Origin of the sequence: Croceicoccus pelagius (assembly GCF_001661915.1) — a bacterium.
Lineage (GTDB): Bacteria > Pseudomonadota > Alphaproteobacteria > Sphingomonadales > Sphingomonadaceae > Croceicoccus > Croceicoccus pelagius.
In genome coordinates this window covers 115,344-170,775 of sequence record NZ_LYWY01000039.1, presented here as the reverse complement: position 1 = coordinate 170,775, position 55,432 = coordinate 115,344, and the positions used below count along the sequence as shown (strand labels likewise).

Genomic DNA, 55,432 nt, shown 5'->3' with positions numbered 1-55,432 from the left:
AAGTGACGGCACTTCCACGCGCCATCCACTTCGACGCATTCCATGCGATATCGGACTTTCACGCTGATCGCCGTGCCGTCCTTCGCCCGTCCCATTCCCATCACGTAGGCGGTGATAGCACCAACCGTTCCGTCCCAGCTTTCCGCCCGGAAATTGGCAGGCATGTGGAATTCGTGAGTCATGTTCTCCGTCAGGCCCGTATAAAAGGCGCGAACCGCGTCCTTGCCCTCCATCTTCGGGAACGCGACATCGGAAAAGTCGATCACGACATCGTCGGTAAATAGGTCGACCACGTTCTCGGGGTCGGCGATCGCGTCGACCCCGTAGGTATATTCAGTCATCAGGTTACAGAGCGCCTTGAAGACGTCTTCGGGCATGTTCGTTGCCATGACCGGATTACTCCTCGCCCGCGTTCGGCGCCTGTTCGGTCGGGTGGCCGAGCACGACGTCGTTAAGCAGTTCATGGAAACGCTGGATGCGCTTTTCCTGATAGGTCAGCATGCAACCCTTGAAACCACGCGAATTGAGGCCCTGCTGCTGCGTCGTGCCGATCGACAGATCCTGATCGGCCACAAAGCCGAGCGAGACGCCATCGCCGTAGACCGAGTGGCGCTGGATCGCATCATGCTTGAGCGGAGCGTTGCCGACGGGCGTGACGACTTCCTTCATGCCCTTCACCGGCGGATAGAGGCACCAGTGCTGGAAGACGCACTTGGCAGGGTCCGTGGGGTGCGGCTCAGTGCGCAGAATCTGGCACTGTTCCGGGCTCATCGTGATGGTGAGGTTGGGGAAAAGCGTGCAGTGGAAATAATCGACGAGCTGCTGGTCGGTCATTTCCGAATAGTCGTAGCCACGCTCTGCGCCGTGCTTGCGCTTGGCCTCGATCACCGCCTGACGCACTTCCTGAGTGCGACCCCGATATTCCTTGGGATCAATGCCCCATGCCTCGGCCGCCTCGTAGAGACCCGGCGGCACGTCGCCGCTGACGTAGTCCTTGCGGCTGGTGGCCTGGTGACCGATCATCCACATCGAGTTGTGGCCGTTCTCGTACATCTCGAACAGCGTGGTCGGCAGGCCGTCGTTGATAAAGGTCGCCAGTTCGGGGTGGATCGTCGGGAGGTGGTAGCTCTCGTTGAAATTGTCGCGGATGATCTTCCAGTTGAACTCGCAGTCCGCCGACAGGTTCAGCACGCGCACCCAGTTTTCAAGGTTGTAACCCTTGAGGCGCTCGGGGAACGGGGCGAGCCATTCTTCCAGCGGAGCGACATCGTCGTTCATAGCCCAAAACACGAAGGGGCCCCAGGTCGCGCACTGGATTTCGGTCAGGTGGACCTTGCCGCAGGGGTTGCCACCGGGGAAATCGTCGGGGTCCTGCACGTCGACAAGCGTGCCCGAGGCATCGAACTGCCAGCCGTGATAGCCGCAAGTGATGCGCGGGGTCGACGCGATATCGCCGAGGACAAGACGGTTACCGCGGTGCGGGCAGACGTTGTAGAACGCCTTTACCGACCCGTCGGCCTGTTTGATCATGATGATGGATTCGCGGCCGAAGTTGTGGCGGATTACATCGCCCTCTTCCTCGAGGTCGGCAAGCATGCCGCCAAGGTGCCATACGCTGGGCCAGAGCTTTTCGTACTCGCCCTCCATCCACTCACGCGAGGTGTAGCGATCGGCGGTGATCATGTCGCCGCGCACGGGCTGGTCGAATTCGGCCGAATAACGGGCTGCGCCTGACTGTACGTTCATGGTGAAATGCCTCTCTTGCGTGTGTGTTAAGCCGACCAGTTTCGCGTCTGACTGAAATCGGCGCCGTACCTGTGTCCGCGACCCGCCTGGGGATTGTCGGTAAAGAAGGCGCGGCTGCCGGGATGGTCGGTAACCCAGTCGGTTATGAGTGCGCGCTTCGCAATGCGCCACTCGCCATTCCTGCATGTATACTCATCGATATAGCGCCCGGAAATGAACAGGTCGCGCGCCTGCCCCGCTTCGTCGCTGACATCGTGGAATGCCTGAAAATAGCACTCGCCCTGCGCGCTGTCAGCACCGGTCATCTCGATGCGGATCTGACCCAGCATATGGTGCGTGCCGTTCATGTCGCCGAGGAAGCCGAACGCGAAGTCTGCAAAGGCGTCCGGATCGCCCTTCATCAAACCGCAATCGATATGCGCGTCGGCGTGAAAGGCGCTGAGCAGCAGGTCGCGGTCGAACCGGTCCAGTCCGCGCATGTAGCGGTGCGTCGCATCGGCAATGTCGCGCCGTGCGGCAAGGTCGCGGATTTCCGCTTCGAGGTCGAATGCGGTCGTCGCCATCAAACGTCCCATTCAAGGCAAAGGCGGCGCACGCTCGCGACGATGCCCGTTTCGTTGGTAAGATCGCTGTCCGGTGCGACGCGGAAATCGGGGATCCGCTTCAGCCATTCCTCGATCGTGATCGCAGCTTCGGCACGGGCCAGTTCCTGACCGGGGCACATGTGCGCGCCGCTTCCGAACGTGGAATGCACGGGCCGCTTGCGTTGCAAGTCGATCTTGAGCGGGTCCGCATTGACCGTCGGGTCGATCCCGTGAACCACCGTGGGGATCGAAACCATGTCCCCCGCCTTCATCGCGACACCGCGAAATTCCATGTCATGGCGGACTTCGCGCGCGATAGCGACGATCCCGAACCTGCGGAAAAGTTCGTTCGTGGCAGCCAGAGTGCCGCCCGGATAGGACTGGATCTCGGCCTTCAGCTCAGGCGAGCGGGCAAGCGCCAGCATCGCGAAACCGAGAAAATTTCCGACCGTGTCGACACCGGCGATCAACACCTGAACGACAAGGGCAAGCGCCTCGTCATGCCGGATTTCGCGGCGCACGCCATCCTCCTCGACACCAGCGGTGAGGAGGCGGCTCAACATGTCTTCGCGCGGGTTGGCCATGCGTTCCCGCACAAGCGGGTCTGCATAGGCATAGAACTGCTCGCGGGCCTGTTCGAAATCCAGGTCCATGCCCTGGTTCGTCATGCAAAGAGCAAGATGCCGGATATGGTCGGCATCGCTAAGCGGCACGCCGAGCAGCCTCAGAAAAATGTGAAGCGGAAAGACTTGAGCGTAGCTTTCGGTGAAATTGCAGTGGCCCTGCTCTCGCACTTTCTCGATCAGGTGGACCGATGCCTCGCGGATCGATTCCTTGAGCCCGCGAATGGCAGAAGGCGTCAGGTTCTCATTCAGAAGCTTGCGATAGGGGCGATGCTCGGGCGGATCGATCGTGGTGGGCAGAAGCTGGTGATGTTCCCCCATCGATTTCGGCAGAACAATCACGCGACTACTGAAGCGTTCCCAGTCCGACTGCACTTCGGCCAGCGCCTCGCCTCCCAACGCGATCCAGTGCCCTTCGTTGCGAGGGGTCCAGACGATTTCGGGATTGTCCGCCTGCACGCGAGCCCATGCTGCGTGATAGTCGGCGGCAAGTCCCTCGGGCGCGTAAACGTCGATATCGACCACACGGGTGGGGTCGACATGTGCGGGAATGTCCATTTCGGCGAGTGTCGCCATCATCCTTCTCCTGATCTTTTCGCGCGCCGAACTTCAAAGGCGGTCGATGCTTGTGCGCAGTCGATCATGTCAGCCCCCTTTCGTCCCGTAAATTGCGCCGGACGGAGGCGATGCCGCGAGAATGCGGCACCGCCTCCCGCCGGATCAGAAGTTGTACTGCAGCGACGCACCGTACTGGCGCGGCGGCGCATAGCCCACGATGCCCATGTAGCCGGGCGAGTCGTAGACGGTGGAGATGTACCGCTTGTCGAGAAGGTTCTTGCCCCACAGACCGGCGGACCACTGGCCGTCCGGTGCGTGGTAAGTCAGCAGCGCATCGACAAGGTAGGTCGGCTGCACCGTTGAACGCGGCGTGTTCACGATCGCGGTGTAGTACTTCTTCGACGTGTACATCCACGAAACGTCGGCCACGATCCGCGAACCGTTGTTCATTTCGTAGTCGTAGTTGACGCCCAGCATCGCCTGCCATTCAGGCGCGTTCTGCAGGCGGAAACCCGTCAGGTCGAAGACCGTCGTCGACACCGGATCGAAGTAGTCGAAATCCTTGTACTTCGCATCGAGGTACGACAATGCGCTGCGCAGCGTGAGCCCGTAGGTCGGCACGGCCTGCATTTCCAGCTCAAAGCCCTTGATCTCGGACTTCGCGGCATTGAGGATGCGGTTGCCCTGCACGTTGGTGTCCGGATCGAAGTAGATCTGGGCCAGCTGCATGTCGCGGTAGTTGGTGTAGAACGCCGCGAAGTTCGTACGGATCGTGCGATCGAAGAAGTCAGCCTTCAGGCCGATTTCGAACGTATCGACTTCTTCCGGATCGTAGGGCGTATCACCGTCGGCGGCGACACCGATACGGCCCGTGAAACCGCCCGACTTGAAGCCGCGCGACCAGCTGGCATAGGCCAGTGCATCGTCGCCAAGTTCATAGTCGAGACCGAGCTTCCAACCCACATTGTCCCAGCTTTCCTTGCCGCCAACGTCGAGGCTGCCCGGGAAAAGCACGTCAAACTTGTCCCAGTCCGGCGAGGTCAGCGCCTCGCTGCCAAGGCCGGTGTCGAGCGTGGAACGCGCGTCGATCTTGTCATGCGTGAAGCGGATGCCGGCCTGCAGCTTCAGGCGGTCGGTGACTTGCGCATAGGTCTGCAAGAAGGCCGAGTAGCTCTCGGTCGTCTGGTCCTGTTCGTTATACTGAATCAGGCCCGGAAGCGCGAAGTCCAGGTGATACATCTGGTAGTGATTGTAGTTGGTCTTCATGAAGAAGACGCCCGCGACGCCCGAGATGATGCCGCTCTCGAACGCGGTGCGAAGTTCTTCGCTCAGCTGCCAGCCCTTTGTCCTGCGGCGGGTGGAATTGTTCGTCTTCGCCGTGCCATCCTGGTCGGTATATTCGAACTGCGTGAATTCCTTGTACCCGGTGATCGACGTGATGTCGCCGATGGCCGTGTTGGCCAATTCGATCGTGGCGATGCCGAAGTAGGTATCGATGTTCGAGGTGTCGGGCACTTCGTTGTTGCCCGAGAAGAACTTGTCCGGCGCAACGCAGGGCGAACCCGCCACCGCACAGGGGCTTGCGTACTGGGGCAGTTCCGCACCGTTCCAGAACGAACCCTCTGGTACGTAGTTAGCTTCGCCCGGCAGACCGCCGTTGACGACGATCGGAGCACCGTTGCGGGCGCCGACATATTCGCCCTGAAGCGTGATAGACAGGTCGGGCGAAGGGGTCAGGTAAAGCTGACCACGGATCGCGTCGACGTTCTTCGAACCCATGTCCGAACCGTCATAGACGTTCGTGACCCAGCCATCGCGCTCGGTGTGGATGCCCGCGATCTTGAACGATGCCACATCCTCGGCAATCGGCACTTCGAGCGCGCCGGAAACGTCGAAACGGTTCCAGTTGCCGTAAACGGCCTTCACGTAGCCGCCAAACTCGCCCTTGGGCTGGTTGGTGACCACGTTGACGACGCCGCCCGTCGTGTTGGCGCCGAACAGAGTGCCCTGCGGACCGCGCAGGATTTCGACGCGCTGGACGTCGTAAGTGTCGAGCAGTGCGCCCATCGAGAAGAACTGCGGCACGCCGTCGACCACGATCGACACCGTGTTACCGGCGTAAGGGTCCGGCTCGATCACGCCGATGCCACGGATCGTGAAGACCGCGTTGTTCGGCGTATTGGCAAAGTTGTCGATCTGTACGTTGGGGACGCTGCCCTGAAGGGCCTGAAGCGTCGTCACCTGCATGTCGGACAGGCGTTCACCCCCGACAGCGGTGATCGAAATCGGCACGTCCTGGATCGATTCGGCAGTCTTCTGCGCGGTGACGACGATTTCGTTGAGGCCCGATGCGGGCTGCCCGGTCGTATCGTCCTGTGCGAAGGCGGGGGCCGCCGACATGGCCAGCGCACCGATCGCACCACTTACAAGATACCTGTGAACCTTAGTCATATCCTCTCCCTCCCTCATACCCGCCGGTTACTTTTCGCGGGCGGGCAATTGTGGCCCGAGTCACCGTTAACCGGCAACCTTGTCGGTTTTTGTGTCGGAAGTGATCGAAATGTACTACTGAATGAAGTGATAGGGTGCCGTCAGGATGCCCGGAAGAGTAGCTGGACCGATGGTAGTTGCACGTAGAGACTTGGCGCTTCGCAAGATCCGCCCGAACGGGGGGCCGGAGGATTTCGACCGCTGGCAGCAGCGCAAAAGCTCGCTGACGCGGGAATCGATTCTCGACGCCGCCGTCGACAGTCTGGTCGAGAGCGGATACGCGGGGCTTTCCACAAACGACGTGGCCCGGCGCGCAGGGGTCTCGCGCGGGGCGATGCATCACCATTTCCCCAACCGCATCGCGCTGGTCCGCGGGATGATCGAGCATGTCTTCTACAGTCGCATGCGCTACTTTCTTGATGATTTCGTAGCGCGCCTGAAAGTCATCGATAATGCCGATGCAGAACTGCAACCCCATGTAATCGCTGTAGAATTGCACTGGCACTCGGTACAAAGCCGTGAGTTCGAAGCCTACCTTCGTCTGGCCGTCGCCGCCCGCAACGACCCAGAACTGGCCGAAGCCTTCGACCCGGCCGCCAAGCTTTATGACGAAGTGTGGCTGGAAGAGATGGACCACGCCTTCCCCCAATGGCGCAACGCACCTGAACTGATGCGGCTGGCCAGCGACTTCACGCAGGCGGTGCAACTGGGTCTGCTGATTAACGGATCGACCATCGGCGAAGACCGCGTTCGCATGATTCAGAACGAACTGATCGGGATTGTCATGCGATTAGCCGAGGCAGCAAAACGATAAAACAGGTCGATCGACCTGTTTTCTATTGCATGTAATAGTTGAGAGGCGCCCGGCACGAGCGCACCCTTGACGGCAAGACAAGCTTCATTTGGGAGAAGCCTGATGAATACGCAGACTGCCGTTCCGCCCCCTATGGACGGGCGCGACCCTTCGAACCTGCGCGGCGACAAGATTACCGGTGACCGCTATTTCTCTGACGAGTTCGCGCAGAAGGAATGGGATCACATGTGGACCAAGATCTGGCACATCGCCGGACGGACCGCAGACATCCCCGAAGCGGGCGACTTCCTCGTTCACAACTTCATGAAGGAATCGGTGATCGCCGTCCGCCAGGAAGACGGATCGGTGCGTGCCTTCTACAATTCCTGCGCCCACCGCGGCATGCGCATGGTCGACGATTCCAGCTCGGTCGACGCTTTCCACTGCCCCTATCACGGCTGGCGCTACGGCCTCGACGGCAAGCTGATCCACGCGCAGGACGCCGATGTCGATTTCAGCCAAGGCAACCCCTGCGGCAAGATCGGCCTGAACGAGCTGCGCTGCGACACCTGGGGCGGGTTCGTGTGGTATTCGATGGATCCGGACGGGGTATCGCTCGCCGACTTCCTTGAGCCAATGCCTGCGCTTTATCGCAATTACCCGATGGATACCGCCGTGCGCGTCGCGTGGTACCGGATCGAGATCAACGCCAACTGGAAGTTCGTTACCGACAACTTCTCGGAAAGCTATCACACCCGCACCGCCCACCCGCAGGTTCCGCCATGGATCGACCAGGACGTCGATTCCGCGCGCCATGAAATGTGGTCCAAGGGCCATGGCCGCACGGTTCAACCCATGCGCCCCTCGCTCTCCGATCGTCCCGAAGGCGGCGGCAATGCCATGTTCGAAGCAGAGCTTGCCAAGTGGGACATCGATCCCGCGAAGTACGAAAGCTACGAAGAGTTCGCCATGCAGGGCTGGAAGGACCTCAAGGCGGCCAAGCAGAAGCTGTGGCGCGAGAAGGGTTATGTCCATTACGAAAAGATGGACGACGAAGAGATCACCGACAGCCCGCACACGGTCATGTTCCCGAACGTGACGATCAGCTTCCTGCCGGACAACCTGGTCTTCTTCCGCTCCGAACCGCACGCCACCGATCCGGAAAAGTGCTATTTCGACCTGTGGTGCATGGCCTTCCCCGTCGAAGGGCAAACCGAGGTGGAATCGATCATGGCCGGGCGCAAGCCGCTCAAGGAAGTGGCCGAGTGCGAGCACCGCGTGTTCGACGGCGGCCGCGGCATTCCGGAACTGGCCGGACAGATCGTGTACCAGGACATGGAACTGGCCGAGAACATGCAGGCCGGTATGCATTCACGTGGTTACACGGATGCCTATCTCTCTGATCAGGAGACACGCATCCGGTTCTTCCACGAAGTTTTGAACGATTGGATCGAAGGGAGAAGGCCCTGATATGGCTAATGTAATCATCACCGGTGCCGGTCGCGGCATCGGCCTCGAACTGGCGCGCACCCACGCAGAACGCGGCGACCGTGTCTTTGCCCTCGTGCGCGATACGGCAAAGTCGGAAGACCTCTCGGCGCTTGCCGAAGGATCGGACGGCGCAGTCAGCGTGCACATGCTGGACGCGGCCGACATCGCCGGCATCCCGGCAGCCGCAGACGCGGTTCCGTGCGACAGCGTCGACGTGCTCTACAACGTCGCGGGCGTCACCGGCCCCATCAGCGGAGAGCTGGAAGGCGACACCGACTGGGACGCATGGGACCTTGCCATCGACGTGATGCTCAAGGCCCCGTTCGCCATCACCAAGGCGTTTCTGCCCAGGATGGGCGAAGGTTCGAAGGTCATCAATTTCTCGAGCCAGCTTGCCGCATCGACCTGGCCCTATGGCGGGTTCTACGTCTACGTCGCGACCAAGGCTGGACTCGTCGCCCTGACGCGTTCGATGGCGATCGACCTGAAGGAGCGTGGTATCTCGCTCATCTCGCTGCACCCCGGCTGGGTGAAGACCGACATGGGTGGGCCCGATGCCGACATCACCACCGAAGAAAGCGTCGCGGGCATCACGGCGCTCACCGATCGCCTGACCGTGGAAGACAGCGGCGGCTTCTTCAAATGGAATGGCGAGCTGCACCCGCTTTGAGGAGGATCTGACGATGGCATTTACCGGACCGCTCGAGGATCGCATCGCGATCCGCGAGGTGATGGAGACGTACGCCTACGGCGTCATGACCAAGGACGCCGAAGTCTGGGCCGCAACCTGGGCGGACGACGCCTACTGGGCGCTGCCCGAATACCCCGACCTTGGCGGGTTTGAGGGCAAAAAGGCGATTGTCGACGCATGGGTCGGGTCGATGGAGGTCTATGGCCTCGACGACATGACCCGTCCGATGGTCTATCTCGCCAATCCAGGCCGGATAGAGGTCGACGGGGACAAAGCGATCGCCACGACCTTCACGATCGAGATCTACCAGCATCCCGAAACGGGAGAGACCGTCCACACCAACGGTCATTATGAGGACGAACTGGCGAAGATCGACGGCAAATGGGTCTTTACCCGCCGCGAATACCGCATCTTCCACGAACGCCGGGACTGATCCGGCAACACGGCCCTTGCGGGCGGATCACATAACGCCGATCCGCCCGCCGGGACCGTCCGCCCTCACCCGACGGGGGGCATCTCGCTAACCCGCTCATCGATGCGGTAGACCTTCATCGAATCACGATCGAAGAGCTTGTCCTCGTCGACGCGGATCATCTCTGCGGTTTCCGCGTCATTTGCGATAGAGGCGAAGAACGCCTGCATCGTTTCCTCGTCGGGAAACTCGATCTCCATGACTACGTCCGGATCACTTGGTCCCGCTTCGTGCGCGAGAGGCGTCGTGAAGCGGCGGCGATAGGCAGAGGTATATCCGGCCAAGACCTTCTCACCGATCCTGGCGTGGAAGGTCTCGTAATACTCCACGAACTCGTCATGGCTCATGCCTTCACGGCGGCGGAAGATCGAAAGAAGCGTAACCGTCATGTCCTGTCTCCCAGCCATTTGCGCGTCGCCTTGGCGACGGCCTTCGCCCTCCCGATCGGATCGTCGGGATGGGCATCGCGCAGCGCTTTCGAGCGCAGTTCTATAGAAAGCGGAATGTCCGCAGGCAGCGCGCGCCAGATCGCATCGAGATCGATCGCGCCCGCGCCTTCGTGTTCGCGCAGGTCCACCGCGTCCTCGATGATCGCATCGAAGTTCGAAGGATCTGGACGCTCCGCCCGCGCATCGCAGAACTGCGCGTAGGAAATGAATCGTCGGTCGAGCGCGGCGATGTCAGCCGGATCGGTATCGGACCGGTCGACATGGATCGGATCGACAAGAATCGCCGCCGCCGGATGACCTGCCTGCTCGACGATCCGCTTGGCCGAAAGGACATCCGGAACTTTCGTGAAGATGCCGAATTCGAGGTTCACGCGAAGCGGGCTTCCCTCGACGTGACGGCACAGGCGGGCCAACCACTCAGACGTTTCGCCCGGATCGTCCACCGAACTGACGCACAGCGCATTGGCCGCGCCCAGTTCCATCCCGATGTCGAGGATGCGCAAGTGGTCGTCGACCGAGCAGCCCGGCTGAAGCCAGACCACCTCGACATCGACCACCGGCATCCCAGTTTGCGCCAGCGCACTCTTGGTATCGCGATGGCGGGCAGCGTCCCACTCGGCCGGATCGACCCAGAGCCCTGCCATGTCGAAACCAGCCGCAGCGGCCGCCTCGATCAGGTCGACCGGGCCGTATTCCGGCAATACGCCCGATGCGAGCGCGATCGGGTTCATGTCACATCCGCGGTTCGGGCGCTGACGGATCTTCGGCCATGTACCAGTTCAGCCATTCGTGAAAGTACTGGTTGCCGCGCTCGTTCTTGCCGAAGATCAGCTCCTTGTGCGCGCCGGATTCGAGACCCTTCTGGATCTCCATGCCGATCACGTAATCTTCCTCGTAAGTCACGTCGCGGAAGAAGTTGGCCATGCCCTGCAGATTTTCCTCTTCCTCGGGCGTCTTGGGCGCTTCGCGGCACAGATAGTTCAGGACAGTGCGGTTCTTGTCAGGCGTCGGCCCGGGGAAGAGCTGCGCCACCTGCGTGATTTCCGGCGCAACGAAGATCGATACGTTGGGAAAGAGGATGCGAACGAAGTCGTATCCGTAGTTCTCGCGCGTGCCCCATTCGTCACGCGACACGTCCTTCAGCAGGTTCTTGATCTCGTGCTGCGGGAATCCGATCCGCATCGAAGGGCCAAAGCCTTCGTAGTGCGTCGTGTTCGACGGCGTGCGCGGGAAGATCGTTTCGGGGTGCAGCGACTGGAAGTGATAACCTTCGAGATAGCCGTCGAACGCGATCTTCCAGTTGGCGCCGTGAATCGTGCGATTGCCGACGTAATGCCAGTCCTTGAAGTTCATGTCCTCGAAATCGGCGAGGTAGCCGCGGAAATAGTCGTCGAGGTCGAACGAACCTTCGGGGTCGAGGCTGACGAAGATCATGCCCGCCCGCTCTTCGCAGGGAAGCTGGCGCAGGCCGCGTTCGGACTTGTCGACATCGCCAAAGGTCTGGCGCTCGGAAATGCCGATCAGCTTGCCGTCGCGCCCGAAAGTCCACGCGTGGTATTTGCAGGTAAAGCGCGGGCAGTTGCCATAGCCTTCCTCCGCCACCGGTGCGCCGCGGTGCGAACAGACGTTCAGGAACGCGCGGACAGTACCGTCCTTGTCGCGGGTGATCAGCACCGGCAGGCCGACTGCTTCCATCGCCTTGTAGTCGCCGGGGTTCGGCATCTCTGCTGTGAAGGCCAGCATCAGCGGCAGCTTCTTGAAGACGAGGTCGATTTCCTTTTTGTAGATCTCCTCGTCGCAATAGGACGCGGACGGCACTTTCAGCGTGCCCTCGCCCTGGAAAGTCGTCTTGTTCTCGACATAGCCGAGCATGACCTCGGCGACGTCGCCAAGCTGCCCGATGCGCGCTGCGCGGTCCATGATGGTACTCTCCCAAGAAACGTGCCGGCGCGCCCACGCGCGAACCGATCTCCAACTTGTGCAAGCTGCATGCTTGCTCTGGCCTGCACAACCTGCCCAAGATGACAGGTGTCATCTCCCGCGCGCACCTGCGGGGGCGTTGATGCCTACTACTTTCGCCAATGGCAGCGGCGGGGCGTTCCCGCGACAAGACGGGACGGGAACAGGAGCTTGAAGATGGCCAAACTCGAAATGCCGTGGAAATGGCTGGACCTTCCGCCGCAGCATCTTGCGCGGTTTTCGAACCAGTGGAGCGGAAAGACGATCGCGGACCTTGCCCGCGAACGTGCAGCATCCGACCCCGATTTCGTGGCGATGGTCGATGGCGTCCGCTCGCTGACTTTTCCCGAATGGCTTGCCGATGCACAGGCGCTGGCCAATACCTTGGCCGCCCGCGGGCTGGAGCCGGGCGATGTCATCGCCTTCCAGACACCCAACTGGCACGAAGCAGCAGTGCTCAACCTCGCCTGCGCGATTGCGGGGCTGGTCGTGAACCCGATCGTCCCGATCTATCGCGATGCCGAAGTCGAACTGATGCTGCGCGACTGCCGCGCCCGCGCCATCTTCACCTGCACCACGTTCCGCCGGTTCGACTTCTCCGAAATGGCGGAGCGGCTGAGCCCGAAACTTCCCGACCTCGAACACGTCTTCACCGTGCGCGGCAACGGCCCGAACGACCTTGCCGCCCTGGTCGAGGAAGGCCGCACGCTTGCCGACATCGCACCAGAAATCGATGCCGGCTCGGTCAAGATGGTGCTGTTCACTTCGGGCACGACGGGACGCCCCAAGGGCGTGCTGCACAGCCACGAAACGCTCGAGAACATCGTGCGCAAAAGCTACGGGCACTGGGGCATTGGCAAGGGCGAGACGATGATTATGCCTTCGCCCGTCACGCATATCTCGGGCTATGCCAACGGTCTCGAATGTCCGTTTATCGCCGGCGTGCGCGTAGTATTGATGGAGGCATGGAACGCGGATGAGGCGCTTTCGCTAATTCAGGAATACGAAGTCAGCGGCACGGTCGCTGCAACGCCTTTCTTGGTCGAACTGGCCGATGCCGCGCGCAATGCCGGCACCCGCCTGCCCTCCATGAAGGTCTTCGCCTGCGGCGGCGCGGCTGTTCCGCCCGACCTGATCCCGGCGGCCAATTCGGCGTTCGACAACCTGCAGGCCTTCCGCGTCTTCGGCGCCAGCGAGGTTCCGCTGGTCACGTTCGGCTGGCCGCAAGACGAAGCCCTGGCCGCGACGACCGATGGCGAAGTCGTCGACTACGAAGTCAAGATCGTGGACGACGACGGCAATCCCCTGCCGCGCGATGTCGAGGGCGAGATCCTAGCACGTGGGCCGTCGATGATGCTCGGCTATGCCGACGAAGCACAGAGCGCGGCGGCATTCGATGCCGAGGGCTATTTCAAGACCGGCGACCTCGGCACACTGTCGCCAAACGGCGCGGTGACCATCACGGGCCGCAAGAAGGACCTCATCATCCGCGGCGGCGAGAATATCAGCGCCGTCGAGATCGAGGATGTCCTTCGCACCCACCCGCAGGTCCGTGATGCCAGCGTCGTCGCCATGCCGCACGAGCGCCTTGGTGAAGGCGTTTGCGCCTACATCATCTCGGTCGGAGAACCGGCGACGGTGGAAGCATTGTGCGCGCACGTGCAAGCGAGCGGACTTGCCAAGCAGAAGACGCCCGAACGCTTCGAATTCGTCGACGACTATCCGCGCACCGCATCGGGCAAGATCCGAAAGGACCAGTTGCGCGCCGATGTGAAGGCCAAGATCGAGGGAGAACGAGCGGAGGCCTGACAGTAACTCAGCATTACAAGTTGGATTTTGAAGTATTTACGAGTGCGGAGAGCCCGTCAGCGACGATGAACTGCGCGTTTTCGTACTCGCCATGCTCGCGCGCGAAGCTTTCCGCCATCACAAGGGGCGGGCCGCGTCGATCGGGGCCCTGTAAAGCGGGCGATGAGAAATTTGCTCCCCGCGACGATGCAGCGCCTGTTCGACGAAATGTCGGACGATGCGTTGATCATGGACCTCGCGGCGGATCTTCACCGCGCAGCCCCGGCGATCGAGCGACTGCGTTGCTAAGGGCCGACCGCGCCATCACCACGATCATCAACGCTGCCAGTTCGCGCCGGCTGCGTGGCGGCCGGCGCGGCGGCCGAAATAGCTGCCGGGCCCAAGGCTCATGCCGCTGGCATAGGACTTGCCGGTGCGCGGAATGTGTGCCGCGCTGGCGCCCACGACATAGAGGCCGGGGATCGGCTCGCTACGCGGGTCCAGACATTCGCCGTTCGGGCCCGACTTCAACCCGCCCAGTGTGATGAACAGGTAGGTCGACCGGTCAAACGAGATGTCGAATGCCGCCCACGGCCCCTTGTCCAGCGGCTTCAGCCACGATGCATCCTTGTGCAGCAGCGGGTCGCGGCCCTCTGCTGCATTTTCGTTGTAGAATGCCATCGTCTTGACGAGCGACCCCGTCGGCAGGTCGAGGCCTGCTTCCATTTCCTCGATTGTCTCGTAGCCGTCGATCAGGGTGTGGTTCGCGGTAGGGATCTCGGGATAGGCGAATATCTCGCTGTCGACGATCAGGTAGGCCTTCTGGTCGGGCTGCTCCATCACGAAGTTCGCGGTGCGGCCGTGATAGCTGTCTTCGGACACGAACCGTTCGCCGCGTTTGTTGACGACGATGCCCTTGATGAGCTGCCCCGGCGGATAGATCGATGCGGTCGGGATCACCCCATCCATCGCGCTCGTTCCTGCGCCAGCCGAAAGGCCCAGCAGCACGCCCGCGCCATCGTTGCTGGGAATGCCGAGCGGCTCGCTCGTCTCACCCAGCAGGGGGATGTTCTCGGCGATCATCTCGCGATTGAGGTTGAAGCTGCCCGCCGCGATAATCACGGCGCGTCGCGCCTTGGCGTAGATCGTGCCATCGGTCTGCTTGATCTGCACCCCGACGATACGACCCGATGCATCGGCGACGAGCGCCGTGACGCCGCTGTCGTAGATCGCCGCGATGCTTTCTTCTTCGCACTTCCGCAGCAGCGGGGCCATACCGGTGTGGCCCGCGTTTTCGCCCGTGCCGGCCACTTTGTGCCCGCGCGGCGCGGGCTTGGCGATCTTGTTGTAGGGCCACAGCTTTTCGTTGCCGGTGCCCATCAGGCAGGTGGTGTTGTTCAGGAAGACAGCCTTGCCCTTGAACTCAGTCCGCTCGAACGGAAGCCCCTGTTCTTCCAGCCAGTCGAAATGCGCCGGTCCATCGTCACAGAAGTTACGCACGGCCACCGGGTCCATAGGGTCGCAACTCGCCATCATGTAAGCGGCCATCTCGTCGGGCGTGTCTTCATAGCCCGTGGCCTTCTGCACCGCCGTGCCGCCACCGAGGTAGTAGATGCCCGACGACATGGCACTGGCCCCGCCGCCGCCAGAGGCGCGTTCCACGATCAGCACTTCGGCGCCTGCGCGGTGCGCTTCGAGCGCGGCGCAGGATCCGGCAACGCCCTGCCCGATCACAACGACGTCGCATTCGCGGTCCCAGCTTGAGATCGCGTCCAACGACAGCAGTTCCGGCACTTCCTTCATCATCAACTGCCCTCAGCAGCGGCGGTGATGCTGGCCTGCATCTCTTCTGGGGACGGATTGCCGCGAAGGCACAGCCCGCCGTTCACCTGCAGGTTTTCGCCAGTCATGAAACACTCGTCGCTCGCCAGGAAAACGGCGGCGGCGGCGATATCGTCGCTCGTGCCATAGCGGCCCAGCGGGTATCCTTTCACGAAGCTTTCGAAGAGGCCGGGCACTTGTCCCGCATCGGCCGTCATCGGCGTCTCGGTCAGGCCCGGCGAAATCGAATTGGCGCGAATACCTTCAAAGCCGAACTCGTTCGCGACGCATCTGATGATGTGATCGGTTGCCGCCTTCGTGCCCATGTAGGCCGCGTGGTCCCACAACATGATTTTCGCTGTCGCCGAACTGATCTGTATGATCGAGCCGCCATTGCCGCCGTGCGACTTCGCCATCTTGCGAACGCAGGCCTGATAGAACTGGAACGGGCCGATAAGCTGGAGCGCGGTCATCTGCTCAAGCTCTTCGCGCGTATTGTCGAGGAACGGCGTCAGAAGCCCCCAGCCGGTCGCGTTCACTGCGATGTCGACGCCGCCCATCTGCCCGACCGCGGCATCGAGCAGTGCGTTGACGCTGGCCTCGTCTGTCAGATCGCAGGCGTGGGCAAGGCAACCCGTTGCCGATGCGAAATCGTCCAGCACCGACTGCTTGCGGCCCGAGACCATGACGCTCGCACCTTCGTCCATGAAGCGGCGGGCCATGACCTGCCCCATGTTGCCCTCGCTGCTCGCACCGAGGATCAGCGCCCGCTTGCCTTCGAGCCTACCCATCACAATTCTCCCTCTCTCAATGAACAGAGGCGTAACATCGCGCGCGTGCGTAAAAGACTGCGCAAAACGTCAGTCGAAGCGGACGGCGGCAATTCGTACTGTCGGCTTCAATCAAGCAGGTTTCTATTCAAGGGAAAGGATCGTCGTATGGACCTCGGCCTCAAGGGCAAGAAAGCCATTCTCGTCGGCGCAAATGGCGGCATCGGCCGCAAGGTCGCACAGGCATTCGCAGCTGAAGGTTGCGATGTCGCGATCTGCGGACGTTCGCAGGAAAAGGTCGACAAGGTCGTCGGCGAACTCAGCCCTTCGGGCGTGAAAGTCTATTCCGAAGCGCTTGACGTCACCGACGTGGCGGCAGTGCCCGCCTTTGTGGAAAAGGCTGCCGAGGATCTTGGCGGCTGCGACATCTTCATCAGCTTCACCTCGGCCAATCCGGGTACGGACACCGACGACTGCTGGGAAACGATCCTCAAGACCGACATCCTGCCGATGCGCCGCGGCATCGAAGCTGCGCTTCCCTTCATCGAGAAGTCGGACGCAGGTGCGATCTGCTGCATCAGTTCGACCGGCGCGGTCGAGGAATTCATGGGCGTGCAGCCCTACAACGCCCTCAAGGCGGCGGTGATGAACTATTCCTCGACGCAGGCACAGGCGCTGGCCCCCAAGGGCATTCGCGTCAACTGCATCACGCCCGGACCTGTTTTCTGCGAGGACGGCCCGTGGGCCTACATCAAGGAGAACATGACCGAGTTCTACGACTCGATCATGGCCCAGATCCCGACCGGCAAGATGACGACCGGCGAGGAACTGGCCCGCACGATCGTCTTCGTGTCCTCTCCCGCCGCAGGCGGCATGCTGGGTGCGAACATCGTCGTGGATGCCGGCATGACCAAGCGCGTACAGTTCTGATCAACTCAAGGACGGTGGCCCGTTAACGGGTCGCTGGTCCTCCACTCTACTGCCCCTTCATCCCTATTGCTGGCGACTGACCTAGTCAAAAGCGCAGGGGTGGAGGGGCGTTTTTCTTGACCCTCGTCAATCAGCGCAGTGCGCCGGTCCGGTAATCTTCCCCTCGAAAGATACGAGGGAGAATGCCGACATGGCAGAAGCAGATCCGCGCGGGCCTATGGACGTGGCCCGCTGTCCGGGGCCGGGCTGGGAAGATATCCTGGCCGCCGACGACATCCAGCCGCCCGCCTTCATGGCCGAAGACCGCTACGAGTACCTCGGATCAGAGGCCATCGACGCGTCGCGTTATCATTCTCCCGAGTTCTTCGAGGCCGAAAAGACGAAGATGTGGCCCGCCGTATGGCAGTTCGCCACGCGCGAGGAAGACCTGCCCGAGCCCGGCGACTATGTCACATACGAAAACGTGGGCCGCTCCTATCTCATCGTGCGGCAGGAAGACGGTTCGATCCGCGCCTTCCATAACGTGTGCCTGCACCGCGGGCGCAAGCTGAAGACCGACTGCGGTTCGGCGGAGAAGTTCGTCTGCCCGTTCCACGCCTTTACCTGGAACACCGACGGAACGCTGAACTCGATTCCCTGCCGCTGGGACTTCGGCCACTTGTCCGACGATCAGATGAAGCTTTCCGAAGCCAACGTTGCGCGCTGGGGCGGATATGTCTTCGTGCGCGATGCCGAAGAAGGCCCGTCGATCGAGGAATTCCTCGCCCCCCTTCCCGAGTTCTTCGAACGCTGGCGACACGAAGATTGCACGACCGTCGCCTGGGTCGGCAAGGTCGTGAAGGCGAACTGGAAGATCGTGATGGAAGCTTTCATGGAAAGCTACCACGCCTATGCCACCCACCCGCAGCTGATGCCGTTCACCGGCGATGCCAACGCGGCCTACCACGTGCTGGGCGACCACGTGAACGTGAACTACACGCCGTTCGGCACGATGAGCCCCCATGTGCAGCAGCACGACCTACCGCAGCAGTGGATCGTCGACGAGTTCGTGAAGTACAACGGGCGCAGCGCCGATAACTACGACCCCGAAAAGGACGACTACAACATCGCCGTCCCGACCGGCCTGACCGCGCGTCAGGCGCTTGGGCAAGCGATGCGCAAGACGAGCGAGCGCACGTTCGGCGGCGACTATTCGAAGGTGTCGGAAAGCGAACTGCTCGATGCGCTGGTCTACAACGTCTTCCCGAATTTTGCGCCGTGGGGCGGGTTCATGCCGAACATCGTCTATCGCTGGCGCCCCTGGCCGGACGAAAACGCCTGCCTGATGGAAGTGCGCGTGCTTGCCCGCGTCCCCGCAGGCCAGCCGCGTCCCGCAGGCGTGCCGATGCACTTGCTGGGCGAGGACGAGGACTGGTCCGATGCGCCGGAACTGGGTGTTCTGGGCGGCGTGGTCGATCAGGACATGGAGAACATGGAACTGTGCCACGAAGGCCTGAAGGCGTCCAAGAACCAGCGCGTCGAACTGGGCGACTATCAGGAAGTGCGAATACGCCACTTCCACCAAGCGCTCGACCGCTACCTCAACGCCGACTGACAAATTCCTGCGAGGATCACACCATGACCGAACTCTATGCCAAGTACGGCGACATTGCCGAGCGGATGCTCCACTTCGTGGAAAGCCGTACGACCGATCAGGCCAGCGCCACCATGCGCGTGCCGGTCGAAAACTACCTCAACCCCCAGCGCTGGGAGCAGGAGAAAGAGCGCGTGTTCAAGCGCCTTCCGCTGATGCTGGCGCTTTCCATCGAGCTGCCGGAAAAGAACGACTTCAAGGCCATGCAGATCATGGGCCTTCCCGTCGTCATCACCCGCGGCAAGGACATGAAGGCCCGCGCCTTCCTCAACGTGTGCAAGCACCGCGCAGCCCACCTCGCGCCCGAGGGCAAGGGCAACTGTTCGCGCTTTTCATGCCCCTATCACGGCTGGACATACTCCAATGACGGCAAGCTGCTCGGCATTGCCGAAGCCAGCACCTTCGGCGAAGTCGACCGCAACGATCTCAACATGACCGAACTGCCCTGCGACGAGGTTGCGGGCATGATCTTCGTGATCCTGACCCCGGGTCTGGAAATCGATGCGAAAGCGTGGCTGGGCGGCATGTACGAGGATTTCGCCGCCCTCAAGCTGGAGGACTGGTACTACCACAAGTCGCGCGAGATGCGCGGGGCCAACTGGAAGGTCGCCTATGACGGCTATCTCGAAGGTTACCACTTCGCCGCCGCTCACAAGGATACGGTGGCACCCCGCTCACCGTCCAACCGCGCGCATTACGAAGGGTTCGGCCCGCATATCCGGCTGGGCTTTCCGCAGAAGTCGATCGTGGATCTGAAAGGTCTGCCACGTGACGAATGGGGCCGCCACGAGAACGACGGCTATGACTTCATCCGGATGCTCTTCCCGAACTTCGCACTCTTCCTCGCGCCGGAAATGTGCCAGTTCGCGCAGCTGTTCCCCGGCGATGCACCGAACACGAACGTCACGATCATGAACTACGTTTTCCCCACGCAACCGGAAACGGACGAGGAGATGCAGAAGCTCGATGAGATGTGCGACTTCTTCTACAACGTCGTCGAAGAGGAAGACTACTTTCTCGGCCTCAAGGTGCAGAACGGGCTGGAAAGCGGCGCGATGACGCACCAGACCTTTGGCCGGAACGAGCCGGGCAACCAGTTCTTCCACAAGTGGATCGAGTACTACCTCGACGAGACCGGCCAGACGCCGATGCCGGTGATGAAGGACTGAAAATTTTCAGGCGGTGGTCCGGTCAGTGCCGGACCATCGCCCCACCATCGACCCACAGGCCATGGCCCGACATGAAGCGGGCATCGTCGCTGCACAGGAAAGCGATCACGTCGGCGATGTCCTCGGGCCTGCCCAGCCGCCGCAGCGGTGCCTTGTTTTCCCAGAACGTGCGATATTCGGGCATTTCCTCGAAAGCAGGGGCCGTCATCGGAGTATCGATCGCACCGGGCTGAACGCAATTCACCGTGACGCCATGCGGGCCAAGTTCTGCAGCCGCCGACTTCGTGAAGCCGAGCACCGCGTGCTTCGACGCGGAATAGGCGCAAAGCCCTTCGTCGCCATACGTCGAGGTCGTCGAGCCGATCGTAACGATCCGCCCATTGCCCGCCTGCTTGAGGTGCTCTGCCGCATCGCGCACCAGCCGGAAGACCGCAACGAGGTTCACTTCCAGGACTTGCCGGAAGTATGCGTCGGTGTGACCTTCCAGTGGCGAAAATGCCGCAATCCCCGCGCAGGGCACAACCGTGTCGAGACCTCCCATGGCTTCGACCGCCGCCTCGACCAGCGCCGCGCTGGCGCCTTCGACAGTTACGTCCGCAAGATGATCGACTTCGCCCTTGAGGTCGCAGGTAAAGACCCGCGCCCCGTCGGCTGCCAGCCGCTTCGCGACAGCAGCGCCGATGCCCGAACCTGCACCGGTAACGATCGCACGGCGACCTTCCAGCCGTCCGCTCATGCGATCTTCAGGACCAGCTTGCCGGTGTTCTTGCCGGAGAACAGCCGCATGAAGGCGTCGTAGGTATTCTCGATCCCTTCCTGCACATCCTCGTCGATGCGGACCTTGCCCTCCGCGATCCACTGCGCGATCTGCGCGCCGCCTTCGGGGAAACGGTCGGCGTAGTCCATGATAAGGAACCCGTGGATCGAGGCCTGGTGCACGATCAGCTGCCACAGGTTCTGCAGCCCGTGCTTTTCGACAGAGTTATATTCGCTGATCAGCCCGCACAGAACGATGCGCGCCTTTTTGGCAAGGTTGTGAACCTCTGCCTCCAGGATGTCGCCGCCCACGTTCTCGAACACCATGTCGAGCCCGTCTGGCGCTGCCTTGGCGATTTCCTCGACCAAGTCTTCCCGGCTTTTGCCGCGATAGTCGATGGCAACATCGAAACCGTAATCCTCGATCAGGCGGCGGCACTTCTCCGCCCCGCCCGCGATGCCAATCACGCGGCAGCCGTGGATCTTGCCGATCTGCCCGACGACCGAGCCGACTGCGCCTGCCGCGCCGCTGACGCAAAGCGTCTCGCCCGCCTTGGGCTTGGCGACTTCGAGCATCCCGAAATAGGCGGTCAGGCCGACAGCCCCCATCGCGGAGAGGAACTTGGAAGGACTGTCGACCATGCCGATGTCGATCGGCGCAGTGAAATGGCCGAGCTCGACGGCGCTATATTCCTCGATTCCGCTGAGGTTCATGACCCAGCTGCCGACCGGGAAGTCCGGATTGTCGCTGGCATAGACTTCGCCCACCGTCGTCGCGCGGACCGGTTCGCCCAGCGGGATCGGCGGCATGTAGCTGGGCGCATCGTCCATCCAGCCGCGCTGCGCCGGGTCCAGCGAACAGTAGTGATTGCGTACGACCAGCCCGCCTGCGGGCACATCGGGGATCGGTTCGCTGACGAGTTCGAAATCCTCGGGCACCGGATCGCCGACAGGGCGGCGGCGGAGGATGAAGCGGCGGTTGGTCATGCGACCTCTCCTTCAATTCAGGCTGCTGTTGCCGATTCTGCCGTCCAGCGGATCGCATTTTCGACCAGCCGGCGGTAGTCGGGATTTTCGTACGCACCCGGCCCGTCGCCGGGTTGCAGATAGACGAGCCCGCCCTTGCCGATCTCCTTCGCCCAGCCGACAAGGTTGCTGCCCGCCGGATGGTCCCACCCTTCGCGCGCATACATCTCGCCCTTTACGGCGAGAGAGGCGGAGAAGAAATGATCACGGTCGAATGTTGCATCCGAACGCAGGAGCGGCGTTACGCCGTCTTCGAATATCTCTGCCAGATAAGGCTCGTCGACGATCTCGAACGAGGCGGGAAGCCCGTCCGTCACCGGATGGCCGGGCACCGGTGTGAATGTCTGGCGCACGTCGTGGGCATAGCCGCTGTCGAGCCGCTCTACCCCCCTCACCTCGCCCGGCTTGTAGAGAAAGCGTCCACCGATGATCTCGCCATATTCGGGCCATGTCGGCCAACCGGCCAGGGCATGGTGAAGCGCGACGACGCCCTTCCCCGCACCGAACAATGCCGGAAACCCGTCGCGCAAGACTTGCGGCGGATCGACATAGGCAGGCGGCGCGTCGGGATCGTCGAAATCCAGCCCCGGCATGTCGTATAGAACCGCGACATCGAAATCGCGCATGCCGTCGGGGTTCAGCAGCAGCGATGCGGCAGGCTGGTCCACCATCGTGGCCGAGATGCCTTCCATACCCTCGAACAGCGAGGCGAAGGCATCCCGCCCGAACGGGTGCCCACGCACCGCGACAAGGCAGCGCAGGGGCGACCGGTAGTCAATCTTCGGCACGGATCAGTCCGTCAGGTCGACGATGACCTTGCCGGTGTTCTTGCCCGTCATCATGCGGCTATAGGCGACCAGCGTATTCTCCAGCCCCTTCGTCACGTCGAAGGGAACGGTGATCTTGCCTTCCTGGTACCAGCCCTTGAGCAGCGCATTGTATTCCGGCCCGCGTTCCGGAACGTCGGGAAGCAGGAAGCCTTCGATACGCAGGCGGCGCATCAGAACCTGGTCGTAGTTCTTCGGACCCGGCACGCCTTCGTCGCTTTCATAGTTCGCGATCATGCCGCAAACCGCTACGCGACCGAAAAGCGCCATGTTGGCAAGAACCGCATCGAGGATCGGGCCGCCCACATTTTCGAAATAGGCATTGATGCCGCCGTCGATCTTCTTGAGCTCTGCCGCGACATCCTGGTTCTTGTAGTCGATGCAGCGTTCGGCGCCCAGTTCTTCGACCACGTAACGGCACTTGTCGGGGCCACCCGCGATACCGGTAACCTTGGCGCCAAGGTTGCGGCCGATCTGGCAGGCAAGGCTGCCCGTGGCGCCGGCAGCTGCGGAAACGACGAGATTCTCGCCTTCCTTGACGCCGAGAATGTCCTTGGTGCCATAAAGCGCGGTCCAGCCGTTGAGGCCAAGGACGCCGAAGTGCTGGCGCGGATCGTCGATGTCTTCATCCAGCAGGACGGCCCACGAATCGTCGGGACGCACGGTCGAATAGTCGGCCCACTGACCGAACACGCGGACCAGGCGACCTACCGGGAAACGATCGTCGCGGCTTTCAACGATGCGGCCCAGTGCCTGCCCGGCCATCGGAATGCCCATCGGCAATGGCGGCTGGTAGCCGTCTTCGCGCGGCCCCATCCACATGCGCGTGCCCGCGTCCATCGACAGGTAGTCGGCCTTCAGGCGAATTTCGCCATCCTGAAGCGGGGCAAGCTCGGTCTCCTGCAGGCTGAGCGCAGAGCTGAAATCGTCGCCTTGCGGGTGATCGTCGAGACGCCAGAAACGGTTCTTCGTCATGTTCAAACGCCCTTCGGTCCTTGCTGGCGGTGGATGTTGCGGAACGAGCGGCGTGAGAACAGCCACTTGCCGTCCACTTTCACCAGTTCGTCTTCATAGACGCCGCGGTCGCGCATGGTCTTGCCGTCCTGGTCGTAGACTTCTGCGGTGTAGCTGCGCATCTTTGCGGTATCGCCGTCGACTTCGATCGATCCCGGCCATGCATGGAACATGATGCCCGGGTACTGCTTCATCGCCTCAACCCAGAGGCCGACGATGTTTGCGCGGCCTTCCTGCGGCGGAAATTCGGGATAATCGGGCATTTCCCAGCGGGCGTCCTCGGCCCAGGTCGCGCCCCATGCGTCGGCGTCGCGCTGCGTGACCGCGTCGGCATAAACGTCGAGGAGGTCGCGAATGGCAAGGCGATCCGCGTCCGGTCCGGTGAAAGGCATGAATTTCTCTCCCAGTGGTTTAGTTGACCAGAGGGTAGAGCGTGACGGGAAAGCCGAAAGCTATCCGTTCTGGCAGGTAGGCCGCGCCAAGTGCATCTGGAGCGGCCAGACGCCCTTATTGCCCGACAGGCAGTTCCTCCATCGTCGGGGCCTCGTCGGGGATGCACACTTCGACCTGCCCGCCTTCGACGCGGATCGGAAACGTGCGCAGATCCTTGTAGGCACCGCCGATGCAGCGTCCGGTTTCCAGTTCGAAACGCGCGCCGTGCAGCGGGCACATCACCGCGCCGCGACGGATACGGCCACCCGAAAGCAGCGCCGCCTGGTGCGTGCAGCGATCGTTGACCGCGTGAAATCCGTCCTCCGTCTTCGCGGCAAGGACGTACCAGCCGGCGACCTTGGTCGCCAGTTTGCCTTCCTCGGGAAAATCGCTTTCGGCGATCAGGGGATGCCAGGTCTCGCTCACGTTAATTCGATCCTCTCTATGCGTAATGCGGCCCTAACGGCTTGGGCCGGCTCTTTCACGCTAACAATTCCGATAGCTATCGCCTGCGGAGCCGATTGGCGACAAGATGGTGGTTCAATCAGTGTGGGAGAGACATACGATGACACAGCAAGAGGTGGAAACCCTTATCGACGACCTCTACGCCGCGAGTGCAGCCGGCGACTGGGACAAGGTCGCAACGATGGTCACCGACGACCTTCTCATCACCGAGGCACAGGGCCTGCCGATGGCCGGCACCTACCAGGGCCGCAATGCCCTGCGCGACTTGTTCACCGACGTGTTCGCCATGCTGCAGGTGCAGTCGCTCGACGTCATCGGATCGACCTATGGCGGCGATTTTGCCGTGAAGATCCTGCGCATGAATTTCGGCGAAGGCCTCGAACCGGCGGAACTGACCGAAATGTTCCGGATCCGCGACGGCAAGGTCTGCGAGATCAAGCCCTATTATTTCGATCCCGCGCCCGTGAAGGCCGCGGCAGCAGCAATGCAGAAAGCCTGATAAAATGGATTTTGCCGTTCCCGACCGCGCGCTCGAAATCGGCGCGCGGGTAGAGAAGTTCGTCCGTGAAGTCGTCATTCCGTATGAGAAGGACGGCCGGCGCGACCACCACGGTGCGCCGCTGGACGAAATGGTCGACGAGATGCGCGAGAAGGCCCGCGCCGCAGGGGTCATGACCCCGCACATCTTGCCCGACGGTTCTCACCTCACGCAGGTCGAGACGGCATATGTCCTCATCAAGTCCGGCCTGTCGCCGCTCGGCCCGCTGGCCTGCAATACGATGGCGCCTGACGAAGGCAACATGTACCTGCTTGGCCATGTCGGCTCGCCCGAGCTGAAGGACAAGTTCCTCAAGCAGATGGTCTCGGGCCACGCGCGCAGCGCATTTTTCATGACCGAGCCTGCCGACTGGGGCGGTGCCGGTTCCGATCCTTCGATGATGAAGACGACCTGCCGCAAGGACGGCAACCACTGGGTCGTCAACGGCAAGAAGACCTTCATCACCGGCGCCGATGGCGCGAAGGTCGGCATCGTCATGGCCGCGTCCGAGGAAGAGGATTCCAAGGGCGGCGCATGCATGTTCCTGGTCGACCTGCCCGATCCTGCGATCAGGATCGTCGACGTGCCCAACACGATCGACACCTCGATGCCGGGTAGCCACGCCACGGTCGAGATCGAGAACCTGCGCGTTCCGGCAGACCAGCTGCTGGGCCAGCCGGGCGAAGGATTCAAGTACGCACAGGTCCGCCTGTCGCCTGCCCGCCTGTCGCACTGCATGCGCTGGCTCGGTTGCTGCATCCGCGCCCAGGAAATCGCCACCGACTACGCCTGCCGCCGCGAGGCTTTCAGGAAGACGCTGATCGATCACGAAGGCGTGGGCTTCATGCTCGCCCAGAACAAGATCGACATCCAGCAGGCCGAACTGATGATCTACTGGTGCGCGAGCGTGCTCGACACCGGCGATCTCGGCACGACCGAAAGCTCCATTTCCAAGGTCGCGGTGTCCGAAGCGCTGATGCGCATTGCCGACAACTGCGTGCAGGTCATGGGCGGCACCGGCGTGACCGACAAGACCATCGTCGAGCAGGTCTACCGCGAAGTCCGCGCCTTCCGCATCTACGACGGCCCGACCGAGGTCCACAAATGGTCGCTCGCCAAGAAGATCAAGCGCCAGTGGCGCGACGCGCAGGCACAAGATGGCTGAGACGATTGCAGAGGCCAACACCGGCACCACGCCGGTGCGCGAGGGTTACGAGGTCGATCTAGGCCGCCTGACCGCGTGGATGGAAGCCAATGTCGAAGGCTTTGCCGGCCCGCTGACGATCGAACAGTTCAAGGGCGGCCAGTCCAACCCGACCTACAAGCTGACGACGCCGGGTGCGAAATACGTCCTGCGCCGCAAGCCGCCGGGCGAACTTCTCAAAGGCGCGCACGCGGTGGAGCGCGAGGCCAAGGTCATGACCGGGCTTGGCAAGGCCGGTTTCCCCGTGCCCAAGGTCTACGGCATCTGCACCGACGACGACGTCATCGGCACGTGGTTCTTCGTGATGGACATGGTAGAAGGCCGTATCTTCTGGGACGCGACTTTCCCCGAGGTGAGCCGTGAGGAGCGGCCCGCCTACTTCGATGCGATGAACAAGGTCATGGCCGACCTGCACAAGGTCGATTACGAGGCCGTCGGCCTTGGCGACTATGGTAAGCCGGGCAACTACTTCGCGCGCCAGATCGGTCGCTGGTCGAAGCAGTACCTGGCCGATGAGGAAGCAGGCCGCTACGAGGACATGGACCGGCTCGTCGCATGGCTGCCGGAGAACATCCCGGCAGGTGACGAAACGACCGTGGTCCACGGCGACATGCGCTGCGACAACATGATCTTCCACCCCACCGAGCCGCGCGTGCTCGCGGTGCTGGACTGGGAACTGTCGACACTGGGCCACCCGCTGGCAGACTTTGCCTACCACGCCATGATGTACCACATGCCGCCGGATATCGTCGCAGGGCTGGAAGGTGCGGACCTGAGGGCGCTGAACATCCCTAGCGAGGACGAATACGTCGCCGCTTATTGCGAGCGCATGGGGCGTGAGAGCATTCCGAACTGGAACTTCTACATCGCGTTCCAGTTCTTCCGGCTTGCCGCGATCTTCCACGGCATCAAGGGCCGCGTGATCCGCGGCACCGCCGCGAACGCACAGGCCAGGGAACGCGCCGAAGCCTTCCCGCGGCTTGCCCGACTGGCGGCAGAGGCCATGGAACGCTGTTCCTGATACGAAAAGAGCCGCCGGTCACCCCGGCGGCTCTTTCAAGTTCTGGCTTTGCGGCCTGATCAGCCCAGCTTGCGAACCGGTTCGCTGCCGTCCCAGTTCGCTGCCGCGTCCTTCATCATCGCGAAGAATTCAGCGCCGCCTTCGGCAAGCTGAACGAATTCCACGATGCCGCCCGCGCCGAAGCCCGGATCGGCATAGATGACATAGCCGGTTTCGCCGACCTTGCCTTCGACCACGATTGTCGCGCCTGCGTCCTCGACAGCCTTGCGCGCGACCTCGATATCCTCGACCACCTGACAGGTGTGGTGCATGCGGTCGTGCACCTTGTACTTGCCGGTGTAGTGCGCCGGGGCGTCGTTGTCGGGCCGTACCAGTTCGATCTGCATGTCGTTCCAGTAGGCGATAGCGACGGTGAAGATCGCATCCGTCGGCTCGCCCATGCACTTCATGTCGCCCAAGCGGATGTTTTCGAGCAGGAAGAACGGACCGACACCCATCGTCTCGGTCCAGTACTTCAGCGCCGCGTCGAAATCCTTCGGCAGGTAGGCGTTCTGCATGATCGGGCCGATGCCCGCGATGGTGTTGGCCTTTGGCATCACAACCTCCTTACGCGAAGAGTTCTTCGGGGTTTTCGAGAAGCCCCTTGAACGTCTTGAGGAACTGCGCACCTGCCGCACCATCGATGGCACGGTGGTCGACCGAGAGGGTGAACGAGATCATCGTCGCGAATTCGATACCGCCGTCATCGGTTTCCACCGCCCGACGTTCCGCGCCGCCAACGGCAAGGATCGCGCCCTGCGGTGGATTCACAATGGCATCGAAGTTTTCGATCCCGAACATGCCAAGGTTGGAAACGGTGAACGTACCGCCGTCCATTTCCTCAAAGCCCAGCTTGCCCTCTCCAGCCTTGCCGACCAATTCCTTGGTTTTTGCCGCAATCTGATCGATCCGCATGCGGTTCGCCTGGCGCACGATCGGCGTGACGAGACCCTTGGGACTGGCCACGGCAACCGCGATGTCGGCGTGCGGGAAAGAGTGGATCTCCTCGCCGTGCAGTTGCACATTCACGTCGGGATGTGCGGCAAGCGCCTTGGCGGCAGCCATGACGACGTAGTCGTTGACCGACGCCTTGGTGCCCAGCACGACGTTCGCCGTCTTGCGCAATTCCAGCATCTTGTCCGCCTTGACGCTTACGCGCAGGTAGAAATGCGGGATGTTCTGTTTGGCAGCGGTAAGCCGCTTTGCGACGACTTTCCGGATCTTGTCGAAGGGAATGACCTTCGCCTCGTTCGGCACGGCCTCGAACGGAGCACCGAAAGCCGTAGGTGCCGACGAACCGGTGTCTTCCGGAACCTTGGCGAGGACGTCCTTCTTCGAGATACGCCCACGCGCACCCGTGCCCTTGATCGAGCCGAGCTCAATCCCGTGGATCGCCGCGATGCGGCGCGCCAGCGGCGATGCGAAGACGTCGGTTTCGTCCGGCAAAACCGCCGTGCCCTTGGGTGATGCGGTCGAAGGTCCGCGCAGAGCCTGCTGCACGTCCTGGAATGTGATGCGACCGCCGCGGCCCGAACCCTCGATGTCAGAGATGTCGACGCCTTCGGCCTCGGCAAGCTTCAGCGCCTCGGGGCTGATCGGGCGGTTGGTGTCGATCGTGATCGCCTTGGGCTTGTCTTCATGCCCCTCGATCGCGGCTTCCTTGGGTTCGCCTTCCTTTTTCTTCTGCTTGCCCTCGGCAACGCCGCCCTGTGCGGGGACGAAATCCTCGACGAACTTGGCGATGTCTTCGTCACTTGCAGAGCCGTCGTCGAACACGGCCAGAAGCGCGCCGACCGGTTCGGGCTGATCGCTGCTGGGAACGACGATCTTGCGAACGGTCGCGTCGTATTCGGCCTCGACCTCGTTCGTGATCTTGTCCGTTTCGATCAGGCAGATCAGGTCGCCCTTGGAGAAGGCTTCGCCCTCGCCGAACTTCCATTCGGCGACGGTCCCTTCCGTCATCTCGATACCCCATTTCGGCATCGTGAAAGCACGTATCTTAGACATTATCCGTGCCTCCTCAATTGTAGGCCAGCGCCTTGCGGACGGCGGCCTCGATCTTGTCGGGGTTCGGTAGGTATGCGCTTTCCAGTTCCCGCGCGAACGGGATCGGGGTGTGCGGCGCAGTGACCATTTCGATCGGCGCCTTGAGGCTTGCAAAGGCCTTGTTCGCAACGATCGCGGCAAGGTCGGTCGCAAGGCTGCAGCGCGGCGGTGCTTCGTCGACGATGACGAGACGACCGGTGACTTCCACCGAATCAAGGATCGCTTCCTCATCCAGCGGGCTGGTCGTGCGAAGATCGATGACGTCCGCGCCTATCCCGTCTGCCGCCAGCTTGTCGGCAGCACCCTCGGCCATGCCGACCATCATGCCAGTGGCAAGGATCGTCACATCCTGTCCGGCACGCGTCAGGCGCGCGTGGCCGAAGGGGATGGTGTAATCCGGATCGTCGTGCACTTCGCCCTTCATGCCGTAAAGCGCCTTGTGCTCCATGAAGATGACCGGGTCATCTTCGCGGATCGCCTGGCGCATTAGGCCTGCCACGTCCGCCGGCGTGGAGGGCATGACGACCTTCAGTCCGGGCATGCCGGTCAGGATCGCGTGCGGGCTCTGGCTGTGCTGCGCCGCGGCGTTGTAACCTGCGCCATAGATACAGCGGATGATCGCCGGACACTTGGTCTTGCCGCCGAACATATAGCGGAACTTGGCGATCTGGTTCCAGATCTGGTCAAGACTGACGCCGATGAAGTCGGCGAACATCAGTTCAGCGATCGGGCGCTTGCCCGACAGCGCAAGGCCGCCAGCCGCGCCGACGATGGCGCTTTCCGAAATCGGGGTGTCGATCACGCGATCGGGGCCGAATGCCTCGTAGAAGCCGCCACTGGTCGACCAGATGCCGCCGATGGCTTCCGGGCCGCCTGCAGTTCCCATGCCGCCGACGACGTCTTCGCCAAGGACGACGACGTTGGGGTCGCGTTTCATTTCTTCAAAGATGGTGTCACGAACGGCGTCGCGATACATTTTACGTGCCATTGTTTCGCTCTCCCGCTCAATAATCGATGTAGACGTCGACAAGGACGTCTTCGGCAGTGGGTCGTTCTGCCTTGCGGGCCGATTCCACGGCCTTCTCGATCCGGCTGGCGACTTCGGCGTCGATCTTGTCGAGTTCTTCGCCTTCGAGCAGCTTCGCCTCGGTCACGGTCTCGCGGAACTTCTTGATACAGTCGCGCTCGGCACGGATGCGGTCCAGTTCTCCCTTGGCGCGGTAACGCTGCGGATCGCCTTCGAAGTGGCCGTAGAAACGCTCGGTATCGAACTCGACCGCAGCCGGGCCGTTACCCGCACGGACATATTCAAGCACTTCGCGCATGGTGTCGTGAACCGCGCTGAAATCGGTGCCGTCGGCGCGCCAGACCTTCATGCCGAACGCCTCGGCGCGGCTGGCGATGTCCTTGTCGGTGCCGACCGCATATTCGAAGCCGGTGTGCTCGGAATAGTGGTTGTTCTCGAACACGAAAATTGCAGGTGCCTTGGTCACGACAGCCATGTTCATAGCCTCGAACGTCGTGCCCTGATTGCAGGCGCCGTCGCCCGAAAACGCGATGGAAACCTTGAGGTTGCCGTTCTCGTCCTTGCCGTCGATCTTGGCGGCAATGGCTGCGCCGACCGCGATCGGCGCGCCGGCACCGACGATGCCGTTTGCGCCCAGCATGCCCTTGTCGATGTCGGCGATGTGCATCGAACCGCCCTTGCCCTTGCACAGGCCTTCGCGGCTGCCCCAGATTTCCTTCATCATGCCTTCGACATCGCAACCCTTGGCAAGGCAGTGGCCGTGTCCGCGGTGGGTCGAGACGATCTTGTCATCGTCGGTCAGGTGTTCACACACCCCGACGGCGACGGCTTCCTGCCCCGCATAGAGGTGGGTAAAGCCGGCGATTTCGCCCTTGGCGATCTCGTCGTGGAGGAAATCCTCGAAATCGCGGATGATCTTCATCCTGCGATAGGCCTCCAGCAGGTCTTCACGGCTGAGTTGCATTTATCTCTCCCGAGTATGAATTTTTGTTAGAGGCCAAGCACCGTCTTGGCGATGATCGTGCGCTGGACTTCATCGGTACCACCGAAGATCGTCCATGCACGACTGTTGAGATAGCGCGCTGCGGCGACTTGCGCCTTTTCACAGCGGAACGGAGCCGGCGCGTTCTCGCCATAGAGCGGTCGCGCGGTCGGCAATTGGAGACCGGCCGGACCGAACAGGTCGACCGCCAGCAAATCGACATCTTGGCGCAGGTTTGATGCCAGCAGCTTGGTCAGCGAAGTCTGCGGACCCGGCTTCTGCCCCTTGGCAATGCGCGAGAGGATCTTCAGTTCGATCACCTCGAGCGACTGGATGCCAAGGCGCAGCTTCGCCATGCGGCGGCGCCAGTCGAGATCGTCGGCCAGCTTGCCGCCGCGGCCGTCGGGCACATCCTTCGACATTTCCTCGATCTGGTCCAGGTCGAACAACAGCTTGGGCGCATGGCAGGAACCGCCGCGCTCGTTTTCGAGCAGGAACTTGGCGATCGTCCAGCCCTGCCCTTCTTCACCGACAAGGTCGCCGGCGGGGACTTCGACGTCCTCCATGAAGACCTGGTTCACTTCGTGATCGCCCGCCATCGTCAGGATCGGGCGCACCGAGATACCCGGCTGGTTCATGTCGACGAGGAAGAAGCTGATGCCCGCCTGTTTCTTCACGGTCGCATCGGTCCGCGCGAGCACGAACATCTTGTTCGCCCAGTGCGCGTGGGTAGTCCAGATCTTGGAACCGTTGATAACGTACTTGTCGCCCTGCTTCACTGCACGGGTCTGCAGCGAGGCAAGGTCCGAACCGGCATTGGGTTCGGAGAATCCCTGGCACCAGTAATCCTCGCCTGCGAGGATGCGGGGCAGGTACTTTTCCTTCTGTTCCTGCGTGCCGAAGTTGAAGATAACCGGCGCGACAAGCTTCAGGCCCAGCACGGTCAGGTTCGGGGCCCCTGCCAGCGCGCATTCCTTCTCGAAGATATAGCGCTGCACCGGGGTCCAGCCCGTGCCGCCATCTTCCTTGGGCCACTGATAACCCAACCAGCCCTGTTCGTTCAGCACCGCGTTCCAGTCCTGCCCGATATCGGGTTCGACGAACACGGTCGGCGAACTGGCCGCACCCTCGCGGATACGGTCCGTCAGGTTGTTTTTCAGAAAGTCGCGGACTTCCTGGCGGAAGCTTTCCTCTTCCGGGGTCAGCTCGATATCCATCTCAACGCTCCAGGATGGTCACCGCGGACACGCCGGGTGCACCATAGACATGACTATAGGCGGTCTTGGGATCGCCCGGCACCTGCCGCGCGCCGCCCTGTCCGCGCAATTGAACGACATTTTCGTAAACCTGGCGCAGACCGGAAGCACCAATCGGCTCGCCGCAGGCAAGGCAGCCGCCATCGGTATTGACCGGAAGCTTGCCGCCGATCTCGGTCAGGCCTTCGGCCAGCCACCTTTCCTGCTCGCCATCGGCGCAGAACCCGTTCTCGGCCATATGCATCAGCTCGGCGCCTGCCTCGGTGTCCTGAAGCTGGGCAACATCGATATCCTCCGGGCCGATGCCCGCGATGTTGAAGGCATCGCGGCTGGCGATATTGGTCGCGCTGCCGCCACGCTCGATATCGACGGAAGGTGCGAAGACCTCGAAGCTGCCCGGCGGACGGGTGCGCATCGTCGCGGCCTTCAGGCGGACCAGCGGCACGCCGAGTTCGCGAGCCTTCTTCTCGCTACCGAGGATGAGCGCGACGCCCCCTTCGGCGGGCGAACAGAACATGTATTTCGAATAGGGGTCCGAAACCATCGGAGCCTCTAGAATGTCTTCCAGCGGCACCGGCTGGCGGCGCCATGCGTGTGGCGCCTTCTCTCCGTTACGAAACGCCTTTTCGGCCACGCGGCCAAGCGTTTCGCGGCTGATCCCGTTAAGGTGCATATAGCGCATGATCTTGTTCGCGAAGAACTGCGTCGTGACCATGTAGCCGGCATCGCCGTACCATTCGGGCAGGTTGTATTCGGACGGCTTGGCATCGAACGCCCCGCGCGGGTGCTTGTCGAAACCAACCGCAAGGCCGATGTCGCATTCGCCCGACTTGATCGCCATCTGCGCCGAGAACAGCGCCGAGCCACCAGCCGCGCAGCCGTTGCGCACGTTTATGAACTGGACGCCGGTCAGGCCGAGCTGGTCGACCATCGTGTCGGGATTGCCCGCCGCATCCGACGCGCCGTATGCGAACTGGACGTCCTTCCATTCCAGCCCTGCATCGCCGAGCGCCTGGCGCACCGCGAAGACTCCCTGGTCGACGCCAGACATGCCTTCGGTCCGACCGAAGGGATGGATGCCTACACCCAGTACGAAAACGTCGCCCATTACGCAGCCTCCGCCGGACGGAACGCCGGGATCAGGACCGGTTCGGCCGCATCGGGGTCGAGTGGGGTCGTCGTGAATTCAAGCGGCATGCCAATCTCGATATCGTCGAAGTCGACGTCGACCAGCCGGGCCTCGACGATGGTTTCGCCGGGCAGCTCGACATAGGCGACAGGGAACGGGGTGAACGCTTCGGGCCCGGCATAAGGCGGGCTTTTCGGTCGGAAACGCTGGATGGTGTAGCTCCACAAGGTACCACTGCGCGACAGGGGAACGGGTTCGAAACGGTCGTTCACGGGGCAGGGAAATACGATACGGCCGCTCTCGCGATCCTTCCCGCCGACAAGGCGCGGTTCGGGCTCGCTCGTGAATAGGCCTTCGGCGATCGCTTTCATCTGTCTCCCCTCCGGCATCGACGTCAGTGCCGATTTGAGTCGCTTTGTGTCATACCGCTTAAAGCGCAATCGGCGGACCTGCGCAGGCTCCTAAAAACGCTAGGCACATGTCGCAGGTCGCGATTCCGAAAGGCGCGCGCCGACACGCCGCAAAAGCAACGGATGGCTGAATTTTCGACGAAATCCGCGATCAGTTGAGCGAGATATAGCCGAGCTGGGCCGCCTTGAAGACGGTCTGGCTGCGGTTCACCGCGTTCAACTTTGTCGAGGCGTTGTGGATGTGAAAACGCACGGTCGCGCGGCTGCGCGACATTATCATCGAGATTTCCATGTCGGTCTTGCCGATGGCGGCCCAGCGCAGGCACTCCACCTCGCGCTTCGAAAGGCGCGAACCCGGCGGCAGCGCCTGGATCGCACCCATGACGCGCGTGTAGCTTTCGATGAACGCGCGCGCGTAGATCCCGAACTTGTCGCCGTTGCGGGCAAAATCTTCGGTGAGATCGACCTTTTCCGGATCGTCGAAATCGAAACTGACGGCGCCGATCTGGCCGAACGCCATGTGAACCGGCACGACGATGGCCGCGCGGGTTCGGGCGCGCGCCTCGAAGTTCGAAAGATCGATCGATTCGAGATACTTGTTCGGCGAAGGCAGATGGAATCCTTCCGCGTTCACCCAGAACGGTTCGTTCTCGAACCGGCAGGCCGACGTGATCGGCGATTCGAGTGCAATACGCGGATTGCGCCACCACACGTCGTCGGTGTCGGGCCAGCCAAACACTGTGGACGCAAGGACGTTGCCCTCCATATCGACGGGGGTGCGCTTGTCCGCGATGTCGTGCGCGGGGGCGGCCTTCATCCCTTCTGCCGCAGCGATATCGGCCAGCGCCTTTGCGGCGCGAACAATATCTTCGGGTTTGCGAATTCGGACTTCGTCCAGCTTGTCGATCGTGAATTGGGCCATGGCTTCCTCTCGTCCACAGGACGATAACCTCCTGATTCTGTCAGGACAATGACGCAATCCCTAACACTTTGCAGAGCCTCCGCCTCGATTGATTCCTGCTAGGCATCGAACCGGAGAAGGAGTGACCCTTGAATTTCGACCTCAACGAAGACGAAGAAATGCTCAAGGCGGTCGTCGAAAGGTTCGTCGCGGACCGTTACGACGTCGAGCGCCGCCGTGGCTATCTGACCGAAACCGCAGGCTTCAGCGCCGAGAACTGGTCCTTGCTGGCCGAACTTGGCGTCATGTCCGTGCCCTTTTCGGAAGAAGCGGGCGGCCTCGGTCTCGACGCGACCGCGACTGCGGTCATCTTCGAGGCGCTGGGCCGCGGCATCGTGGTCGAACCCGTTCTCGAAAGCTGCGTTCTTCCCGGTCTCTATCTGGCCGCCGGTGCGGAGGAAGCAGTGCAGGAAGAATGGCTCCCTGCCCTGCTCTCGGGTGAAAAGCGGATGGCCATTGCCTCCATCGAAAGCGGATCGCGCGACGGCAGCCTCTGGATCGAGACGACCGCGAAGCAGGACGGCGAGGATTTCGTCCTCGACGGCGAGAAGATCTACGCGATCGCCGGCGCTCAGGCAGATGCCTACCTCGTCAGCGCGCGCGAAAGCGGCGATGCGACCGACAACGACGGCTGGGCATGGTTCCTCGTCCCGGCCGACGCCGATGGCCTGACCATCACGCAGTGGCGTTTTTCCGACGGTACGTGGACCGCCTCGCTCACGCTTTCAGCAGTCACCGTTCCGGCCTCGGCCCGCCTCGCGAGCAACCCGGACGGCTTCGAACGCGCCGATGCACTGGCAAACCTTGCCCGCTCGGCAGAAGCGCTTGGCATCATGGAATGCATGTTCGCCGAAACGCTGGACTATCTGCGCACCCGCGAACAGTTCGGCGCACCGCTCGGCAAGTTCCAAGTCCTGCAGCACCGCATGGCGGAGCAATACGCGATCCTGGAACAGTCACGCGCACTGGTCGAACTCGCGATCGTGAGCGACGGTGAGGACGGCTTTATCCGCAATGTCGACGGCGCCCGCGCCTTCATTTCCGATGCCTCGCTCGAACTGGGGCACGAGATGATCCAGTTCCACGGCGGTATGGGCGTGACGGACGAGCTTTCGATCGGACAGGGGCACAAGCGCCTGCTGGTCCTATCGCGCTGGCCCGAACCGCCGCTCAGCACGCTGGACCGCTACGCGCTCGCCTCCTGATCGCAACTGCGGCAAGGCACATGAAAGCAGCATGGTATGGCGAGAACGGAGGGCCCGAGGTCCTCCACTATGGCGATATTCCCGATCCGGAAGTCGGTCCGAAGACGGTACTCGTCCGAGTCGAGTGGATCTCGATCGAGGGCGGTGACCTGCTCAACCGCATCCACGCGGCGCCTTCTTCGGACCATCACATCCCCGGTTATCAGGCCGCTGGCATTGTCGAGGCGGTGGGCAACGAAGTCACCCGCTTCAAGGCGGGTGACCGCGTCGTCGCCTTCGACTGGAACGGCAGCCACGCAGAATTTTTCGCCGTTCCCGAACACTACGCCTACCCCGTGCCCGAGGGCATGGACTTGCGGCAGGCCTCGATCGTTCCCATCGCCTTCGGCACCGCGCATGATGCCTTGTTCGAATATGGCGGGCTGAAAGCGGGCGAGTTCGTACTGGTCCAGGGCGCTGCGGGCGGTGTCGGCCTGTCGGCGGTGCAACTGGCTGCGCGCGCCGGAGCGCAAGTCATCGGCACCGCGTCGGGCGAGGCGCGGCTGGACCGTATCCGTCCGCTCGGCCTAGAACACGGGATCGACTACAGGAACGAGGACATCGCCGCGCGCTGCCGCGAGATTACCGGAGGCAAAGGCGTGGACCTCGTGCTCGACCTCGCTGGCGGCAAGGGCAAGGACCTGCTGGTAAAGGCGCTGCGCCCACATGGCCGTTACTCGGTGATTGGCGCTGCGGAAGGCACCCTGCCCAGCTTCGATTTCTTCGAACTGATCCGCAAGGCGATGCAGGTGACCGGCATCTCGTTCGGGCGTGACATGCACACGCCGCGCGTTCACCAACTGCTGGAAGACCTTTTCGCCGACGTTGCCAGCGGCGCGCTCGTCTTGCCGATCGAGCGTGAGTTCCGCCTGTCCGAGGTGCGCGAGGCCCACGAATTCGTGGCAACGCAGCACCCCTTCGGACGCGTGGTGATGCGTCCCTGAAGAAGCCCGTTCAGCGCTTGTCGGTGTAGCCCGCGAGCCTGCCGGTAATCACGTAGTCGAGAATGTCGACGATCTGTGCCGGGGTTTCCGCCACGGCCAGTGCGGCGGCGTCAACTTCCTTCAGCGGATGGGTCAGGCTCTCGTCGTGGTTGACGATAATCGCCTTGCCAAGCGCGGCGGCATAGCCCGCGTCGAACGCAGCGTTCCACTGGCGATACTTTTCGCCAAAGCGCACGACGACGACATCGGCGTCCTTGATAAGCGTCTGCGTCCGGATCGCGTTCACTTGCGCACCCTTGCGGTCGTGCCAGAACTTGTTGTCCTCCGCCCCCGTGATCGCGACACCGCAATCGTCGGATGCGGGGTGGTCCGTCACCGGACCGGAAAAGCGGATCGGCAACCCGCGATGCTTTGCCTCATCCTCGATCTCGCTGCGCCAGTCGGTGTGGATCTCGCCCGAGAGATAGACGTTCCAGGTGCGTTCCATCGCTTATCGCTCCTTCGTGGTGCTGAAGGTCAGGTCGGGGTTCTTTTCCTGCTGGTAGCCCACGTCCCACGGCGACTTGGCGAGGAAGACCGGATCGTCGTCACGGTCCTTCGCCATGTTGGCGCGGTTGAAGCCAGCGAACTCGTCGATCTTCTTCTCATCGCCCTTCACCCAGCGCGCGGTCGCGAAAGGAGCGGGTTCGAGGCTGGCGTCGACCTTGTATTCTGCCGCAAGCCTGCTGATGAGCACGTCGAGCTGAAGCTGTCCGACGACGCCTATGACCCACTGGCTACCGATCTCGGGATAGAAGACCTGGATCACGCCCTCTTCCGACAGATCGTCGAGCGCCTTCCTCAGCTGCTTGGTTTTGGTCGGGTCGGCAAGCTTCACGCGGCGCAGGATTTCGGGCGCGAAGTTGGGCAGGCCGGTAAAGCGGATGTCGTTCTTTTCCGACAGGCTGTCGCCGACGCGCAAGGTGCCATGGTTGGGGATGCCGATGATGTCGCCCGGTTCGGCGGTATCTGCGATCTCGCGGTCCTGCGCGAAGAACATGATCGGCGAATGGACCGCGATCGGCTTGCCAAGGCCGGACGGCGTCAGCTTCATGCCGCGCTTGAACGTACCCGACACCAGTCGCATGAAAGCGATACGGTCGCGGTGCTGCGGATCCATGTTGGCCTGCACCTTGAAGATGAAGCCCGAAACCTCGTCCTTGGTCGGCTCGACCGGACCTGCCTCGCTCGGCTGCGGTCGCGGCGGCGGGGCATGGGTGGCGATCGCCTCGATCACGTCGGTCACGCCGAAGTTCTTGAGTGCGGAACCGAAGAAGACCGGCGTCAGGTCGCCCGCGCGATAGGCGTCGACGTCAAATTCGGGATAGCCGATCTGGGCCAGTTCGACCTGTTCGGCGAATTCTTCAGGGATCGTCGCATCGGTATCGATCTTGCCGAGAAACTCCTTCGACGGCCCCTCGGGCCGCGCGACCGAGCCGCTGGCAAGGTCGAGAATGCCTTCGAACCGCCCGCCCATACCGACCGGCCAGGTCATCGGACACACGTCCAGCGCCAGCATGTCGGCTACTTCGTCCATCAGCTCGAATGGCTCGCGCCCTTCGCGGTCGACCTTGTTCACGAACGTGATGATCGGCACCGAACGCAGGCGGCAGACCTCGAAAAGCTTGCGGGTCTGCGGCTCGATGCCCTTTGCCGCGTCGATCACCATGATCGCGGAATCGACCGCGGTCAGCGTGCGATAGGTGTCCTCGGAGAAATCTTCGTGACCCGGGGTGTCGAGCAGGTTGAAGGTGATGCCGTCCCGCTCAAACGTCATGACCGAGGATGTAACCGAGATGCCGCGCTGCTGCTCGATCTTCATCCAGTCCGAACGCGCGCGCCGCGCCTGTCCGCGGGCCTTCACCTCGCCGGCAAGGTGAATCGCGCCGCCGGTCAGCAGCAGTTTCTCGGTAAGCGTCGTCTTACCGGCGTCAGGGTGCGAAATGATCGCGAAAGTGCGGCGTTCGGCCATCTTGATTGTGCTTTGCTTATTCCCGCTCGACCGAGAAACCGGCGAAGGCCTGCCTCACCGGCATGAGTTCGAGCGTGTTGATATTGAGATGCGGCGGCAGGGTCGCAACCCACAGGACGGTTTCGGCGATGTCATCGCCGGTCATCGGGTTCACGCCTTCGTAAAAGGCATCGGCCGCCTCCTGATTGCCGCCGTTGCGAATGACGGTAAATTCGGTTTCCACCATTCCGGGCTCGATCGAGGCGACGCGAACGCCCGTGCCGTTGAGGTCGGAGCGCAGGCCAAGACTGAATTGGCGCACGAAGGCCTTCGTCCCGCCATAGACGTTGCCGCCCTTGTAGGGATAAGTCGCCGCCACCGACGAGATATTGATGATCGCACCCTTGCGTTCGACCAGCATCGGCAGAAGCTTGCGCGTGATCGAGACGAGCGCGGTGACGTTCGTGTCGATCATCGTCTTCCAGTCATTCAGATCGGCTTCCCATGGCGCCGCCATGCCAAGCGCAAGGCCGGCATTGTTTACGAGGCAGTCGATCTGAGCGAAATCGCCGTCCAGCGCGTCGAGCGCAGCGTCGCGGGCGGCTTCGTCGCGCACATCGAAAACGCAGGGCATGAAGGCGTCGCCCATTTCCTCGCGCAGCGCTTCGAGCCGGTCCGCCCTGCGGCCCGTGCCCACGACCTTCCAGCCCGCGCCGATAAATTCGCGCACACAAGACGCGCCGATGCCCGAAGTCGCTCCGGTGACGAGTGCGGTCGGCATGGGTCTATTCTCCTGAAACGGCGGGTGTGATCGTGACGCTTACCCGGAACGAGCGTTCGGCGCCCGGTTCCAGTTCCATGACGCCGGGTTTTTCGCGGAAATCGCCGTCGAAGCCCACGGGGTCCGCATGCCCTGCCCACGGTTCGAGGCAGATAAAGTCTGCACCCGGCTTTTGCCAGATGCCCAGCATCGGGCAATCGGGAAAGGCCATCTGGATCGACGCGGGGCTCGCCCCCTCGCCTTCCGGCGCCGCCCCTTCGTAGCACAGTCTGCGACTTTCCAACCGGTCCCAGATCAGCGCGTCGGCGCGGAACAGGCCGGAATGGAGCGCGATCCTGCGGTCGACGACCGGCGTATCCTCGTAGAAGCAGAGCAGGCCGTCGCCATCGAGACGACGGATCGGGCCGCCCTCGCGCTCGATAAAGCGCACGGAGTGATCCCGCTTGTCACCGCCGCCGGGCAGCGGCCAGGCGAAGCCCGGGTGGAAGCCGATGCTGAAGGGCATCGCACTATTGCCGGTGTTGCGGACCGTCGCGGTCATGCCGAGCGTGGTGTCCTCGATCTCGTAAAAAAGCTCTAGATCAAAGGCGAACGGAAAAACGGCGCGCGTTCCCTCATCGTCGGAGAGACGGAAAAGCACCGCACCATCGTCATGCGAAACGCGCTCGAATACGCGCTTGCGGGCAAAACCGTGCCGCGCAAGATCGTATTCCGCCCCGTCCAGCCGCAGCTTGCCGCCCGCCAGTTCGCCCACGATGGGGAACAGGATCGGCGAACGGCCCGTCCAGAATTCGGGATTGCCATCGGTCATCCACTCGGCCCCGCCGGCATCGGTGATCGATACCAGTTCGGCGCCAAGCGGCGATATGCGCGCCGTCAGCTCGCCCGATCCGATGGCAACAGCCTCGCTCATCCGCGCAACGTCGCGCCTTGCTTGGCAGCCGCCGCCGTCACCGCGTCACTGACCGACTTGAGGTCGGCATCGGTGAACGTCGCCTCGACCGGTTGCATCGTGACTTCGATGGCAAGCGACTTCTGCCCCTCGGGCACGCCCTGTCCGGTGAAGACATCGAACAGGCGGGCATCGACGATGCGCTTCTTGTCCGCAGCCTTAACCACGCGAACCAGATCGCCTGCTGGAAGATCGGCAGGAACGAGGAACGCGAAATCGCGCGACACGGGCTGAAGCGAGGGCGGCGTGTAGCTGGCCCGCGTGAACGTGGCCGCGCCCTTCTTCGCCGGTATCGCTTCGAGATCGATCTCGACCGCGACGACTGCGCCTTCAAGATCGAACTGTTTGGCGACCGAGGGGTGCAGCGTGCCGAAGCGCGCAAGAACGTTCTTGGGGCCAAGGCGCAGCGTGGCCGACTGGCCGGGGTGATACTGGCTGCCCGCCTCGCCCATGACCATAAGGTTGCCGACCGGCGCACCTGCGGCTTCGAGCAGGGCCAGCGCCTCGGCCTTGGCGTCGAAAGCGTCAAAGCCCTGTGCCTTGCCGGACTGCCATGAACGCCCGGTGCGCTCACCCGCCAGCACGACGCCCAGTGTCAGTCGCTCGTCGCTCGCGCCGCCCTTGCCGCGCAAGTATCGGCGACCAACCTCGAATAGGCGGACCGAAGCGGCACCGCGCGCCATGTTGCGCTGTGCCGCCATGAGCAGGCCGGGGATGAGCGAGGGGCGCATGGCCTTCATGTCCTCGCTGATCGGATTGGCCAGAATCCAGAGCGGTTCGTCAGCAAAGGCTTCGGCCTCGGCCATCGGCAGGAACGACCAGGTGATCGCCTCGTGCAGCCCGCGCGCGGCAGCGGCGCGGCGCGCGCGGCGCTCACGGCTCTGCATCGGGGTCGCGGTCGGCTTGGCGACGCCTTCACCGCGCGGCAGCGCGACCGAGGGGACGTCGTCCAGACCGTGGATGCGGATCACTTCCTCGACAATGTCGGGCGCGCCGTCGACGTCGGGACGCCAGCTCGGCACGGTCACGGCCCAATGGTTCTCGATCTCAGCGATCTCGAAGCCCAGCGCGGTCAGGATACGGCGCTGCTCGTCCTCGCGCACCGCGACACCGCCGAGGCTTTCGGCCAGCCCCAGTTCGTAGCGGACGACCTTGCCGCCCGCAGGGGCTGCGCCGACGTGAACCGCCTCGCTCGCCTCGCCTCCGCAGATGTCGAGGATCAGGCCGGTCAGGATTTCAAGACCGGTGCCGAGAAAGTCCGTATCGACCCCGCGCTCGAACCGGCTTCGCGCATCGCTCGTCAAGTTGAGCGTTCGTCCCGTGTGGGCGATGCGTTCCGGGTCGAAGTAGGCGACTTCGAGAAGAACGTCGCTGGTATCGTCGCCGCAGCCCGAATGTTCACCGCCCATGATGCCTGCGATATCGTGGACGCCGTTGTCGTCCGCGATGACGGTCATGCTGTCGTCGAGCAGATAGTGCTTTTCGTTGAGCGCGGTGACGCCCTCACCCGCCTTGGCACGGCGCGCGACGACCGGGCCGGACAGCTTGGCGATGTCATAGGCATGACTGGGGCGCCCGTACGTCAGCATCACGAAATTGGTGATGTCGACTAGCGCGGAAATCGGGCGCTGGCCCGCGGACTTCAGGCGCGCCTGCATCCAGGCCGGGCTCTGTCCGTTGGTCACGCCCTTGATGGTGCGGCCGAAAAACGCGGGGCACCCGTCGCGGTCGTCGCTGCGAATCTCGACCGGACAGGGGTAGCTGCCCGCATGGACCGTATCGGCCACCGGCTTCAGCGTGCCGAGGCCAGCCGCCGCCAGATCGCGGGCGATGCCATAGACGCCCATGCAGTCGGGGCGGTTCGGCGTGATCGACAGGTCGAAGACCGGATCGTCAAGATCGGCGAAAGTCGCGAACTCGGCGCCGATCGGCGCGCCTTCGGGAAGCTCGATGATGCCGTCGTGATCGTCGCCGAGGTCGAGCTCGCGGCTCGAACACATCATGCCGTTCGATTCGACACCGCGGATCGCGGCCTTGCGCATTTCCATGCCGTTTGAAGGAACGACCGCGCCCGGAGTGCCTAGGACGCCGACCATCCCTGCACGCGCATTGGGGGCGCCGCATACGACCTGCAACGGCTGCCCGTCACCCAGATCGACCGACAGCACCTGCAGCTTGTCCGCATCGGGGTGCTTTTCCGCCGTCAACACCTTGGCCACGCGGAAGCCCGCGAGCGCCTCTGCCGGGTTTTCGATACCTTCGACTTCAAGGCCGATGGCGTTCAGCTTAGCCGCGATTTCCGCGACAGTCGCTTCTGTTTCGAGGTGGTCCTTCAGCCAGGAGAGCGAGAATTTCATGCCGAAACTCCCACGCCGCCGGAAAGGGTGGGCACATCGAGCGCCGCGAAACCGTAGTGCTTCATCCAACGCAGATCGCCGTCGAAGAATGCGCGCAAGTCGTCCATCCCGTATTTCAGCATGGCGAGCCGGTCGACGCCGGTGCCGAAGGCAAAGCCCTGCCACTCATCTGGATCGAGCCCGCCGAATTCGATGACCTTGCGATTGACCATGCCGCTGCCGAGCACTTCCATCCATGCATGGCCTTCATCGTCGCCCGAACCGCCGACCACGCGGCGTCCTTTCTCCATCGAATAGCCGACGTCGACCTCGACCGAAGGCTCGGTGAACGGGAAGTAGCTGGGGCGCAGGCGCAGGACGATATCATCACGCTCGAAGAAGGCCTTCAGGAAGGTTTCCAGCGTCCATTTGAGGTGGCCGAGATGAATTCCCTTGTCGATCACAAGGCCTTCGATCTGGTGGAACATCGGCGTGTGCGTCGCATCGCTGTCCGAACGGTACACGCGGCCCGGCGCGATGATCCGCAGCGGAGCGCCTTCTTTCAGCATCGAGCGGATCTGCACCGGCGAGGTATGCGTGCGCAGCAGCATCGAGCGGCCCTGCTCGTCGGAATCCGGAAAGTAGAACGTGTCGTGCATCGCGCGTGCCGGATGGCTTTCCGGCATGTTGAGCGCGGTGAAGTTGTGCCAGTCGTCCTCGATCTCCGGCCCCGTCGCGACGGCAAAGCCCATGTCGGCGAAAATCTCTGCCAGTTCGTCCATGACCTGCGAAACAGGGTGGACCGAACCGGTTGAAGCTTCGGGCGCGGGGAGCGATAGGTCCAGCGTTTCGGACGCAAGCTTCGCCTCCAGCGCCGCACTTTCGAGCGCGACCTTGCGCGCAGCGAGTGCATCGGCGACTTCGGTGCGCAGCACGTTGAAGCGTGCGCCAGCCTCCGATCGCTCTTCAGGGCTCATCCCGCCCAGCGTCTTCATCAGCGCGGAAATGCTGCCCTTCTTGCCCAGAAAGGCGACGCGGTGCTGTTCGAGCAGGTCCAGCGTGTCCGCCTCGGCGATTTTCGCCAGGGCCTCGGCAAGCAGAGAATCGGTATCGGCCATCGGTTCCGTCAACTTAGGGAATTTGCAGGTTCGGGAGCGCTCTCTAGGCACTGCCGCCGATCACCGCAATGCCCCGCCTTGGGACGGTTTGGAACCGGGGCAGCAACTAATCCGCCCTACTTATGACAATTGCCGTATGAAAATCCCGATCCCATTGCCACGAGCCGCGCGCGGTGTTCATACCTGTGCTCGAAATCACTGACCCGCGACGCGCAATCGTTCAGAACGCGGTCGAGGAGTTGGTTAACAGGTCGTCGGTTTTTGGGTCGCAGATCCGGCGGACGCTCGGAACGTCGAAATGCAGGTTGGGGGACCGGCAATTCGACACCCCGGGGGCACGAAGGCGCGGGGAAGTGGCAAGCTCCCCGCGCCTTTTTGATTTTCCGGCCCCGAATCCACCCACCGCGAGAAACGAAAAACGCCCCAAGCCATCGGCCCGGGGCGCTTTAGCATGTCGATGATCTGTCCGATCAGGCGGCGGTCGGCGCAGCCTTGCGGACGCCTTCATCGACGTGCGCTTCGAAGTCGGCGAAGTTGTCGACGAAGAGCTGCACCAGCTTCTGCGCGGTGCGATCATATTCTTCCTTGTCGCTCCACGTCGCGCGGGGGTCGAGGATCTGGCTGTCGACGCCCGGCACTGCGACCGGAACCTCGAAGCCGAAGTTCTCGTCCTTGCGGAACTCGGCGTTGTTCAGCGAGCCGTCGAGCGCGGCATTGAGCAGCGCGCGGGTCACCTTGATCGGCATACGGCTTCCGGTGCCGTACTGGCCGCCGGTCCAGCCGGTGTTGACCAGCCAGCACTGCGCGCCGCCCTGTGCGATGCGTTCCTTAAGGAGGTTGCCATAGACGCTGGGGTGACGCGGCATGAAAGGCGCGCCGAAGCAGGTGCTGAACGTCGCCTGCGGCTCGGTCACGCCGATCTCCGTGCCTGCGACCTTCGCGGTATAGCCCGACAGGAAGTAATACATCGCCTGATCGGGCGTAAGACGCGCGATAGGGGGCAGAACGCCGAATGCGTCGGCGGTCAGCATGATGACATTCGACGGGACCGGACCGAGGTTCTTTTCCGAAGTGTTCGGAATGTACTCGATCGGATAGGCACCGCGCGTGTTCTCGGTCTTCGAAGTGTCGGTGAAATCGATCTCGCGGGTCTGTTCGTCCATCGCCACGTTTTCGAGGATCGTGCCGAACATCTTCGTCGTCGCGTAGATTTCAGGTTCGCCCTCTGCCGACAGGTCGATCATCTTCGCATAGCAGCCGCCTTCGAAGTTGAAGACCGCCGAATCCCACCAGCCATGTTCATCGTCGCCGATCAGCGTGCGGCTGGCGTCGGCCGAAAGCGTGGTCTTGCCCGTGCCCGAAAGGCCGAAGAAGATCGCGGTCTTGCCGTCCGGACCGACATTGGCCGAGCAGTGCATCGGCATGACACCCTGTTCGGGAAGCAGGTAGTTGAGAAGGCCGAATACGCCCTTCTTCATCTCGCCCGAATATTCGGTGTTGGCGATCAGGATCAGCTTTTCGGTGAAGCTGACGGCGATCATCGTGTCGGACACGCTGCCGTGGCGGGCCGGATCGGCCTTGAAGCTGGGCAGGTTGATGATCGTGTATTCCGGCACGAAATCCGCCAGCTCTTCAGTGGTCGGACGGACCAGCAGGGTGCGGATGAACAGATTGTGCCAGGCCAGTTGGTTGATGACGCGCACGTTGACGCGGTATTCGGGCTGCGAACCGCCGAACAGGTCGGCGACGTAGAGCGTTTCCTGCTCCTTCAGCGCTTCCATGAAGTCGGCCTTCAGGTTCGCGAAGTGCTCCGCGCTCATCGGCTGGTTGATCTTGCCCCAGTTGATGGTGTCTTCGGTCTTCTCGTCGCGAACGACGAACTTGTCCTTGACGCTGCGGCCGGTGAAACGGCCGGTGTCGACGACCAGCGGGCCATGCGCGGCAAGACGGCCCTCACCGTTCGCAAGCGCGTGTTCGACAAGGGCGGCAGTACCCAGGTTGGAATGGATTTTGGCCCCGGTTTCGATTCCCTGGGCTTCAAGCGGCGTATTGAGCGACACGTCTCTCTCCTGTCAGGCCCCCGGCCCGTCCTCACGCGAACGGGGGCGAAGTGGCGCCAGTCTGCGCCGCGACAAATACGGGCTCGTCACGAATGTTCGAGCAATAGCCCCGGTGATTCTCCCTCTCTCCGGGTCAGTCCGGTCGTAGCAACCGGACCCGCCGTTTGCGCATAGTCGAGCGATTACGACAGGTCAAACGGGCTTAAAGTTACATCGGTAACCTTGAAAAATATCAATTTGTTTCCGACCTTTGCCGCAACTGCGTGGCAAGAGACGGGACCCGGCAATTGGCGAATCCGTCCATGATTGTCTAAGCGGTGGAATAACAGGGCCGCGAAGCGATCGCGGAACGCAACACGGGATGACGCATGGCGCAGGTAATCGCGCTGGTCGATGACGACCGGAACATACTCACGGGCCTGTCGATCGCGCTTCAGGCCGAAGGGTTCGACACGCGCGTCTATTCCGACGGTTCCGCCGCGCTGGAGGCATTGATCGAGAACCCGCCGGACCTTGCGGTCTGCGACATCAAGATGCCCCGCATGGACGGGCTGGAACTGCTGCGCCGCCTGCGGGAAAAGAGCGCGCTGCCCGTCATATTCCTCACCAGCAAGACCGACGAACAGGACGAGGCCATCGGCCTTGCCATGGGCGCCGACGACTACATCGCAAAGCCCTTTTCGCAGCGTCTTCTGATCGCCCGCATCCGAGCGCTGCTGCGCCGGGAAGAACTGGTCCGTGACCGCCTGGCGGGAACGAGCAAGGAACCGCCGGCCGAAATCATCACGCGTGGCCGCCTGGCGATGGAACCGGAACGCCACCGCGTCACATGGGACGGCAAGCCGGTTTCACTGACCGTGACCGAGTTCCTGATTCTCGAGGCGCTGGCCCAGCGCCCGGGCGTAGTTAAGACGCGCAACCAGTTGATGGATGCGGCCTACCAGGACGATGTCTTCGTCGACGACCGCACGATCGACAGCCACATCAAGCGCTTGCGCCGCAAGTTCCGCGAGGTCGATTCCACCTTCTCCGGCATCTCGACGCTTTACGGGGCAGGTTACAGCTTTGCGGGAGACTGATCCGCCACCGGGGCCGACAGAGCCCGAGGCGATCGCGGAAAAGCCCCCGCTAGTCCCCGATCGCCTGTTCTGGACCAGGCGGTTCTCGCTCACCACCCGCATCCTTGCGGTCAATGTCCTGATCGTCGGGCTCGTGCTTGGCGGGCTGTTCATTCTCGATACCTATCGCAAACAGCTGATCGCCGAACGCTTCAAGCTCGCCCGGTCCGAAGTCGAGATCATCGCCAATGCGCTGGCCGAAGCCCCGTCGAGCGAACACGCAGCGCTTCTCGCCCGCATCGGGGCGGAACAGCGTCTCCGCCTGCGCACGTTCGACGCCCTTGGCGAATTGCAGACCGACAGCTTCGTGGTCGGCGAACCGGCTTTCCGCTTCGTCGATCCGGCGGACGAAACATGGGTGCAGGATTTCGCCCGCTGGATGGACAAGGCGGTCGACTTCATCGTCGGCGCGCCGCCGGTCGAGCCCTACGATCCGGCGATTGACGAGCGACCTGCCGAAAAGTCCGAATGGCCCGAGGTTTTCGTGTCCGAACAGGCAGGACAAGGCGCGGTCATGCTCCGCTATGCGCCTGACCGAACGCCGGTAATCACTGCTGCGGCACCCTACGGCGCGCAGGGCGAGACGCTGCTGACGATGCGCAACGCGGTCGACGTGACGCAGTCGGTGCGCTCGGCTCGCCAGACCTTGCTCGTGCTGCTTGCGCTCGGCATCCTGTTCTCGATCCAGCTTTCGCTGTTCCTTGCCCGTACCATCGTCCAGCCGCTGCAATTGCTGTCCCGAGCTGCGGGCCGCGTGCGCTTGGGCCGCGACCGCGAGGTGGTCGTCCCGCGCCTGCCTGAGCGCGGAGACGAGATCGGCATGCTGGCGCGCGCGCTGTCCGACATGACCGGCGCGCTGCGCGAGAGGATCGACGCGGGCGAGGCTTTTGCCGCCGACGTCAGCCACGAGCTTAAGAACCCGCTCGCATCGCTGCGCAGCGCGCTCGACACGCTGGAGAACGTCGAGGATCCGGATCTTCGCAAGCAGCTGACCGAGATCGCGCAGCAGGACGTGCGCCGCATCGACCGGCTCATCACCGAGATCGCCGAGGCGACGCGCGTCGATGCCGAACTGTCGCGCACGACGTTTGAGCCTGTCGACCTCCTCTCGCTCGCCCGCAGCGTCATCGGCGGCCGCACGATGGCCGCCCGCATCGGCGAAGAACTGGACCTGACTTTCGAGGTCGAGAGCGCGCCCATCGGGGCGACGATGATCCTGGGCGATGCCGCGCGACTGGAACGCGTTATCGAGAACCTCGTCGACAATGCCGCAGGCTTCTCTCCCCACGGCGGGCGCATCGCCATCGCCTTCGCCGACCTTGGCGACGAGATCGAGATGATCGTTACCGACGATGGCCCCGGCATCCCGCCCGAAGAACGCGACAAGGTTTTCCAGCGCTTCCACTCGGTCCGCCCCGAAGCCGCCTTCGGTTCGCACAGCGGGCTTGGCCTTGCGATCGCGCGATCGATCGTCGTCGCGCACGACGGCACGCTAACGATCCGCGACCGCGCCGACGGCAAATCGGGCGCGGTCATGGTCATCACCTTGCCCGCGCTGGAAACCAAGTCTTGAACGAAGTGACGCACCAGGCGACCTGCGTTGCCATCGATGGACGCGCGATCCTGATCGAAGGCGAACCGGGCATGGGCAAGACCAGCCTCGCCCTCGCCCTCATCGATCGCGGCGCAGCGCTGGTCGGCGACGATGGCGTGCTGCTCGAACAGCGTGGTGGCCGCCTGTGGGCCCTGCCCCATCCCAATACGTGCGGACTGATCGAGGTCCGCAATGTCGGCATCGCGGCGATGCCCTGCGGCGAGGCTCCGGTCGCGCTGCTCATCATGCTTGACCACGCGGCCCCGCGCCATGTCGAAGGGCCCACAGTCACGCAGCGCGCGGGCATCGCCCTGCCCTCGCTCACGCTCTGGCCCGATAGTCCGGTCCTTGCGATCCGTGCCGAAATGGCCCTGTCGATTCATGGGCTGCCATCGCATGGCTGACGGCGGCGCAACAAACGGGCATAGCCTCGATCAGATCATGCTGTCCGACTCGCCCGATCGGCCCACCCGGGTCCTGCTCGTCACCGGCCTGCTCGGCGCAGGCAAGACGACCGCGCTGCGTGCGCTCGAAGACCTGGGCTGGGAGCCGGTGGACAATTTCCCCGTCCGCCTGATCTCGCGCCTCCTCCACACGGCCCCCGGCCCCGGCACCGAACACGGCTCCGACAACCAGGCCGCGCCGCTCGCCATCGGATTCGATTCGCGCACCCGCGGGTTCGACCCGCACGCAGTCATGGCCGAGATTGGGGCCTTGGCGGAGGCGGAGGGCATCGCGTTCTCGACGCTCTACCTCGACTGCGGTGCCGAAGAACTGGAACGCCGTTACAACGAGACCCGCCGCCGCCATCCGCTGGCAGGCGACCGTCCCGTCGCAGCCGGCATCGCGGCAGAGCGCGAATTGATGGAACCGCTGCGCCGCTGGGCCGACGTGGTGATCTCCACGACCGAGTTCTCGACCAACGACCTTGGCCGCACGATCCGCGAACTTTTCGCACCCACCGCGCCGCAGGAAATGACCGTCACGGTCTCCAGCTTCGGCTTTTCGCGCGGGATGGTGCCGACCGCCGACCTTGTTTTCGACATGCGTTTCCTCGACAACCCGCACTGGGACGAGGCGCTGCGCCCGCTGACGGGCCGCGACGAACCGGTGAAGGAACACATTCGCAAGGACACCGCCTGGGGCGAGGCATTCGACCGGATCCGCGATCTCGTACTTTTCCTGCTGCCCCGCTACGAGGCGCAGGGGAAGGCTTATGTGAACATCGCATTCGGCTGTACCGGCGGAAAACACCGCTCGGTCTTTTCGGCAGAAAGTCTAGCTGACGCGCTGCGCGAAGCAGGGCATTCCCCTACGGTGCTGCATCGCAACCTTGACTCGGCCCATACCGATCTGGTCGAAGGCGCGACCCGCTGATGACCTTGCACGATTCATCGCCGCCCACGGGCAATCAAGTGCAGGTTCATTTTGCTTCGGGCAGCTTGGACAGGCTGCGTTAGGAACTTCATGATTGGCCTCATTCTCGTAACTCACGGCAATCTCGCGGAAGAATTCGTTCGCGCGATGGAACACGTGGTCGGTCCGCAGGATGATGTCGTGCCGGTGTGCATCGGTCCGAACGACGACATGGAGCAGCGCCGCAGCGAGATTCGCGACGCGATCGCCTCTGTCGATTCGGGCAAGGGCGTGATCGTGCTGACCGATCTTTTCGGCGGCACCCCTTCGAACCTCGCGATTTCCCTGTTGAAAGCCGGGTCGGTAGAAGTCATCGCCGGAATCAACCTGCCGATGCTCATCCGTCTTGCCGGTGCGCGCACCGAACTCGGCGTGACGCAGGCCGTTGCCGCCGCGCGCGATGCCGGCCGCAACTACATCACCATCGCTTCCGAATTCCTGGGGCAGGACGCATGAGCGAAGCCGGACAGGCGCATCGTCGCCGCGTCACGATCTGCAACCAGCGCGGACTTCACGCACGAGCCAGCGCCAAGTTCGTCGGAATGGTCGCCGAATTTCCAGCAGGCACGAGCGTGCGCGTGATTCGCGAATCGAACGAGGCCGCCGGCGGTTCGATCCTGGGGCTGATGATGCTGGGCGCGGCCAAGGGCGACGAGATCGAGATCATCACCGCCGGTCCCGCAGGAGCCGAGGCGCTGGAGAAGCTCTGCGCGCTGGTCGAGGACCGCTTCGGCGAAGAATAGGCAAACCGGGCCATGCGCCTCATCACCGGTCTCTCCAATCCCACGATCAAGTACCTGCGTTCGCTGCGCGACAAGAAGCACCGGCGGCGCGAAGGGCGTTTCCTTGCCGAAGGCCTGCGCCTGCTGACCGACGCGCGCGAGACCGGGCACTTGCCAGATATGTTGGTGATGGCCGAGGGGCGCGATCCGCATCCGCTGCTCGACACGCTGATCGAGGCGGTGGAGGCCGCGAACGGCGACGTGATCGAGGTTTCGGAAGCGGCGCTTTCCAAGATCACCGGGAAGGACAATCCGCAGGCGGTCTGCGGCGTCTTTGCAGAGTTCGATACGGGGCTGGATCGGATCGACCGTTCGTCTGCCCCGCTGTTTCTCGTCGCTCAGGCCATGCGTGATCCGGGCAATCTCGGAACGATGCTGCGAACCGCGGACGCAGTTGGCGCGGGTGGGTTGATTCTGGTCGACGACTGCGCCGATCCGTTCAGCGTCGAGGCGGTGCGCGCGAGCATGGGCGCGGTGTTCACCGTGCCGCTGGCACAGGCCCGTTGGGATGAATTCCAGGGCTGGCTGCGCAGCGGCGAAGGCCAATTGGTGGCAGCATCGCTGCGCGAACCGCATGATTACCGCGAGGCACCGTACGTCGCGCCGTGCTTCGTCATGGTGGGTAACGAATCGCGCGGGCTACCCGAGGAATACGAAGTCGAGTGCGACTTGCGCGTCACGATACCGATGCTGGGGCGTGCGGACAGCCTCAACGCCTCGATCGCTGGCGCGGTACTGGCTTACGAGGCGCTGGCCAAACTGCGCTAGGGGTCAGTCGCCGGCGACGAAGGCGTTGATTTCCCAGCCGCGATCGGATCGGTCGACGATCAGGCGATAGTCGACAAGGCTGCGAAGGCTGGCTTCGGCGACGTATCCCGTCGATGCGTTGCTCAGTGAACGAACCTCGACGAAGCCGTCGGTCGGCTTTGCCTCGCCGCCAACCGGCATCACGAAGTCATGGCTCAGACTGCCCAGCTTTTCGGATTTTTCAGCTGCCTTGGCGCGGAGCGGCACGTCGTTGCCGATGACGTAGTAGGTTTCAAAAGGATCGTCGGTTTCGGGTGCCCGCTCGAAAGACCAGGGCATCGTGGCGTGATCGCGGCGATCGCTGGCGCAGCCGAGAAAGACCAGATCGTCCAGCGCATCCCATAACGTGTCGTCGGCATCGAGGCGGCGGCGGAATTCGTCGATCCCTGCCCCGCCGCCAAAATCGAGCTTGATGGCCGGATGCGAAAGCGCGACCATCGCGGCGCTGTCGCGGTTTTCGATGGCTGCATTCAGCGAACCACGGAAGGATACGAAGCCCGGCAGATCCGCACATTCGTCCATCGGCGCATACGGACCTTCGGCAAGCTTGCCGTCTGCCATCGCCACGGAAACGGGATCAACAGCCGCAAGGGCGGTTTCGGGGGTCCGCGATTCGGCGGTGCACGCGGCGATGAATATGGCCAGGGCAGCCGCCCCGGCGGCCCTGTAGGTCATGTGGCCTGCCTTCAGTCGTTCTTGCGGTCGTTCGCTACCGAAAGCATCGAAACCTCTGCCGGTTCCCCGGAAACGTCTTCCTTGCCATAACGCGGCGCGGCCTCGACCAGCGGCACGTCCTCGATCTCGCGCTTGCCGATCTCGATGCCCTTTTCGGCCAACCGCTTGCCCGAAGAGAGCACGTTGCGTTCGAAACTGCCGACGAACTTGTTGTAATTGTTGACCGCCGTTTCCAGCCCGCCGCCGACGCGCTTCAGGTGTTCGGCCGCGACCGCAAGCCTGTCGTAAAGCTCGGACCCGGCCTTGCCGATGGCCACGGCCTCACGCGCGATCGTGTCCTGCCGCCAGACCTGCGCCACCGTGCGGGCGATGGCGACGAGGTTTGTCGGCGTGGCAAGCAGCACCTTGTTGCGGAAGGCGAAGTCCCAAAGCTCGGGATCGTGTTCAAGCGCTGCGGCGACGAAATGCTCTCCCGGGACGAACATCACGACATAGTCGGGCGCATCGTCGAACTGGCTCTGGTATGCTTTCGAGCCGAGCGTCTGGACGTGGTTTCGCATCGATTTTGCGTGAAGGTCGAGATGCCGGATACGCTCATCCCCGTCCTCCGCCTCGAACGCGGCTTGATAGGCGTTCAACGAAACCTTGGCGTCGATGACCAGCTTCTTCTGTCCCGGCACCTTGACGATGGCGTCGGGGCGCAGACGGCCTTCAGAAGTGTCCATCGAATGTTCGAGATCGAAGTCGGTATGCTCCGACAAGCCGCACTGTTCGAGCACATTCTGAAGCGCTCTTTCGCCCCAGCGCCCCCGCGCCTTTGGCGCGTTGGTTAGCGAATTGCCCAGCCGCTGCGCTTCGCGCCGGACCTCCTCCTGCCCCAGCCGCATCTGTTCGATCACGCCCGACAGGCTGCCGAAATCCTTGACCCGTTTTTCCTCAAGCGCGGCGACCTGATCTTCATAGGCCTTAAGCCGCGCGCCGACGGGGTCGAGCAGCGCCTTGATCTTCTCCGCATTGGTCTTCTCGCTCTCGGAAAACCGCTCGTTCGCGCGTTCGAGAAAGCGGGCCTGTGCACCTTCCAGTGCCTTCACGCCCATCGCCTCGAACTGCTTGCCGAGCTCTTCACGGGCCTCTTTCAAAAGCGCCTCGCGCTCCGCCAGGTTGGCGCGGTCCTTGTTCAGTTCGGCGACTGAAACGCGCAGCGCCTCGACCTGCGCACGCGCCTCGCGAAGCTGTTCGTCGAGCGAGGCGGCCTTGTCTGCCCGTTCGCTCATCGTCGCCAGCTCGGCGATGGCAGAGCGGAACTTCTCGTCCAGCACCTTCGCCTCGGCGTCGCGCTCACCATGGCGTTGCCGCCAGTCGGCCACAGGCCGACCGCCAAGATACCAGCCCAGCCCCAGGCCGATCAGCAAGGCAACGACGACGAGAACGAGCGCAATAATATCCATAGCATGGGAACATACATCGAACATCGCGCCGTGCAAGCAGCCTGCCGGATCGTATCGGAACTTCTCCACCGTCTCATCCGTCAGTCAGGAGACAAGGAGAATTGCGATGTCCATCCAGAAGATGATTTCCGAACACCCCGCCGTCGGGTCCGATTACAACGAGAGCCTTGGCCTGGCGGTAAAGCACGCCATGTACTGCGCCGCGATCTGCAATTCCTGCGTCGATGCCTGCGCGGCGGAAGACATGGACATGAGCCGCTGCATGCGCCTATGCAGCGATTGCAGCGACATCTGCACCGCGACCTATCGCGTCGCCAGCCGCCGTACGGACGAAAACCGCTCGGTCATTCGCGCCATGCTGGCGCTATGCGTGAAGGCATGTGAGACTTGCGCCGAGGAATGCGAAAAGCACGACAACCCGCATTGCCGCCGCTGCGCCCAGATGTGCCGCGAATGCGCGCGGGACTGCAAGGCCGCGATGGAGGACCTGCACGATGAGGCGGTTGCTTGATTTTTACCAGGCCTCAAGCGCCGGAGGGGCCATCCGGCCCCTTGGCTGGCCTCGCATAAGCTCGGGCGCGCGTTCGCGCTTGCCGGAGTGCCTTCCGCGCCCGGATGATTGCCACTGACCAGGCGAAGACCCGGGGCGCTTCAGTGACTCCCGCAAGGCCGAACGGCCGCCGCCGCTTATGCGGCAAAGCCAAAGCGGGCCGGATGGCCCGCGCCCGGCGTCTGAGGACGTCCGGCAAAGCCGGACCGTAAAACTACGCCGCGCGGCGAAGCTTCTCCAGCTTCTTCATAGCCATGTTACGCTTAAGGCGCGAAAGGTGGTCGATGAAGACGATCCCGTTCAGGTGATCCATCTCGTGCTGAATGCAGACGGCCATGAGATCGTCCATGTCTTCCTCGTGGGTCTCGCCCTCAAGGTCCTGCCAGCGAACACGGCAGGTCGCGGGGCGGTCCACTTCGGCAAAGATGTCCGGCACCGAAAGACAGCCTTCGTTATATGCCTTCGTCTCTTCCGACGGATTCAGGATCTCGGGGTTGATGAAGACCCGCGGTTCCTT

56 protein-coding genes (2 of these 56 only partly in view) are annotated in these 55,432 nt (G+C 62.7%); 22 read left to right on the top strand and 34 right to left on the bottom strand.

Annotated features, from left to right (window positions below):
• The 5 genes from A9D15_RS12155 to A9D15_RS12135 all read right to left on the bottom strand — a co-directional run.
• On the bottom strand, positions 1 to 389 hold the 5' portion of the coding sequence (locus tag A9D15_RS12155) for a nuclear transport factor 2 family protein (RefSeq protein ID WP_066765377.1). The gene continues 34 nt to the left of window position 1, outside the view; only the first 389 of its 423 coding nucleotides appear in the window; the start codon lies at positions 387 to 389; the stop codon falls past the left edge of the window.
• Between the two features lie 7 nt (positions 390 to 396).
• On the bottom strand, positions 397 to 1,746 hold the full coding sequence (locus A9D15_RS12150; RefSeq protein WP_066765376.1) for an aromatic ring-hydroxylating oxygenase subunit alpha: 1,350 nt from the start codon (positions 1,744 to 1,746) through the stop codon (positions 397 to 399).
• Between the two features lie 26 nt (positions 1,747 to 1,772).
• Complete coding sequence (locus A9D15_RS12145) at positions 1,773 to 2,309, bottom strand: nuclear transport factor 2 family protein (RefSeq protein ID WP_229660267.1); 537 nt, start codon at positions 2,307 to 2,309, stop codon at positions 1,773 to 1,775.
• Positions 2,309 to 3,532 (bottom strand): cytochrome P450, encoded by a 1,224-nt coding sequence (locus A9D15_RS12140; protein WP_229660268.1) that lies wholly within the window; start codon positions 3,530 to 3,532, stop codon positions 2,309 to 2,311. Before A9D15_RS12140 ends, A9D15_RS12145 begins: the two co-directional genes overlap by 1 nt.
• Before the next feature lie 141 nt (positions 3,533 to 3,673).
• Positions 3,674 to 5,962 carry a TonB-dependent receptor gene (locus A9D15_RS12135; protein WP_082924496.1) on the bottom strand — a complete coding sequence of 763 codons (2,289 nt, stop codon included), beginning with the start codon at positions 5,960 to 5,962 and terminating at the stop codon, positions 3,674 to 3,676.
• A 169-nt stretch (positions 5,963 to 6,131) separates the two neighbouring features.
• Between A9D15_RS12135 and A9D15_RS12130 the strand changes: the two genes are divergently transcribed.
• The 4 genes from A9D15_RS12130 to A9D15_RS12115 all read left to right on the top strand — a co-directional run bounded on the left by A9D15_RS12130 (position 6,132) and on the right by A9D15_RS12115 (position 9,409).
• The gene (locus A9D15_RS12130) at positions 6,132 to 6,815 is read left to right on the top strand and encodes a TetR/AcrR family transcriptional regulator (protein WP_066765373.1); all 684 of its coding nucleotides are present in this window, start codon (positions 6,132 to 6,134) and stop codon (positions 6,813 to 6,815) included.
• 102 nt (positions 6,816 to 6,917) lie between these two features.
• Positions 6,918 to 8,264 carry an aromatic ring-hydroxylating oxygenase subunit alpha gene (locus A9D15_RS12125; protein ID WP_066765369.1) on the top strand — a complete coding sequence of 449 codons (1,347 nt, stop codon included), beginning with the start codon at positions 6,918 to 6,920 and terminating at the stop codon, positions 8,262 to 8,264.
• Position 8,265: 1 nt separating this feature from the next.
• Entirely contained in the window at positions 8,266 to 8,955 is a 690-nt protein-coding gene (locus A9D15_RS12120; protein ID WP_066765368.1) for an SDR family NAD(P)-dependent oxidoreductase, read from the top strand.
• A gap of 13 nt (positions 8,956 to 8,968) precedes the next feature.
• On the top strand, positions 8,969 to 9,409 hold the full coding sequence (locus tag A9D15_RS12115; RefSeq protein WP_066766070.1) for a nuclear transport factor 2 family protein: 441 nt from the start codon (positions 8,969 to 8,971) through the stop codon (positions 9,407 to 9,409).
• A gap of 65 nt (positions 9,410 to 9,474) precedes the next feature.
• On the opposite strand, the gene A9D15_RS12110 is transcribed toward A9D15_RS12115, so the two are convergent.
• Genes A9D15_RS12110 through A9D15_RS12100 form a run of 3 tightly spaced genes read right to left on the bottom strand, consistent with a single transcriptional unit; the run spans position 9,475 to position 11,817 of the window.
• A complete protein-coding gene (locus tag A9D15_RS12110) occupies positions 9,475 to 9,837 on the bottom strand; it encodes an EthD domain-containing protein (RefSeq protein WP_066765367.1) in 363 nt (120 codons plus the stop codon).
• Positions 9,834 to 10,628: a sugar phosphate isomerase/epimerase family protein gene (locus A9D15_RS12105; protein WP_066765365.1), complete on the bottom strand. Its 795-nt coding sequence runs from the start codon at positions 10,626 to 10,628 to the stop codon at positions 9,834 to 9,836. Before A9D15_RS12105 ends, A9D15_RS12110 begins: the two co-directional genes overlap by 4 nt.
• Before the next feature lies 1 nt (position 10,629).
• On the bottom strand, positions 10,630 to 11,817 hold the full coding sequence (locus A9D15_RS12100; protein ID WP_066765363.1) for an aromatic ring-hydroxylating oxygenase subunit alpha: 1,188 nt from the start codon (positions 11,815 to 11,817) through the stop codon (positions 10,630 to 10,632).
• 216 nt (positions 11,818 to 12,033) lie between these two features.
• Between A9D15_RS12100 and A9D15_RS12095 the strand changes: the two genes are divergently transcribed.
• Positions 12,034 to 13,665: an AMP-binding protein gene (locus A9D15_RS12095; protein WP_066765362.1), complete on the top strand. Its 1,632-nt coding sequence runs from the start codon at positions 12,034 to 12,036 to the stop codon at positions 13,663 to 13,665.
• A gap of 162 nt (positions 13,666 to 13,827) precedes the next feature.
• Positions 13,828 to 13,953 (top strand): hypothetical protein, encoded by a 126-nt coding sequence (locus A9D15_RS17070; RefSeq protein WP_268237067.1) that lies wholly within the window; start codon positions 13,828 to 13,830, stop codon positions 13,951 to 13,953.
• A 27-nt stretch (positions 13,954 to 13,980) separates the two neighbouring features.
• Here the strand turns inward: A9D15_RS17070 and A9D15_RS12090 are convergent, their stop codons facing one another.
• The gene (locus tag A9D15_RS12090) at positions 13,981 to 15,450 is read right to left on the bottom strand and encodes an FAD-binding protein (protein WP_066765360.1); all 1,470 of its coding nucleotides are present in this window, start codon (positions 15,448 to 15,450) and stop codon (positions 13,981 to 13,983) included.
• Positions 15,450 to 16,256, bottom strand: a complete 807-nt coding sequence (locus A9D15_RS12085) for an SDR family NAD(P)-dependent oxidoreductase (RefSeq protein WP_066765359.1) — start codon at positions 16,254 to 16,256, stop codon at positions 15,450 to 15,452. The genes A9D15_RS12090 and A9D15_RS12085 overlap by 1 nt, the downstream gene beginning before the upstream one ends.
• 147 nt (positions 16,257 to 16,403) lie before the next feature.
• Between A9D15_RS12085 and A9D15_RS12080 the strand changes: the two genes are divergently transcribed.
• From A9D15_RS12080 to A9D15_RS12070, 3 genes are all read left to right on the top strand, one after another.
• Entirely contained in the window at positions 16,404 to 17,165 is a 762-nt protein-coding gene (locus tag A9D15_RS12080; RefSeq protein WP_066765357.1) for an SDR family NAD(P)-dependent oxidoreductase, read from the top strand.
• A 190-nt stretch (positions 17,166 to 17,355) separates the two neighbouring features.
• On the top strand, positions 17,356 to 18,759 hold the full coding sequence (locus A9D15_RS12075; protein WP_066765356.1) for an aromatic ring-hydroxylating oxygenase subunit alpha: 1,404 nt from the start codon (positions 17,356 to 17,358) through the stop codon (positions 18,757 to 18,759).
• Positions 18,760 to 18,782: 23 nt separating this feature from the next.
• Positions 18,783 to 19,967, top strand: a complete 1,185-nt coding sequence (locus tag A9D15_RS12070) for an aromatic ring-hydroxylating oxygenase subunit alpha (RefSeq protein WP_066765355.1) — start codon at positions 18,783 to 18,785, stop codon at positions 19,965 to 19,967.
• Between the two features lie 22 nt (positions 19,968 to 19,989).
• On the opposite strand, the gene A9D15_RS12065 is transcribed toward A9D15_RS12070, so the two are convergent.
• The 6 genes from A9D15_RS12065 to A9D15_RS12040 all read right to left on the bottom strand — a co-directional run bounded on the left by A9D15_RS12065 (position 19,990) and on the right by A9D15_RS12040 (position 24,448).
• Complete coding sequence (locus A9D15_RS12065) at positions 19,990 to 20,703, bottom strand: SDR family NAD(P)-dependent oxidoreductase (RefSeq protein WP_066765353.1); 714 nt, start codon at positions 20,701 to 20,703, stop codon at positions 19,990 to 19,992.
• A complete protein-coding gene (locus A9D15_RS12060) occupies positions 20,700 to 21,710 on the bottom strand; it encodes an NADP-dependent oxidoreductase (protein WP_066765351.1) in 1,011 nt (336 codons plus the stop codon). The genes A9D15_RS12065 and A9D15_RS12060 overlap by 4 nt, the downstream gene beginning before the upstream one ends.
• 17 nt (positions 21,711 to 21,727) lie before the next feature.
• Positions 21,728 to 22,537: a ThuA domain-containing protein gene (locus A9D15_RS12055; protein WP_066765349.1), complete on the bottom strand. Its 810-nt coding sequence runs from the start codon at positions 22,535 to 22,537 to the stop codon at positions 21,728 to 21,730.
• A 3-nt stretch (positions 22,538 to 22,540) separates the two neighbouring features.
• Positions 22,541 to 23,551: an NADP-dependent oxidoreductase gene (locus A9D15_RS12050; protein WP_066765344.1), complete on the bottom strand. Its 1,011-nt coding sequence runs from the start codon at positions 23,549 to 23,551 to the stop codon at positions 22,541 to 22,543.
• A gap of 2 nt (positions 23,552 to 23,553) precedes the next feature.
• Entirely contained in the window at positions 23,554 to 23,982 is a 429-nt protein-coding gene (locus tag A9D15_RS12045) for a nuclear transport factor 2 family protein (protein ID WP_066765342.1), read from the bottom strand.
• Positions 23,983 to 24,097: 115 nt separating this feature from the next.
• Positions 24,098 to 24,448, bottom strand: a complete 351-nt coding sequence (locus tag A9D15_RS12040; protein WP_066765340.1) for a Rieske (2Fe-2S) protein — start codon at positions 24,446 to 24,448, stop codon at positions 24,098 to 24,100.
• Positions 24,449 to 24,587: 139 nt separating this feature from the next.
• On the opposite strand from A9D15_RS12040, the gene A9D15_RS12035 reads away from it, so the two are divergent.
• From A9D15_RS12035 to A9D15_RS12025, 3 genes are read left to right on the top strand one after another with little or no spacing between them, the layout of a single operon-like run.
• Complete coding sequence (locus A9D15_RS12035; RefSeq protein WP_066765339.1) at positions 24,588 to 24,986, top strand: nuclear transport factor 2 family protein; 399 nt, start codon at positions 24,588 to 24,590, stop codon at positions 24,984 to 24,986.
• A gap of 4 nt (positions 24,987 to 24,990) precedes the next feature.
• Positions 24,991 to 26,190: an acyl-CoA dehydrogenase family protein gene (locus A9D15_RS12030; protein ID WP_066765337.1), complete on the top strand. Its 1,200-nt coding sequence runs from the start codon at positions 24,991 to 24,993 to the stop codon at positions 26,188 to 26,190.
• On the top strand, positions 26,183 to 27,250 hold the full coding sequence (locus A9D15_RS12025) for a phosphotransferase (RefSeq protein ID WP_066765335.1): 1,068 nt from the start codon (positions 26,183 to 26,185) through the stop codon (positions 27,248 to 27,250). The genes A9D15_RS12030 and A9D15_RS12025 overlap by 8 nt, the downstream gene beginning before the upstream one ends.
• A gap of 59 nt (positions 27,251 to 27,309) precedes the next feature.
• Here A9D15_RS12025 and A9D15_RS12020 read toward each other — a convergent pair whose 3' ends face one another.
• From A9D15_RS12020 to A9D15_RS11985, 8 genes are all read right to left on the bottom strand, one after another.
• A complete protein-coding gene (locus A9D15_RS12020; protein WP_066765333.1) occupies positions 27,310 to 27,846 on the bottom strand; it encodes a VOC family protein in 537 nt (178 codons plus the stop codon).
• A gap of 10 nt (positions 27,847 to 27,856) precedes the next feature.
• Positions 27,857 to 29,296 (bottom strand): 2-oxo acid dehydrogenase subunit E2, encoded by a 1,440-nt coding sequence (locus tag A9D15_RS12015; protein ID WP_066765331.1) that lies wholly within the window; start codon positions 29,294 to 29,296, stop codon positions 27,857 to 27,859.
• A 13-nt stretch (positions 29,297 to 29,309) separates the two neighbouring features.
• On the bottom strand, positions 29,310 to 30,323 hold the full coding sequence (locus A9D15_RS12010) for an alpha-ketoacid dehydrogenase subunit beta (protein ID WP_066765329.1): 1,014 nt from the start codon (positions 30,321 to 30,323) through the stop codon (positions 29,310 to 29,312).
• A 16-nt stretch (positions 30,324 to 30,339) separates the two neighbouring features.
• On the bottom strand, positions 30,340 to 31,326 hold the full coding sequence (locus tag A9D15_RS12005) for a thiamine pyrophosphate-dependent dehydrogenase E1 component subunit alpha (RefSeq protein WP_066765328.1): 987 nt from the start codon (positions 31,324 to 31,326) through the stop codon (positions 30,340 to 30,342).
• A gap of 26 nt (positions 31,327 to 31,352) precedes the next feature.
• Positions 31,353 to 32,561 (bottom strand): acyl-CoA dehydrogenase family protein, encoded by a 1,209-nt coding sequence (locus A9D15_RS12000; RefSeq protein WP_066765327.1) that lies wholly within the window; start codon positions 32,559 to 32,561, stop codon positions 31,353 to 31,355.
• A 1-nt stretch (position 32,562) separates the two neighbouring features.
• Positions 32,563 to 33,708 (bottom strand): thiolase family protein, encoded by a 1,146-nt coding sequence (locus A9D15_RS11995; protein ID WP_066765326.1) that lies wholly within the window; start codon positions 33,706 to 33,708, stop codon positions 32,563 to 32,565.
• Positions 33,708 to 34,100, bottom strand: a complete 393-nt coding sequence (locus A9D15_RS11990) for a Zn-ribbon domain-containing OB-fold protein (RefSeq protein WP_066765325.1) — start codon at positions 34,098 to 34,100, stop codon at positions 33,708 to 33,710. The genes A9D15_RS11995 and A9D15_RS11990 overlap by 1 nt, the downstream gene beginning before the upstream one ends.
• A 190-nt stretch (positions 34,101 to 34,290) precedes the next feature.
• Positions 34,291 to 35,061: a helix-turn-helix transcriptional regulator gene (locus A9D15_RS11985; RefSeq protein WP_066765324.1), complete on the bottom strand. Its 771-nt coding sequence runs from the start codon at positions 35,059 to 35,061 to the stop codon at positions 34,291 to 34,293.
• 128 nt (positions 35,062 to 35,189) lie between these two features.
• Between A9D15_RS11985 and A9D15_RS11980 the strand changes: the two genes are divergently transcribed.
• Both A9D15_RS11980 and A9D15_RS11975 read left to right on the top strand, forming a co-directional pair.
• Positions 35,190 to 36,305 (top strand): acyl-CoA dehydrogenase family protein, encoded by a 1,116-nt coding sequence (locus A9D15_RS11980; RefSeq protein ID WP_066765323.1) that lies wholly within the window; start codon positions 35,190 to 35,192, stop codon positions 36,303 to 36,305.
• Between the two features lie 20 nt (positions 36,306 to 36,325).
• A complete protein-coding gene (locus tag A9D15_RS11975; RefSeq protein WP_066765321.1) occupies positions 36,326 to 37,288 on the top strand; it encodes a quinone oxidoreductase family protein in 963 nt (320 codons plus the stop codon).
• A 10-nt stretch (positions 37,289 to 37,298) separates the two neighbouring features.
• Here the strand turns inward: A9D15_RS11975 and A9D15_RS11970 are convergent, their stop codons facing one another.
• From A9D15_RS11970 to A9D15_RS11940, 7 genes are all read right to left on the bottom strand, one after another.
• Positions 37,299 to 37,775, bottom strand: coding sequence for a YtoQ family protein (locus A9D15_RS11970; RefSeq protein ID WP_066765320.1), 477 nt, complete (start codon positions 37,773 to 37,775; stop codon positions 37,299 to 37,301).
• A gap of 3 nt (positions 37,776 to 37,778) precedes the next feature.
• Entirely contained in the window at positions 37,779 to 39,299 is a 1,521-nt protein-coding gene (locus A9D15_RS11965; RefSeq protein WP_066765319.1) for a peptide chain release factor 3, read from the bottom strand.
• A gap of 16 nt (positions 39,300 to 39,315) precedes the next feature.
• Positions 39,316 to 40,059 carry an SDR family NAD(P)-dependent oxidoreductase gene (locus A9D15_RS11960; RefSeq protein WP_066765318.1) on the bottom strand — a complete coding sequence of 248 codons (744 nt, stop codon included), beginning with the start codon at positions 40,057 to 40,059 and terminating at the stop codon, positions 39,316 to 39,318.
• A 4-nt stretch (positions 40,060 to 40,063) separates the two neighbouring features.
• Entirely contained in the window at positions 40,064 to 40,972 is a 909-nt protein-coding gene (locus A9D15_RS11955; protein WP_066765316.1) for an aldose 1-epimerase family protein, read from the bottom strand.
• Complete coding sequence (gene pheT / locus A9D15_RS11950; protein WP_066765314.1) at positions 40,969 to 43,368, bottom strand: phenylalanine--tRNA ligase subunit beta; 2,400 nt, start codon at positions 43,366 to 43,368, stop codon at positions 40,969 to 40,971. Before pheT ends, A9D15_RS11955 begins: the two co-directional genes overlap by 4 nt.
• Positions 43,365 to 44,465, bottom strand: a complete 1,101-nt coding sequence (gene pheS, locus A9D15_RS11945) for a phenylalanine--tRNA ligase subunit alpha (RefSeq protein WP_066765312.1) — start codon at positions 44,463 to 44,465, stop codon at positions 43,365 to 43,367. Before pheS ends, pheT begins: the two co-directional genes overlap by 4 nt.
• Positions 44,466 to 44,935: 470 nt before the next feature.
• A complete protein-coding gene (locus A9D15_RS11940; protein ID WP_066765310.1) occupies positions 44,936 to 46,525 on the bottom strand; it encodes a phosphoenolpyruvate carboxykinase in 1,590 nt (529 codons plus the stop codon).
• A 368-nt stretch (positions 46,526 to 46,893) separates the two neighbouring features.
• On the opposite strand from A9D15_RS11940, the gene A9D15_RS11935 reads away from it, so the two are divergent.
• From A9D15_RS11935 to A9D15_RS11905, 7 genes are all read left to right on the top strand, one after another.
• Positions 46,894 to 47,604, top strand: a complete 711-nt coding sequence (locus A9D15_RS11935) for a response regulator transcription factor (RefSeq protein WP_066765308.1) — start codon at positions 46,894 to 46,896, stop codon at positions 47,602 to 47,604.
• A complete protein-coding gene (locus A9D15_RS11930) occupies positions 47,591 to 49,216 on the top strand; it encodes a HAMP domain-containing sensor histidine kinase (protein ID WP_066765306.1) in 1,626 nt (541 codons plus the stop codon). The genes A9D15_RS11935 and A9D15_RS11930 overlap by 14 nt, the downstream gene beginning before the upstream one ends.
• Positions 49,213 to 49,641, top strand: coding sequence for an HPr kinase/phosphorylase (locus A9D15_RS11925; protein ID WP_066765303.1), 429 nt, complete (start codon positions 49,213 to 49,215; stop codon positions 49,639 to 49,641). Before A9D15_RS11930 ends, A9D15_RS11925 begins: the two co-directional genes overlap by 4 nt.
• A 37-nt stretch (positions 49,642 to 49,678) precedes the next feature.
• Positions 49,679 to 50,614: an RNase adapter RapZ gene (gene rapZ, locus A9D15_RS11920; RefSeq protein WP_066766068.1), complete on the top strand. Its 936-nt coding sequence runs from the start codon at positions 49,679 to 49,681 to the stop codon at positions 50,612 to 50,614.
• 90 nt (positions 50,615 to 50,704) lie between these two features.
• Positions 50,705 to 51,109 (top strand): PTS sugar transporter subunit IIA, encoded by a 405-nt coding sequence (locus A9D15_RS11915; protein ID WP_066765301.1) that lies wholly within the window; start codon positions 50,705 to 50,707, stop codon positions 51,107 to 51,109.
• Positions 51,106 to 51,396 (top strand): HPr family phosphocarrier protein, encoded by a 291-nt coding sequence (locus A9D15_RS11910; protein WP_066765299.1) that lies wholly within the window; start codon positions 51,106 to 51,108, stop codon positions 51,394 to 51,396. Before A9D15_RS11915 ends, A9D15_RS11910 begins: the two co-directional genes overlap by 4 nt.
• A gap of 12 nt (positions 51,397 to 51,408) precedes the next feature.
• Positions 51,409 to 52,203 carry a TrmH family RNA methyltransferase gene (locus tag A9D15_RS11905; protein WP_066765297.1) on the top strand — a complete coding sequence of 265 codons (795 nt, stop codon included), beginning with the start codon at positions 51,409 to 51,411 and terminating at the stop codon, positions 52,201 to 52,203.
• A gap of 3 nt (positions 52,204 to 52,206) precedes the next feature.
• Here the strand turns inward: A9D15_RS11905 and A9D15_RS11900 are convergent, their stop codons facing one another.
• Entirely contained in the window at positions 52,207 to 52,917 is a 711-nt protein-coding gene (locus A9D15_RS11900) for a hypothetical protein (protein ID WP_066765295.1), read from the bottom strand.
• 11 nt (positions 52,918 to 52,928) lie between these two features.
• Positions 52,929 to 54,365, bottom strand: a complete 1,437-nt coding sequence (locus A9D15_RS11895) for a DNA recombination protein RmuC (protein WP_066765293.1) — start codon at positions 54,363 to 54,365, stop codon at positions 52,929 to 52,931.
• A gap of 106 nt (positions 54,366 to 54,471) precedes the next feature.
• On the opposite strand from A9D15_RS11895, the gene A9D15_RS11890 reads away from it, so the two are divergent.
• Positions 54,472 to 54,876 carry a four-helix bundle copper-binding protein gene (locus A9D15_RS11890; protein WP_066765291.1) on the top strand — a complete coding sequence of 135 codons (405 nt, stop codon included), beginning with the start codon at positions 54,472 to 54,474 and terminating at the stop codon, positions 54,874 to 54,876.
• Between the two features lie 253 nt (positions 54,877 to 55,129).
• Here the strand turns inward: A9D15_RS11890 and def are convergent, their stop codons facing one another.
• Positions 55,130 to 55,432, bottom strand: the 3' portion of a protein-coding gene (gene def / locus A9D15_RS11885; RefSeq protein ID WP_066765289.1) for a peptide deformylase. It continues 264 nt past the right edge of the window; the window shows 303 of its 567 coding nt (coding positions 265–567); its start codon lies beyond the right edge, outside the window; the stop codon is at positions 55,130 to 55,132.

Excerpts from the sequence above, each read along its gene's own strand:
- pheT (WP_066765314.1), bottom strand. The coding sequence starts at position 43,368 with ATGAAATTCTCGCTCTCCTGGCTGAAGGACCACCTCGAAACAGAAGCG.
- A9D15_RS11955 (WP_066765316.1), bottom strand. The coding sequence starts at position 40,972 with ATGAGCGAGGCTGTTGCCATCGGATCGGGCGAGCTGACGGCGCGCATA.
- A9D15_RS12115 (WP_066766070.1), top strand. The coding sequence starts at position 8,969 with ATGGCATTTACCGGACCGCTCGAGGATCGCATCGCGATCCGCGAGGTG.
- A9D15_RS12070 (WP_066765355.1), top strand. The coding sequence starts at position 18,783 with ATGACCGAACTCTATGCCAAGTACGGCGACATTGCCGAGCGGATGCTC.
- A9D15_RS12005 (WP_066765328.1), bottom strand. The coding sequence starts at position 31,326 with ATGCAACTCAGCCGTGAAGACCTGCTGGAGGCCTATCGCAGGATGAAG.
- A9D15_RS12075 (WP_066765356.1), top strand. The coding sequence starts at position 17,356 with ATGGCAGAAGCAGATCCGCGCGGGCCTATGGACGTGGCCCGCTGTCCG.
- A9D15_RS12030 (WP_066765337.1), top strand. The coding sequence starts at position 24,991 with ATGGATTTTGCCGTTCCCGACCGCGCGCTCGAAATCGGCGCGCGGGTA.
- A9D15_RS12045 (WP_066765342.1), bottom strand. The coding sequence starts at position 23,982 with ATGCCTTTCACCGGACCGGACGCGGATCGCCTTGCCATTCGCGACCTC.
- A9D15_RS11915 (WP_066765301.1), top strand. The coding sequence starts at position 50,705 with ATGATTGGCCTCATTCTCGTAACTCACGGCAATCTCGCGGAAGAATTC.
- A9D15_RS11935 (WP_066765308.1), top strand. The coding sequence starts at position 46,894 with ATGGCGCAGGTAATCGCGCTGGTCGATGACGACCGGAACATACTCACG.
- A9D15_RS17070 (WP_268237067.1), top strand. The coding sequence starts at position 13,828 with ATGAGAAATTTGCTCCCCGCGACGATGCAGCGCCTGTTCGACGAAATG.
- A9D15_RS12110 (WP_066765367.1), bottom strand. The coding sequence starts at position 9,837 with ATGACGGTTACGCTTCTTTCGATCTTCCGCCGCCGTGAAGGCATGAGC.
- A9D15_RS12035 (WP_066765339.1), top strand. The coding sequence starts at position 24,588 with ATGACACAGCAAGAGGTGGAAACCCTTATCGACGACCTCTACGCCGCG.
- A9D15_RS11900 (WP_066765295.1), bottom strand. The coding sequence starts at position 52,917 with ATGACCTACAGGGCCGCCGGGGCGGCTGCCCTGGCCATATTCATCGCC.
- A9D15_RS12090 (WP_066765360.1), bottom strand. The coding sequence starts at position 15,450 with ATGATGAAGGAAGTGCCGGAACTGCTGTCGTTGGACGCGATCTCAAGC.
- A9D15_RS12100 (WP_066765363.1), bottom strand. The coding sequence starts at position 11,817 with ATGGACCGCGCAGCGCGCATCGGGCAGCTTGGCGACGTCGCCGAGGTC.
- A9D15_RS12000 (WP_066765327.1), bottom strand. The coding sequence starts at position 32,561 with ATGGATATCGAGCTGACCCCGGAAGAGGAAAGCTTCCGCCAGGAAGTC.
- A9D15_RS11965 (WP_066765319.1), bottom strand. The coding sequence starts at position 39,299 with ATGGCCGAACGCCGCACTTTCGCGATCATTTCGCACCCTGACGCCGGT.
- A9D15_RS12130 (WP_066765373.1), top strand. The coding sequence starts at position 6,132 with ATGGTAGTTGCACGTAGAGACTTGGCGCTTCGCAAGATCCGCCCGAAC.
- A9D15_RS11975 (WP_066765321.1), top strand. The coding sequence starts at position 36,326 with ATGAAAGCAGCATGGTATGGCGAGAACGGAGGGCCCGAGGTCCTCCAC.
- A9D15_RS12135 (WP_082924496.1), bottom strand. The coding sequence starts at position 5,962 with ATGACTAAGGTTCACAGGTATCTTGTAAGTGGTGCGATCGGTGCGCTG.
- A9D15_RS12080 (WP_066765357.1), top strand. The coding sequence starts at position 16,404 with ATGGACCTCGGCCTCAAGGGCAAGAAAGCCATTCTCGTCGGCGCAAAT.
- A9D15_RS11970 (WP_066765320.1), bottom strand. The coding sequence starts at position 37,775 with ATGGAACGCACCTGGAACGTCTATCTCTCGGGCGAGATCCACACCGAC.
- A9D15_RS12145 (WP_229660267.1), bottom strand. The coding sequence starts at position 2,309 with ATGGCGACGACCGCATTCGACCTCGAAGCGGAAATCCGCGACCTTGCC.
- A9D15_RS12085 (WP_066765359.1), bottom strand. The coding sequence starts at position 16,256 with ATGGGTAGGCTCGAAGGCAAGCGGGCGCTGATCCTCGGTGCGAGCAGC.
- A9D15_RS11990 (WP_066765325.1), bottom strand. The coding sequence starts at position 34,100 with ATGAAAGCGATCGCCGAAGGCCTATTCACGAGCGAGCCCGAACCGCGC.
- A9D15_RS12125 (WP_066765369.1), top strand. The coding sequence starts at position 6,918 with ATGAATACGCAGACTGCCGTTCCGCCCCCTATGGACGGGCGCGACCCT.
- A9D15_RS11910 (WP_066765299.1), top strand. The coding sequence starts at position 51,106 with ATGAGCGAAGCCGGACAGGCGCATCGTCGCCGCGTCACGATCTGCAAC.
- A9D15_RS12150 (WP_066765376.1), bottom strand. The coding sequence starts at position 1,746 with ATGAACGTACAGTCAGGCGCAGCCCGTTATTCGGCCGAATTCGACCAG.
- A9D15_RS11995 (WP_066765326.1), bottom strand. The coding sequence starts at position 33,708 with ATGGGCGACGTTTTCGTACTGGGTGTAGGCATCCATCCCTTCGGTCGG.
- A9D15_RS12140 (WP_229660268.1), bottom strand. The coding sequence starts at position 3,532 with ATGATGGCGACACTCGCCGAAATGGACATTCCCGCACATGTCGACCCC.
- A9D15_RS12065 (WP_066765353.1), bottom strand. The coding sequence starts at position 20,703 with ATGAGCGGACGGCTGGAAGGTCGCCGTGCGATCGTTACCGGTGCAGGT.
- A9D15_RS11890 (WP_066765291.1), top strand. The coding sequence starts at position 54,472 with ATGTCCATCCAGAAGATGATTTCCGAACACCCCGCCGTCGGGTCCGAT.
- A9D15_RS12105 (WP_066765365.1), bottom strand. The coding sequence starts at position 10,628 with ATGAACCCGATCGCGCTCGCATCGGGCGTATTGCCGGAATACGGCCCG.
- A9D15_RS11985 (WP_066765324.1), bottom strand. The coding sequence starts at position 35,061 with ATGGCCCAATTCACGATCGACAAGCTGGACGAAGTCCGAATTCGCAAA.
- pheS (WP_066765312.1), bottom strand. The coding sequence starts at position 44,465 with ATGGCCGATACCGATTCTCTGCTTGCCGAGGCCCTGGCGAAAATCGCC.
- A9D15_RS12025 (WP_066765335.1), top strand. The coding sequence starts at position 26,183 with ATGGCTGAGACGATTGCAGAGGCCAACACCGGCACCACGCCGGTGCGC.
- rapZ (WP_066766068.1), top strand. The coding sequence starts at position 49,679 with ATGCTGTCCGACTCGCCCGATCGGCCCACCCGGGTCCTGCTCGTCACC.
- A9D15_RS12050 (WP_066765344.1), bottom strand. The coding sequence starts at position 23,551 with ATGACGAAGAACCGTTTCTGGCGTCTCGACGATCACCCGCAAGGCGAC.
- A9D15_RS12020 (WP_066765333.1), bottom strand. The coding sequence starts at position 27,846 with ATGCCAAAGGCCAACACCATCGCGGGCATCGGCCCGATCATGCAGAAC.
- A9D15_RS12120 (WP_066765368.1), top strand. The coding sequence starts at position 8,266 with ATGGCTAATGTAATCATCACCGGTGCCGGTCGCGGCATCGGCCTCGAA.
- A9D15_RS12010 (WP_066765329.1), bottom strand. The coding sequence starts at position 30,323 with ATGGCACGTAAAATGTATCGCGACGCCGTTCGTGACACCATCTTTGAA.
- A9D15_RS11905 (WP_066765297.1), top strand. The coding sequence starts at position 51,409 with ATGCGCCTCATCACCGGTCTCTCCAATCCCACGATCAAGTACCTGCGT.
- A9D15_RS11960 (WP_066765318.1), bottom strand. The coding sequence starts at position 40,059 with ATGCCGACCGCACTCGTCACCGGAGCGACTTCGGGCATCGGCGCGTCT.
- A9D15_RS12015 (WP_066765331.1), bottom strand. The coding sequence starts at position 29,296 with ATGTCTAAGATACGTGCTTTCACGATGCCGAAATGGGGTATCGAGATG.
- A9D15_RS11895 (WP_066765293.1), bottom strand. The coding sequence starts at position 54,365 with ATGGATATTATTGCGCTCGTTCTCGTCGTCGTTGCCTTGCTGATCGGC.
- A9D15_RS12060 (WP_066765351.1), bottom strand. The coding sequence starts at position 21,710 with ATGACCAACCGCCGCTTCATCCTCCGCCGCCGCCCTGTCGGCGATCCG.
- A9D15_RS12095 (WP_066765362.1), top strand. The coding sequence starts at position 12,034 with ATGGCCAAACTCGAAATGCCGTGGAAATGGCTGGACCTTCCGCCGCAG.